General features: G+C 60.0%; 52 protein-coding genes and 2 pseudogenes (1 of these 54 running past the window's edge). 29 read left to right on the forward strand and 25 right to left on the reverse strand.

All coding sequences use genetic code 11. From position 1 onward, the window contains the following. Window positions 1–205: hypothetical protein (locus HJB83_RS30095; protein WP_221159714.1), on the reverse strand; the 205-nt coding region annotated here is incomplete at its 3' end. Between the two features lie 95 nt (window positions 206–300). Between HJB83_RS30095 and HJB83_RS30100 the strand changes: the two genes are divergently transcribed. Then, window positions 301–675, forward strand: a complete 375-nt coding sequence (locus HJB83_RS30100) for a DUF4440 domain-containing protein (protein ID WP_259671442.1) — start codon at window positions 301–303, stop codon at window positions 673–675. Between the two features lie 123 nt (window positions 676–798). Here HJB83_RS30100 and HJB83_RS30105 read toward each other — a convergent pair whose 3' ends face one another. Further along, complete coding sequence (locus HJB83_RS30105; protein ID WP_221117971.1) at window positions 799–1821, reverse strand: sensor histidine kinase; 1023 nt, start codon at window positions 1819–1821, stop codon at window positions 799–801. A gap of 220 nt (window positions 1822–2041) precedes the next feature. Here HJB83_RS30105 and HJB83_RS30110 point away from each other — a divergent pair, with 220 nt between their 5' ends. Next, a complete protein-coding gene (locus HJB83_RS30110) occupies window positions 2042–2329 on the forward strand; it encodes a DUF1236 domain-containing protein (RefSeq protein WP_221117970.1) in 288 nt (95 codons plus the stop codon). Between the two features lie 43 nt (window positions 2330–2372). On the opposite strand, the gene HJB83_RS30115 is transcribed toward HJB83_RS30110, so the two are convergent. Together HJB83_RS30115 and HJB83_RS30120 are read right to left on the reverse strand one after the other, a co-directional pair. Beyond that, the gene (locus tag HJB83_RS30115) at window positions 2373–2606 is read right to left on the reverse strand and encodes a hypothetical protein (RefSeq protein WP_221159718.1); all 234 of its coding nucleotides are present in this window, start codon (window positions 2604–2606) and stop codon (window positions 2373–2375) included. Between the two features lie 65 nt (window positions 2607–2671). Next, a complete protein-coding gene (locus tag HJB83_RS30120; RefSeq protein ID WP_311044499.1) occupies window positions 2672–3970 on the reverse strand; it encodes a divalent metal cation transporter in 1299 nt (432 codons plus the stop codon). A 169-nt stretch (window positions 3971–4139) separates the two neighbouring features. Between HJB83_RS30120 and HJB83_RS30125 the strand changes: the two genes are divergently transcribed. From HJB83_RS30125 to HJB83_RS30145, 5 genes are all read left to right on the forward strand, one after another. Beyond that, window positions 4140–4922, forward strand: coding sequence for a glucose 1-dehydrogenase (locus HJB83_RS30125; RefSeq protein WP_221132273.1), 783 nt, complete (start codon window positions 4140–4142; stop codon window positions 4920–4922). Window positions 4923–4929: 7 nt separating this feature from the next. Next, a complete protein-coding gene (locus HJB83_RS30130) occupies window positions 4930–6774 on the forward strand; it encodes a glycoside hydrolase family 15 protein (protein ID WP_221132272.1) in 1845 nt (614 codons plus the stop codon). Then, window positions 6764–7120 (forward strand): transposase, encoded by a 357-nt coding sequence (locus tag HJB83_RS34805; protein ID WP_405049173.1) that lies wholly within the window; start codon window positions 6764–6766, stop codon window positions 7118–7120. Before HJB83_RS30130 ends, HJB83_RS34805 begins: the two co-directional genes overlap by 11 nt. A gap of 36 nt (window positions 7121–7156) precedes the next feature. Then, the gene (locus HJB83_RS30140) at window positions 7157–7444 is read left to right on the forward strand and encodes a hypothetical protein (protein WP_221117964.1); all 288 of its coding nucleotides are present in this window, start codon (window positions 7157–7159) and stop codon (window positions 7442–7444) included. Window positions 7445–7558: 114 nt separating this feature from the next. Further along, a protein-coding gene (locus HJB83_RS30145) for an IS630 family transposase (protein ID WP_221159716.1) occupies window positions 7559–8502 on the forward strand; the annotation gives its coding sequence in 2 pieces (ribosomal slippage) (window positions 7559–7883 and window positions 7883–8502; 945 coding nt in all). Between the two features lie 887 nt (window positions 8503–9389). Here HJB83_RS30145 and HJB83_RS34390 read toward each other — a convergent pair. Together HJB83_RS34390 and HJB83_RS30150 are read right to left on the reverse strand one after the other, a co-directional pair. Further along, a pseudogene (locus HJB83_RS34390) lies at window positions 9390–9794 on the reverse strand (MOSC domain-containing protein); the annotation flags it as partial. Window positions 9795–9859: 65 nt separating this feature from the next. Next, window positions 9860–10405 carry a GXWXG domain-containing protein gene (locus HJB83_RS30150; RefSeq protein ID WP_221115881.1) on the reverse strand — a complete coding sequence of 182 codons (546 nt, stop codon included), beginning with the start codon at window positions 10403–10405 and terminating at the stop codon, window positions 9860–9862. A gap of 250 nt (window positions 10406–10655) precedes the next feature. On the opposite strand from HJB83_RS30150, the gene HJB83_RS30155 reads away from it, so the two are divergent. Together HJB83_RS30155 and HJB83_RS30160 are read left to right on the forward strand one after the other, a co-directional pair. Then, window positions 10656–10856 carry a hypothetical protein gene (locus tag HJB83_RS30155; protein WP_221115882.1) on the forward strand — a complete coding sequence of 67 codons (201 nt, stop codon included), beginning with the start codon at window positions 10656–10658 and terminating at the stop codon, window positions 10854–10856. Between the two features lies 1 nt (window position 10857). Beyond that, window positions 10858–11064 carry a hypothetical protein gene (locus HJB83_RS30160; RefSeq protein ID WP_221132271.1) on the forward strand — a complete coding sequence of 69 codons (207 nt, stop codon included), beginning with the start codon at window positions 10858–10860 and terminating at the stop codon, window positions 11062–11064. A gap of 54 nt (window positions 11065–11118) precedes the next feature. On the opposite strand, the gene HJB83_RS30165 is transcribed toward HJB83_RS30160, so the two are convergent. Next, window positions 11119–11808 (reverse strand): hypothetical protein, encoded by a 690-nt coding sequence (locus HJB83_RS30165; protein WP_221115884.1) that lies wholly within the window; start codon window positions 11806–11808, stop codon window positions 11119–11121. Between the two features lie 594 nt (window positions 11809–12402). Between HJB83_RS30165 and HJB83_RS30170 the strand changes: the two genes are divergently transcribed. Genes HJB83_RS30170 through HJB83_RS30180 form a run of 3 tightly spaced genes read left to right on the forward strand, consistent with a single transcriptional unit; the run spans window position 12403 to window position 17867 of the window. After that, complete coding sequence (locus HJB83_RS30170) at window positions 12403–13155, forward strand: ImuA family protein (protein ID WP_221115885.1); 753 nt, start codon at window positions 12403–12405, stop codon at window positions 13153–13155. Continuing rightward, on the forward strand, window positions 13076–14587 hold the full coding sequence (locus HJB83_RS30175; protein WP_221132270.1) for a DNA polymerase Y family protein: 1512 nt from the start codon (window positions 13076–13078) through the stop codon (window positions 14585–14587). Before HJB83_RS30170 ends, HJB83_RS30175 begins: the two co-directional genes overlap by 80 nt. 16 nt (window positions 14588–14603) lie before the next feature. Continuing rightward, window positions 14604–17867, forward strand: a complete 3264-nt coding sequence (locus HJB83_RS30180) for an error-prone DNA polymerase (protein ID WP_221115887.1) — start codon at window positions 14604–14606, stop codon at window positions 17865–17867. Between the two features lie 468 nt (window positions 17868–18335). Here HJB83_RS30180 and HJB83_RS30185 read toward each other — a convergent pair whose 3' ends face one another. Continuing rightward, window positions 18336–18908, reverse strand: coding sequence for a TetR/AcrR family transcriptional regulator (locus HJB83_RS30185; protein WP_221115888.1), 573 nt, complete (start codon window positions 18906–18908; stop codon window positions 18336–18338). A 134-nt stretch (window positions 18909–19042) separates the two neighbouring features. Between HJB83_RS30185 and HJB83_RS30190 the strand changes: the two genes are divergently transcribed. After that, window positions 19043–19393, forward strand: a complete 351-nt coding sequence (locus tag HJB83_RS30190) for a DoxX family protein (protein ID WP_221115889.1) — start codon at window positions 19043–19045, stop codon at window positions 19391–19393. A 100-nt stretch (window positions 19394–19493) separates the two neighbouring features. Next, window positions 19494–20078: a flavodoxin family protein gene (locus tag HJB83_RS30195; RefSeq protein WP_221115890.1), complete on the forward strand. Its 585-nt coding sequence runs from the start codon at window positions 19494–19496 to the stop codon at window positions 20076–20078. Window positions 20079–20280: 202 nt separating this feature from the next. On the opposite strand, the gene HJB83_RS30200 is transcribed toward HJB83_RS30195, so the two are convergent. The 6 genes from HJB83_RS30200 to HJB83_RS30225 all read right to left on the reverse strand — a co-directional run bounded on the left by HJB83_RS30200 (window position 20281) and on the right by HJB83_RS30225 (window position 29276). Continuing rightward, entirely contained in the window at window positions 20281–20676 is a 396-nt protein-coding gene (locus HJB83_RS30200) for a DUF1236 domain-containing protein (RefSeq protein ID WP_221132269.1), read from the reverse strand. 144 nt (window positions 20677–20820) lie between these two features. After that, complete coding sequence (locus HJB83_RS30205; protein ID WP_221115923.1) at window positions 20821–22119, reverse strand: epoxide hydrolase family protein; 1299 nt, start codon at window positions 22117–22119, stop codon at window positions 20821–20823. 179 nt (window positions 22120–22298) lie between these two features. Continuing rightward, window positions 22299–25301: a PAS domain-containing protein gene (locus tag HJB83_RS30210; protein WP_207584020.1), complete on the reverse strand. Its 3003-nt coding sequence runs from the start codon at window positions 25299–25301 to the stop codon at window positions 22299–22301. Between the two features lie 131 nt (window positions 25302–25432). Continuing rightward, entirely contained in the window at window positions 25433–25807 is a 375-nt protein-coding gene (locus tag HJB83_RS30215; protein ID WP_207584021.1) for a response regulator, read from the reverse strand. Beyond that, entirely contained in the window at window positions 25804–28464 is a 2661-nt protein-coding gene (locus HJB83_RS30220; protein ID WP_221115924.1) for a PAS domain-containing sensor histidine kinase, read from the reverse strand. Before HJB83_RS30220 ends, HJB83_RS30215 begins: the two co-directional genes overlap by 4 nt. A 140-nt stretch (window positions 28465–28604) precedes the next feature. After that, complete coding sequence (locus tag HJB83_RS30225) at window positions 28605–29276, reverse strand: response regulator transcription factor (protein WP_026157621.1); 672 nt, start codon at window positions 29274–29276, stop codon at window positions 28605–28607. 248 nt (window positions 29277–29524) lie between these two features. Between HJB83_RS30225 and HJB83_RS30230 the strand changes: the two genes are divergently transcribed. Beyond that, window positions 29525–30457, forward strand: a complete 933-nt coding sequence (locus HJB83_RS30230) for a LysR family transcriptional regulator (protein WP_207584023.1) — start codon at window positions 29525–29527, stop codon at window positions 30455–30457. 236 nt (window positions 30458–30693) lie between these two features. Here the strand turns inward: HJB83_RS30230 and HJB83_RS30235 are convergent, their stop codons facing one another. Continuing rightward, entirely contained in the window at window positions 30694–31362 is a 669-nt protein-coding gene (locus HJB83_RS30235; RefSeq protein WP_207584024.1) for a VOC family protein, read from the reverse strand. Window positions 31363–31575: 213 nt separating this feature from the next. On the opposite strand from HJB83_RS30235, the gene HJB83_RS30240 reads away from it, so the two are divergent. From HJB83_RS30240 to HJB83_RS30255, 4 genes are read left to right on the forward strand one after another with little or no spacing between them, the layout of a single operon-like run. Further along, the gene (locus HJB83_RS30240; protein ID WP_207584025.1) at window positions 31576–32862 is read left to right on the forward strand and encodes an epoxide hydrolase family protein; all 1287 of its coding nucleotides are present in this window, start codon (window positions 31576–31578) and stop codon (window positions 32860–32862) included. Between the two features lie 38 nt (window positions 32863–32900). Beyond that, window positions 32901–33710 carry an SDR family oxidoreductase gene (locus HJB83_RS30245; RefSeq protein WP_207584026.1) on the forward strand — a complete coding sequence of 270 codons (810 nt, stop codon included), beginning with the start codon at window positions 32901–32903 and terminating at the stop codon, window positions 33708–33710. 35 nt (window positions 33711–33745) lie between these two features. After that, window positions 33746–34774 (forward strand): D-cysteine desulfhydrase family protein, encoded by a 1029-nt coding sequence (locus tag HJB83_RS30250; RefSeq protein ID WP_207584027.1) that lies wholly within the window; start codon window positions 33746–33748, stop codon window positions 34772–34774. A 52-nt stretch (window positions 34775–34826) separates the two neighbouring features. Beyond that, window positions 34827–35420, forward strand: coding sequence for an NADPH-dependent FMN reductase (locus tag HJB83_RS30255; protein ID WP_077988599.1), 594 nt, complete (start codon window positions 34827–34829; stop codon window positions 35418–35420). Window positions 35421–35473: 53 nt separating this feature from the next. Here the strand turns inward: HJB83_RS30255 and HJB83_RS30260 are convergent, their stop codons facing one another. The 6 genes from HJB83_RS30260 to HJB83_RS30285 form a co-directional block, all read right to left on the reverse strand. Continuing rightward, window positions 35474–37021 (reverse strand): aldehyde dehydrogenase (NADP(+)), encoded by a 1548-nt coding sequence (locus HJB83_RS30260; protein ID WP_207584028.1) that lies wholly within the window; start codon window positions 37019–37021, stop codon window positions 35474–35476. A gap of 206 nt (window positions 37022–37227) precedes the next feature. Then, window positions 37228–37863 (reverse strand): isochorismatase family cysteine hydrolase, encoded by a 636-nt coding sequence (locus HJB83_RS30265; RefSeq protein ID WP_221132268.1) that lies wholly within the window; start codon window positions 37861–37863, stop codon window positions 37228–37230. Window positions 37864–37882: 19 nt separating this feature from the next. Then, on the reverse strand, window positions 37883–38431 hold the full coding sequence (locus tag HJB83_RS30270; protein ID WP_207584030.1) for a hypothetical protein: 549 nt from the start codon (window positions 38429–38431) through the stop codon (window positions 37883–37885). Window positions 38432–38518: 87 nt separating this feature from the next. Further along, window positions 38519–39508: an enoyl-CoA hydratase/isomerase family protein gene (locus HJB83_RS30275; RefSeq protein WP_221115926.1), complete on the reverse strand. Its 990-nt coding sequence runs from the start codon at window positions 39506–39508 to the stop codon at window positions 38519–38521. Further along, window positions 39505–40011, reverse strand: coding sequence for a RidA family protein (locus tag HJB83_RS30280; protein WP_207584032.1), 507 nt, complete (start codon window positions 40009–40011; stop codon window positions 39505–39507). Before HJB83_RS30280 ends, HJB83_RS30275 begins: the two co-directional genes overlap by 4 nt. Next, window positions 40005–40730, reverse strand: coding sequence for an SDR family NAD(P)-dependent oxidoreductase (locus tag HJB83_RS30285; protein WP_221115927.1), 726 nt, complete (start codon window positions 40728–40730; stop codon window positions 40005–40007). Before HJB83_RS30285 ends, HJB83_RS30280 begins: the two co-directional genes overlap by 7 nt. Window positions 40731–41018: 288 nt before the next feature. On the opposite strand from HJB83_RS30285, the gene HJB83_RS30290 reads away from it, so the two are divergent. The 3 genes from HJB83_RS30290 (at window position 41019) to HJB83_RS30300 (ending at window position 44137) form a co-directional block, all read left to right on the forward strand. Beyond that, window positions 41019–42104: a nitronate monooxygenase family protein gene (locus HJB83_RS30290; protein ID WP_207584034.1), complete on the forward strand. Its 1086-nt coding sequence runs from the start codon at window positions 41019–41021 to the stop codon at window positions 42102–42104. Between the two features lie 145 nt (window positions 42105–42249). Beyond that, window positions 42250–43476 (forward strand): YbfB/YjiJ family MFS transporter, encoded by a 1227-nt coding sequence (locus HJB83_RS30295; protein WP_221132267.1) that lies wholly within the window; start codon window positions 42250–42252, stop codon window positions 43474–43476. A gap of 202 nt (window positions 43477–43678) precedes the next feature. After that, complete coding sequence (locus tag HJB83_RS30300; RefSeq protein ID WP_207584036.1) at window positions 43679–44137, forward strand: nuclear transport factor 2 family protein; 459 nt, start codon at window positions 43679–43681, stop codon at window positions 44135–44137. A 48-nt stretch (window positions 44138–44185) separates the two neighbouring features. Here HJB83_RS30300 and HJB83_RS30305 read toward each other — a convergent pair whose 3' ends face one another. The 3 genes from HJB83_RS30305 to HJB83_RS30315 all read right to left on the reverse strand — a co-directional run bounded on the left by HJB83_RS30305 (window position 44186) and on the right by HJB83_RS30315 (window position 47243). Further along, window positions 44186–45223, reverse strand: coding sequence for an LLM class flavin-dependent oxidoreductase (locus HJB83_RS30305; RefSeq protein ID WP_207584037.1), 1038 nt, complete (start codon window positions 45221–45223; stop codon window positions 44186–44188). A gap of 165 nt (window positions 45224–45388) precedes the next feature. Next, the gene (locus HJB83_RS30310; RefSeq protein WP_207584038.1) at window positions 45389–46426 is read right to left on the reverse strand and encodes an alpha/beta fold hydrolase; all 1038 of its coding nucleotides are present in this window, start codon (window positions 46424–46426) and stop codon (window positions 45389–45391) included. A gap of 148 nt (window positions 46427–46574) precedes the next feature. Beyond that, on the reverse strand, window positions 46575–47243 hold the full coding sequence (locus HJB83_RS30315; protein ID WP_221115930.1) for a response regulator transcription factor: 669 nt from the start codon (window positions 47241–47243) through the stop codon (window positions 46575–46577). 250 nt (window positions 47244–47493) lie between these two features. Here HJB83_RS30315 and HJB83_RS30320 point away from each other — a divergent pair, with 250 nt between their 5' ends. Beyond that, window positions 47494–50334 carry a winged helix-turn-helix domain-containing protein gene (locus HJB83_RS30320; RefSeq protein WP_221132266.1) on the forward strand — a complete coding sequence of 947 codons (2841 nt, stop codon included), beginning with the start codon at window positions 47494–47496 and terminating at the stop codon, window positions 50332–50334. Window positions 50335–51044: 710 nt separating this feature from the next. Here HJB83_RS30320 and HJB83_RS30325 read toward each other — a convergent pair. Next, window positions 51045–53317: pseudogene (locus HJB83_RS30325) on the reverse strand (FdhF/YdeP family oxidoreductase). Window positions 53318–54082: 765 nt separating this feature from the next. On the opposite strand from HJB83_RS30325, the gene HJB83_RS30330 reads away from it, so the two are divergent. From HJB83_RS30330 to HJB83_RS30355, 6 genes are all read left to right on the forward strand, one after another. Continuing rightward, window positions 54083–54625, forward strand: coding sequence for a VOC family protein (locus HJB83_RS30330; RefSeq protein ID WP_221132265.1), 543 nt, complete (start codon window positions 54083–54085; stop codon window positions 54623–54625). A 176-nt stretch (window positions 54626–54801) separates the two neighbouring features. After that, entirely contained in the window at window positions 54802–55515 is a 714-nt protein-coding gene (locus tag HJB83_RS30335) for an SDR family NAD(P)-dependent oxidoreductase (RefSeq protein ID WP_221115931.1), read from the forward strand. 70 nt (window positions 55516–55585) lie between these two features. Next, window positions 55586–56218, forward strand: coding sequence for a DsbA family protein (locus tag HJB83_RS30340; RefSeq protein ID WP_221115932.1), 633 nt, complete (start codon window positions 55586–55588; stop codon window positions 56216–56218). A gap of 36 nt (window positions 56219–56254) precedes the next feature. Beyond that, entirely contained in the window at window positions 56255–56491 is a 237-nt protein-coding gene (locus tag HJB83_RS30345) for a 4-oxalocrotonate tautomerase family protein (RefSeq protein WP_012763342.1), read from the forward strand. A gap of 311 nt (window positions 56492–56802) precedes the next feature. Next, window positions 56803–57192 (forward strand): tautomerase family protein, encoded by a 390-nt coding sequence (locus tag HJB83_RS30350; protein WP_012763341.1) that lies wholly within the window; start codon window positions 56803–56805, stop codon window positions 57190–57192. A gap of 148 nt (window positions 57193–57340) precedes the next feature. Beyond that, window positions 57341–57671: the start of a type 1 glutamine amidotransferase domain-containing protein gene (locus HJB83_RS30355; protein ID WP_221132264.1), read on the forward strand. Its footprint extends 374 nt past the window's final position; the window shows 331 of its 705 coding nt (coding positions 1–331); its start codon is at window positions 57341–57343; its stop codon lies beyond the right edge, outside the window.

The raw sequence follows: 57671 nt of genomic DNA on the forward strand, positions 1-57671 counted from the left end.
ATCGATTGGCTTCCAGCCACGGGAATAAATGGCGCAGCACACTGCGCGTATTATCGGCCGAGATGCGAATCCCCGCGCCGCGATCCCAGGAAGCCTTAGAGATGCTCTCGGAGGCCGTACACGAACGTTCAGCTTTTACGACGTCGGGCCAGACTAGCAGGCCTCGCACAAACTGCCGGCCGCCGCACTCGAATTTTTCCCGCATTATGGAGCAAGCGCCACCGAAGAAACGCAGGTCCTATGGTTGCATGGAGCTGCACCGTTGGTAAATTCAGTTGGTATACCTATGAGGTGCCAGCATTGACCAGGGTTCCTAGCCTTGAGGAAATCCAGTCTCTTGAAGAGGCTCTTCACCGCCAAGAGATAAGGGGTTGCAGGGAGGCGGTCGAGATTTTGCTCGCGGAAGGTTTTGTGGAGTTTGGAGCTTCTGGCAGTGTATACGACCGAACAACTATCATCGATCTTCTTGTGCAAGAGGACGGTATCGATGAAGGCGATCTCCGATCAGCGAACTACGTCCTGAAGCCTATCTCGAATGACGCTGTGCTTCTGACCTACGAGACAGAGCGCTCTTATCCAAATGGTTCAAAGCGGCGTGTGCTGCGAAGCTCCGTCTGGAAACACGACGGGCTCAAGTGGCAAATGTTTTTCCATCAAGGCACGATCAGGCCGTAGCGACGTCTGTGTGGTGCATCAGCGAGCGATACCAGGCGCCATGACCGGCCCTCGGAGGCTTCGGTGGTCGGCGTCATCGTTCTCGCGTGCGCGGAGCAAATATTTGCAAGGTAGGCGCCGCACCTAAATTGGAGAGTCGGAGCAATTTTGATCTTGCAGGCTCTGGAGCGACGCGTCGAGGCTGAGGGTCAGGCCTGTCGGGGCATAATCAACAGAGACTTTTCCGAACGCAGACAGGCTGGAATTGATGAGCCGGGAGCCGAAGCCCCTCCTTTTCGGAGCTTCCACAGTCGGACCGCCGCGCTCTCGCCAACGGAGGTCGAGGTGGTCGGCGCCCGCTTCCTGACGCAGAGACCACTCGATTTCGATCACTCCGGTATCAACCGACAGGGCCCCGTATTTCGTCGCGTTCGTGACAAGCTCGTGCAGCACGAGAGAGAACGCTAACACCGCCTGGGGGGTCAGCGTGACTGTGGGACCACTTGCTTTGAGACGGTCCGGCCCAAGTCCGAGATTGACTGCGGTCGCCTCGACGATCGTGTCCATGGTCGCTGACAGCCAGTTCTTCTGCAGCAAAATGTCATGCGCGTGGGCATAGGCGTTGATGCGCGCCGATATCGACTGCTCCGCATCCTCCATGCCGACGGCGCTTCTGAACGACTGGCTGATAATGGCCTGGACGACGGCCAGCGTATTCTTGATGCGATGCGAGAGCTCGTGCATAAGGACGCGTTGTCGCTGCTCATTTTCTCGCTGCTCAGTTCGATCCCTGAGAATCTTCACGAAACCTTCGAGTTCGCCATCATCCGACCTCAGCGCCATGAGCTGGCCTGATGCCCAGAATAACGAGCCGTCCTTTCGGACGTGCCATCGTTCATCGTCTCCGTGGCCCGCGGTCAAAGCAGCGGTCATTTCCCGCTGGGGAACCCCAGCCTCGCGGTCTGCCTGCGTGAAAATTGCGCCGACGGGCTGGCCAATGATTTCAGTGTCGTCCCATCCGAGGATCCTGCGGGCTCCCTCATTCCATGTGGTCACCCTGTGATCGAGATCCACGGAGATGATCGCATATTCGATGGCACTCTGGAGGATGGCTTCGAGGAAGCGTTCCCTGGCGCGACTGGAATTGGAAAAGGGGGTCTTGACCATATTGCGCCGTATCCATCAAGCCACGAGCGGGTGACCTTAATACTATACCGGACACTGCCGCATTACCATCGAAGCCGTGATGTTCCCGTAAGAATGGTCTCCCCGGCAAACAGAGGCGGACGAGACTATTCGAACATGCCCGCAGTCATTCCGTGCAGCGGAGGAACTATATCTTATCGGTAGCGTTTTGCCGGGACACTCAAGATCCTGGGAGGATAACATGAAAATACTGGTCATCTCTGCCGCATCGCTGTTTCTGTCACTTGGGGGAGCGGCGGTCGCGCAGACGACGACGGTCGTCGTCCCTGGCGAGGTCAAAACCTATGTCATGAAACAGGAAACGCCATCCGCCACGTTTGAAGGTGACGTTGCAGTCGGTACGGCGCTTCCTGACACAGTCGAGATCCACACAATCCCTGATCAACCTGATTACGGTTATGTGGTCGTCAACAAGAAGCGTGTGCTCGTCAATCCGAAGACCCGCGCGGTAATCGAAGTCTACCAGTAACTTGAAAGAATCGCGGGCCTGCTTCAGGCTCGCGGTTCCCCAGTCATTCCACCTTCGTCTCAAACGCGATTCGCTCGGGGCTAAGAGTTGAACTCAGCGTCGCATCCACCGCAGTCAGTCGCATCAGGTGACGGCGTCGCCGCGGCGTCGCCTTTGGGCATTCGGATGCGAGGACGTCGGACATTCCCGAGTCAGCCTTCGTGGAGTTCTTCGCCACCGGGATGAGCAACAGGTCGCCGACAGCGATGAAGGGTTCGTCTGCAATCAAAGCATTCAAGAGGCCACCTTGGCGTCAGCCTTTTGTGCATGGTGCCCGTCACCCGTCGCCGCCTCGGGGTTGGCCTAAAGAAAGGCAGTCCCTGCCATGCCGACTACGGCGCCACACATCGCAAGGCAGGTCGCCCATCCGAGAATTTTCAAAATCTTGCCAATCACAAACTGTTTCATGATCGTTCGATCCGAGGCGATCAGCATCAGGACGACCATGACTGGAACGGCAACAACGCCGTTTATGACCGCGCTCCAAAACAGCGCCGTCATTGGTTGTGCCGGCGTAAAGTTAAGCACCATGCCGACAATCGTAGCCACCGCGACGGTGGTATAGAAGGCCTTTGCCTCGCGAGGTTCACGAGAAAGGCCAACCTTCCAATGCGCCACTTCGCTTACGGCGTACGCTGCCGACCCGGCAAGGACAGGCACGGCCAGTAGTCCGGTTCCAATGATGCCAGTCGCAAAGATGACTTCGGCGAACTTCCCCGCCAGTGGTTCGATGGCCTTCGCGGCGTCGACGGAGTTCTCGATGTTCGTCACGCCAGCCTTGTTCAGGGTCGCAGCGGTCGTTGTCATGATGGCGAGCGCGACGATATTCGATGCAGCCATGCCGATCAGCGTGTCCAGCGTAATGCGTTCATTGGCTGCCTTCGCTTCCCGCGGATGTTCGATCAATGGTTCTGCGTCAGGCTTTTCCTTCAAGTCTTCCGCCTCCTGAGAGGCCTGCCAAAAAAACAGATAGGGACTTATCGTCGTCCCAAAGATCGCGACGATCACCGACCAGTATTTTGGGCCGGACGTGAAACTTGGGATGAACAAACCTCGCGCAAAGCTTGCCCAATCGACATGGACGACGAAAAGCGTGGCGATGTAGGAAAGCAATGCCAGGCTCAGCCATTTGAGGAAGGCGACGTAACGTTCATATTTAACGAATACCTGGAGAAGGATGCATGTGGTGCCGAATGCGGCGACGTAGATGAGCGCATACCCTCCCAAAAGCAGATGCGCCGCATCTCCCATGGCGCCGAGGTCCGCACCGATGTTGATGATATTGGCAACTAATAGCGGCCCGGTAATCGCGATCCCCACCCATGGCGGGTAGCAGCGCACAATGCTTCCTGCCAATCCGCGTCCGGTGGTCCTTCCGATCCGCGCGCTGATCATCTGGACGGCGACCATTAACGGATACGTCAACAGCAAAGTCCAGTTCGTAACATAACCGAACTGTGCCCCTCCCTGGGAATATGTTGCTATTCCGCTTGGGTCGTCGTCCGATGCGCCTGTAATGAGGCCAGGTCCCAGGATTTCAAGCAGGCGTGATTTCGAAGGTTCAGGGGCGGCGCTTCTTTCGTCTATACGATGTTCGCTCACAGCGGCCTCATAACATCCCACGCCGTCTCAAGCGGTTCTGCCGCCGGCTCGGTGCAAATAAATCGCTGGCGGTCTCGTTTGTTCCACCGCTCGGCTGAGCCCGTCCGCTGCCCTGGAACAACGCACTTTCTTCCGACGTTACCGGGTCGTGGCATGTGGAGCGGCAATAATGGATCTCGGGCTGACCAATAGGCGTGTTCTCGTAACAGGAGGCAATTCCGGTCTGGGCGCCGCGATCGCGAAGGCATTCGCTGCCGAGGGGGCACGAGTTGCGATCAACTATCTCGTTAACCCGAAACAAGCCGATAAGGTCGTTGAAGAAATCTGCGCCACTGGTGGCGAGGCTCGTCAACTTAGGGCCGATATCAGCGACCCCAAAGCGGTTGAGGCGATGTTCGGTGCCATCGATGATGCCTGGGGCGGCATCGACATACTGGTAAACAACGCCGGTATCGACGGCGAGCGCGCGCTCGGCTGGGAAGCCGAAACCGGTGCCTGGAGCAAGGTCGTCGACGTCAACTTGAAGGGAACATATTTGTGCGCCCGCGAGGCCCTGAAACGCATGGTCGCTCAAAAGTCGGGCGTCGTACTCAACACCACAAGCGTTCATGAGGTGATCGCCTGGGCCGGCTATAGCGCCTATACGGCTAGCAAGGCGGGTGTCTCTATGATGTCCAAATCGCTAGCGCAGGAAGCGGCGCCGCATGGCGTTCGCGTTCTTTGTATCGCGCCGGGCGCAATCCGCACCCCAATCAATCAGGCAGTTTGGCGGGATGCCCAGGGTTATAGGGATTTGCTCACGAAGATCCCACTGCGCCGCATAGGCGAGCCCGAGGATGTCGCCAACATTGCCATCATGCTGGCGTCTGATGCCGCCAGCTACGTCACCGCGACGACGATCTTTGTGGATGGCGGCATGACCGACTACCCCTCCTTTGCGCATGGCGGGTGATAGGGACATGGCCGGGCGCATCGAAGACTACGGGCTAATTGGAAATATGCTGTCCGCCGCGCTTGTGAGTAAGGATGGATCGATCGACTGGTTATGCCTGCCGCGTTTCGATTCACCTGCTTGCTTCGCCGCACTTCTCGGCACCGCCGATAACGGCCGCTGGAAGATCGCGCCAGTGGGTAGAAGGAAAACAAGCCGGCGCTACGTTCCTGACACTGCAATTTTGGAAACCCGGTTCGAAACGGCGACCGGCGTCGTTACTCTCACCGATTTTATGCCGATCAATGAAGGCGACCGCCATGTGGATGTGGTCCGCATCGTGACCGGTGTTTCGGGCACTGTCGACATGGAGATGGAACTCGTGCTCCGGTTCGAAAACGGGCAGGCTGTCCCGTGGGTGCGGCGCAAGGACTACGGCCTGAGCGCGATCGCCGGGCCCAACGCAGTGGAACTTCATACTGATCTAAAGCTCAAAGGCCGCAACATGAAGACCTACGCCCGCTTCTCCGTTACGGCCGGCGACGCGGTGCCGTTGACGATGTCGTATCATCCTTCGAGCGAGAAGCCACACTTTATCCGCGATCGCCACGAGGAACTCGATCGAGCGACAACCTGGTGGCGGGAATGGGTGAAGCACGGCAGCTTTGAAGATATGCCGGAAGTCTGGCGCGCGCCGGTGGTCCGCTCGCTCATCACGCTCAAGATGCTGATTTATGCCCCGACGGGCGGGATTGTCGCTGCGCCGACCACCTCGCTTCCCGAGAAGATCGGAGGGACGCGAAATTGGGACTATCGTTACTGCTGGCTGCGCGATTCAGCACTGACGCTTTATGCGTTGCTAAATTCGGGATATCGCCAAGAGGCAGAGGATTGGCGGAAATGGCTGCTGCGCGCAGTTGCGGGTGCTCCGGAACAGCTTCAGATCATGTACGGGATCGCGGGGGAGCGTTGGCTCCCCGAGTTCGAAGTGTCGTGGCTCAAAGGATATGAGGGAAGCATTCCCGTCAGGATCGGCAACGCCGCTGCCAGTCAGGTCCAAATCGACGTCTATGGCGAACTCATCGATACCCTCAACGCAGCGCGCGATGCCGAGCTGCAGTCGCAAGAGGAGGCCTGGCGGCTGCAAAAGGTACTTCTTGCTCACTTGGTGACTGCTTGGCAGACGCCGGATCACGGAATTTGGGAAGTGCGTGGGCCAGCGCGCGCATTCACCCACTCGCGCATGATGGCCTGGGTGGCATTCGACCGTGCCGTCATCTGCACGGAGCGGTACGGGCTTGAAGGCCCGGTGGCGAAGTGGCGTGAGGTGCGCCAACAAATTCATGACGAAATTTGCGCCAGCGGCTTCGATGAGAAAAAGAACAGCTTTGTCCAATATTACGGCGGTGACACGCTAGATGCGAGCCTGCTGCTGATGCCCCAGGTGGGCTTTTTACCAGCCGACGACCCGCGCATCATTGGCACAATCGCTGCAGTTGAGCGGGAGCTCCTGCAGGGCGGCCTGGTCATGCGCTATTCCACGAACCGGACCGACGACGGTGTCGGTGGCAGGGAAGGAGCATTTCTGGCCTGCAGCTTCTGGCTGGTTGATGCTTATGTGCTCACTGGGCGGCGGCGGGATGCGCAGAACTTGTTCGACCACTTGCTCAGTCTTCGTAACGACCTAGGCTTACTCTCAGAAGAGTTCGACGTCGTCGGTCGGCGCCTTCTCGGCAATTTCCCTCAAGCCTTTTCGCACATCGGCCTGATTAACACCGCGCACAACCTGGTCAGCGCGGGAGGACCGGCGCGGCAGCGTGCTGAAAAGACCGCCCCGAGTAAGCCACGCAAGGTTTCCCCAGATGCGCTGTAAGGCGCTCTTTATCGGAACGCGGAGGGAGCACTGGTGCAGCCCCTCAGCGCCGAAACCGGCACTGGGGTCAATCTTGCGGCGGGCGTCTCGCGCCTTGAGCTTCGCCGTCGACGCGCCGCCCGCCCATGTGGTTTTGCCGTGGGTTCATCGGGTCTTTTCGAACTTCAAGCGATGGAGCTACGGAACATTTCACGGATTGAGGGACAAGCATATCGACATCTACGCCAACGAGTTCGTCTTCAGATGGAACCGAAGGCGGCACTTCCAGAGCAATATCGACACGATGTTGGGCCTCGGGCGGCGGATTGGATGCATCACTTGGCGCGACGTCGTCGGAGATACCTGAAAGTGGAAGCACGACCATCAAGCCCAGGTGCTGGCGATGGTCGATCCAGAGCGACTGAAGCGGGCCGAGCAGTATGCCTTCGATAACGGCATGGATATCTTCGACGCGCTGGACGATATTAGGCGCGAGGAAAAACGGCATAAGTATCATCGCCGTCAGCCAGAGCGTCCTGCGCTACCGCCAAGACGGCACGGCGAGCAAAGAAATACCCGGCGATACATCCATCCGCCAAGCTTGGCTCCAACGGAGACGGCCATCGGTTATCTGCGGCATATCCCCATCGGATCGAAGATTACCGGATCGGGCAAGAGATTGATGGCCTAGCGTAGCTCGCCGAGCACTAGAGCGCGTCCGTTGAACGCGGAATCAGGTTGAGGGTTTCCTTAAAGGCTAAACTCTGATTCCATCGCTCCGACTGGTGATTTGGTCGGAGGTAAAATGACCCGAGCTTTCAGTGATGATTTGCGTAGCCGCGTCCTGGCTGTCTCACGGGATGGCATGTCGGCGCGCTCGGCAGCAGCCCGATTTGGGATTGGCATTTCAACAGCCATCGCCTGGATTGCGAGTGCGCGGCAGGGTCGGCTGATGCCTGCGAAACAGGGGCGACGCGGTGGCTCGCGCCTCGATGCCCACGAGAAGTACATCGTCGGCATGATCGAAGAGGAAAAGGACATCACGCTCAACGAGATGGTTCTGCGATTGGCCGCAGAAAGAGCCGTATCCATTGGCCGCAGCACGCTTGACGTCTGGCTGCGAAAGCGCGGCTGGACTTTCAAAAAAAGACCGCACATGCATTGGAGCAAGAGCGTCCCGAACTTCTGAAGCGTCGCCGCGACTGGTTCGACGGCCAGCTCGATCTCGATCCGACGCGCCTCGTCTTCATTGATGAAACCGGCCTGAGCACGAAAATGTCACGGCTTCGCGGACGAGCCATGTGCGGAGAGCGATGCCGCTCCCCGATCCCACACGGCCATTGGAAGACAACAACATTCACCGGAGCGCTCAGGCTTTCCGGCATGACCGCTCCTTATGTCCTCGACGGCCCGATGAACGGGATCGCATTCCAGGCCTATGTCCAACAGGTTCTCATTCCAACCTTGGCACCGGGCGACATTATCGTCCTGGACAATCTGCCCGCACACAAGGCGGAAGGCGTGCGCCAGGCAATCGAAGGTGCTAGATGCCGATTGCTTTATCTTCCGCCCTACAGCCCCGACTTCAATCCCATCGAGAAGGCCTTCGCCAAGCTCAAGGCAATCTTGCGCGCCAAAGCCGAGCGAACGGTCGCGGTGCTTTGGGATGCAGTCGGGCAGGTCGTCACCATGTTCGAGCCGCAAGAATGCACCAATTACTTCAAATCCTGCGGATATGACCCCGAGTAAAGTGATCGTGCTCTAGGTACCAACATTTGGCCCTTAGATCGTGTCTGGGCAGCCACTTGAGTTTCCATCTTTCATGGTCACAACCGCATAGGGTTTAAACTCTGGTACAGACCATCTTTCATCGTGGTCCTGATAACCTGCCTTCGAAACGCACCAAGTCCATTGGTATTCCACCGTTCCGTGCATCATAAGCGGATATCTGGTATGCCACTCCTTCACCTCAGGAAATGAGGCCCTCCCATCGGTGTCCGTCAACACGACGGCTACCGCGCGCTTGGTACTGGGGATCGCGCGCATGTTGAGCCTCACCTGCGCCCCTTGGATCGGCGTACCCGTCTCCGATCTCACTGTTAGTGACGCCTCTGGTTGGACGGTCTCATGGAGTGGCAAGCCGCATCCCGCCAGCATCAAAACCGCTCCCGACGCGATGCCGCGCGCCATCGTATTGGCCAAAGTTACCGTCACGCCCAAACCGCCTGCTCTTGGATATACCGACGCATCTTACGGCGTCTCGGGGTGAGCGCCAGACGAATGCCGCTGATTGTAGCTTACCACCCGAATTTTCAATTATTTGCAGTTCTATGTCAAACTTACCTTCCTCAAAGAACGGTTCGACCATCAGTTTGCACCTCATGGCGGTGTGAGAAAGTCCCAAACATTCCCTGACCGAATGCGGTCGGTCAGAGCTAGAGTGTGCCGCCATGGTATCCGCACCCAGACTGATCGAATTTCACAGGCCTTCCGTGGAGGTGCAATGCACCTGTTGCAAGCGGCGCGGCAGGTATGGGACACCAGTCGGGCAGGTCGTAACTACATTCCAGCCGCAGGAGTGCGCCAACTACTTCAAATCCTGCGGATATGACCCCGAGTAAAGTGGACGCGCTCTAGGAGCAGGGATTGCGAAGTCCGGTGACTTGCAGTTCGACGTCGGCTCCCAACCTCAGGACGGTGCCACGAGGAAGCGCCAGAAGATCGACGCCGCGCGTCGTCACGTTCTCGCCGAGGTCGGCCGGGGCGACATCGAACCCTTGTCGGCAAGCTCGTCCAGCAGCTCCGGTTGGATCAGATGGACCTGTCTGAGATTTGGCTGGCTCGGGTCGGCTCGTACTCGAGAACGGTGCTTGACCGTCACGCCCAGATGCGCGTCGCCCTCGACGCCGACCCGTCAGGATTCGGATTTCCTTCACTGACCTCTTCGAGAACCGGTGCCGGTCGTCGGTTGCGACTGCGATAACTGTCCGCCTTCCGTAGGAGCCTCCGCGCGTATCATCGACGCGTCTCCATAGCGTCAAGCGCTCGCAAGGGGAACTGACAATGCCGCTTAGAAGGCCGCATCATGATGTCATCGACGCTTTCCCTACGCGTCCGCTATCAACGCCGCCTCCGAGCCGGGAAGGTCGACGCGCCGGAGCCGGAAGAAGTACCGCCGGTCGTCGCCTTCGACGACCATCATGCCTGCAAGTTCGTCGTCACCAATTCGTCGAAAGTAGTCGACGATGGGCTGCCGGTCGTAGACCATCGCGGCCGTCTCTTCGACGTCGACGGCCTGCAGCTTTACCGACGCTGTCGTTCCCCGTGCGCGGAAAGCTTTCTGAAGATATGAAAACCAGTTGCGGGCGACGAACGAGCGCCCAAACCTCGCCAGACGGAGCGATAGCCTGATCGGAAAGAATGACGGCTCTATCGGAACGAGACGGCCGGGCCGCCACTGGAAGAGAAGGGCGTCCGCCCTTAGGTCAGGGTGAAACCTTTTGCCGAACCACTGCAGGTTTTCGAGCACGCCGTCGAGCGGATGTCCGGACGGTATGCCTTCGCCGCGCCAGAGGCCGACCATTTCGGCTGGAAGCACGGGCGGCAGACCGTCGAACCAGGCGATCCTCGTCGATGGCTGATCGTCGGTCATCCTTACTCCAGATGAAAAAGGGGTTGAGGCGATACCGGACAGGTGGGGCGCTCGACTGCCGTTTCGTTGGCCGCAGGGAGAAACCGGAAAAATCGCTGCGTTCACCATCCCTGTCGCGTCCGGTTGACACGGCCCGCGCTCGGAAAAAGGAATGCCGATCAAACGAGATGGTTCCGATTGTCTCTTCCACTAACGAGGAACAAGCAGGGAGTTGCCGAGGTTACCTGTTATCCAACAGGGAGATTTAACGATGGGAATTGACAAACCACAGGACGGTGCTCCGGGCACCACCGACCAGTCGCCACGCTGGGAAGGTCCGCAGGAGAACACGCCGCGCGGCTACATGCCTGCAAAAGATGATCCCGACAGAACGAAGGACGCCAACGGCGAAACCAACGCCGACCCGCAGGTAAAGAAGATCTCAGACGGCCTGAAGCAGAAGGGCGAATGACATGTCAGACGTCGAAAAAGATGCCAAGGGCCAGTATGCCAGGTCGGTCGGGAACCGCAAATCAACGGGCGTCCATAGTGCGAAGCCGACCGTGATCACCGGCTCGGAGGACGCAACCGAACATAAGACGCCTCCGGGGAAGAGGCCCGTCAAGGACTGGGATATCAACTTCGATCCCACCGATGAGAACGAAGGCCGGATGCGGTAGTTGCGTCAGTGTCGAAGCCGCGTTCAGCGCGCGGCTTCGACAGTAGTTGTTCGCCTAGCGGTTGCCCGGCAACACCTGGCTCTGCCGTACGTCGTCGATCGACTGGCTCTGCGACAGCCGATCATCGGCAGTGCGATCGCCTTCTGACACGTCCCGCTGATGACCCGTCGGAATCACGTCGTCGACGACGTCGTTCGGCAGATCTTCGGCGAGATCATATCCCCGCACGCGCGGAGACGTCGCTTGCGTGCTTCTGGTGTAGCGACCGACGCCCGCGGCGCTGCCGGCAGCCGCATCCGCCTGGAAGACGTCTTCCTTCGACGCCGCGGACTGCTGCCCGCCGGCGGTCCAGCCTTCTTCCCGCCAAAGATCCGCCCGTTCGTCGAGGTCGATCGATCCTTCGTCGTCGAGGATGTCGTGGGCAGTGTCGTAGTTGCTCTCGTTAACGGAAACCGAGACCAGGAAGCCGCCGCGGCGAAGGCCCTCGGCATAGACGTCTCGATCCTCGTCAGGGAAGAACCAGTCTCCCAGTCGCGACCAGAATCCAGAGCCTTCTGCTGCGGCTGCGGAACCTTCGCCATCGGCTTCATAGCCGGGCATGAGGCGAACGTCGGCGACGCCTGCCGACTTCAGCTTGTCGATGGCCGTCTCGGCGTCGCTTCTGCTGTCGAAGAATGCGGTCAACGTGTTCTTGGCGGGTCCGCCCGCAAAGTTGGGTGCGCCGTCGTTGTATAGGTTTGTCATTGAGTGCTCCTCCATGGTTGGTGGGGAGCGAACGAGTGTAACAGTCGAATGTTCCGGCAACGCCCTACGGGTCGAGACACGGGGAGCGCGTCCCGTACAGGTCGCCATCCGGATGGCACATTCGTTCGCATCCCATCGCGAACCGACGCCGTAGCCTCGCGAAGCTCGCTCTTGCTCCGAACTGTTCGACGAGGGCCTTGCGCTCAAGGCTGTCCCGAGACGGCATTCGACTTCGATGATCGCCACCCGGACGTCTTTCAATTAAGGCCAGGAGGTTTTCCGGCGCTGTCGTCGTTTTTCCACTTCTTCTCCGATGCTCTTCATGCCCGTCGGCGGCTAGCTGTCCGAAGGGAATTCCACAGGCGAGGCGCCGACGATGACAAAAATATTTTTCAATGACGACGCCCACTTACAGGTCCGGCTACGGTTTTGATTCATCTCGCTAATCTTCTGACTCCCTAATTCTCAGGAATAGATTCCTACTTTTCGCGCGTCTTGACGCCGCGATGATTAAGGAACAGAAAGGGAACAATCAAGTTTCCACGGCATGATGTCGTACCTGTTCCACCGCGATTTAGGAAGGATTCGTGACCGATGTCGGCTGCACGCGAGCTAGCCATCGCCGAGCTGCGCGACCGCATCTCCGCTCTCGAGGGTGGCGTCGCGAAGAAGGCCGGCAGCCTGCCGTTCGGCGTGCCGGATATCGATATGCGTCTTCCGGGAGGCGGTCTGGCATATGGAGCGCTTCATGAATTCGCGGGTGGGGGAAACGGCACCGTCGACGGCGCGGCGGCCGCATTGATCGCCGCCGGGATAGCCGCTCGGACCAAGGGGAAGGTCGTCTGGTGTCTGACGCGGCCGGATCTCTTCATGCCGGCGCTGGCGCAGGCGGGCCTTCATCCGGACAGGGTGATCTTCGCGGAGGCCGACAAGGAGGAGGACGTGCTCGCGAGCATGGAGGAGGCACTCAGCTACGGCGGCCTCGGCGCCGTGGTCGGAGAACTCGTCCGTCTGCCAATGGTCTCCTCGCGACGGCTGCAGCTTGCCGCCGAGAAGACTGGAACGATGGGCATCGCCGTTCGGCGCTGGCGACGGCAGACGGAAGCGAATGACTTCGGTCAGCCGACGGCGTCGACGACGAGATGGAGAGTGAGCGTGATGCCGAGCGATCCCTTGCCGGTGCCCGGCGTGGGACGGGCGAGGTGGCTTTTGGAATTGATGAGATCGCGTGCGGGCGAGTGTGCTGAGTTTGAAGTTGGAGCCTGCGATGACAAGGGTCGTATCCATATATCTACCAGATTTGGCGACAGACAGGATACGTCGGGCCGATCCCGCCATTCCGCCTGAACAGGCGATCGCGGTCATCGCGAGGTCGGGCTCGAAGCGATGGGTCGCGGCCGCCGACGCCGCCGCCATGAAGGCCGGCCTCCGCGTTGGAATGCCCGCCGCCAAAGCCCAGGCGCTGTTCCGGGGACTGACGATGGTCGACGCCGACCCGGTTGCCGACGCCGCTGCCCTCGAGCGCATTGCTTTATGGGCACTCGGAATCTACTCGCCCATCGTGGCGGTCGACGGCACGGACGGCCTCGTCCTCGACACTGAAGGCGCTGACCATCTCCAAGGCGGCGAGGAACTGATGCTGACGGGCGTCGCCAATCGGTTCCGGTCGACCGGCCTGACGGCAAGGGTGGCGATCGCCGACACGTGGGGTGCGGCCCACGCGTGCGCTCGGGCTATCACAAGAGAAACTGTCATCGTTCCCCGCGGTGAGATCGTCCGCGCCGTCGAGAAGCTTCCGCTCGCTCTGCTGCGGCTTCCGCCGAAAGTCGTCGATGATCTCCGGGTGTTGGGCTTCCGGACGATCGGCGAATTGGCCAACACTGCGCGGGCACCGCTCGCCATGCGCTTCGGCCCCGAGCTCGGCAGGCGTATCGACCAGATGTTCGGCCGCACGTCGGAACCGATAGAGCCGGTCCGCAGCCCGGAATGGATCGAGGTGACCCGCCAGTTCGCCGAGCCGATCGGGGCTGCGGAAACCATCAACAGATACGTCGGCCGTCTCGTGATCGAACTGGTCGCCAAGCTACAACGCAAGGGCTTGGGCGTCCGTCGTACAGATCTCATCGTGGAAAAGGTCGACGGGACGCGTCAGGCCATCCGCGCCGGAACCGCCAAGCCGGCCCGCGACGTCGCCTGGCTCACCAAGCTCTTCAAGGACCGCACGGAGAAGATCGAGCCGGGCTTCGGCATCGAACGCCTGACGCTCGTCGCAGTCGTGTCGGAGGCGCTCGAGGAAGAGCAACGCTCGTCGTCCCTGGTCGAAGAGGAGGAGGACGACGTTACGCCGCTGATCGACATTCTGGGGAACCGAGGGAACAAGGTCTATCGCCTCGCGCCCGTCGCTTCCGACGTGCCTGAACGCAGCGTCCAGCGCATCGCCGCGGCCGCCGAGCCGACGAACGAGACATGGCTTCACGACTGGAAGCGGCCGGTGCGCCTGCTGCACAATCCTGACATCGTGGAGGTGATGGCATTGATGCCTGACCATCCGCCAGCCTGGTTCTCCTGGCGCGGCAAGCGCCGCCGCGTGAAATGTGCCGACGGTCCCGAACGCGTCTTCGGCGAATGGTGGGTCCGCACGTCCGAGGTCGAGGCCGTGCGCGACTACTTCGTCGTCGAGGACGATGCGGGAGAGCGCTTCTGGCTCTATCGCTCCGGAGACGGCGTCGACGGGGGTACGGGTTCGCACAAGTGGTTCATCCATGGAATTTTCGCTTGAAGGAGACGGACGTGCGATGAGATACGCCGAGCTTCAAGTCACCACGCACTTCTCGTTTCTTCGAGGAGCGTCGTCGGCCGACGAGCTGTTCGCCACCGCGAAGGAGCTCGGCATCGACGCCATCGGTGTGGTCGACCGAAATTCGCTAGCGGGAATCGTCCGAGCGCTGGAAGCCTCCCGCGCGACGGGCGTCCGCCTCGTTGTCGGATGCCGCCTCGATCTAACCGACGGGATGTCTCTTCTCGTCTACCCCACCGACCGCGCCGCTTACTCGCGGCTGACCCGTCTCCTGACGCTGGGGAAGTCGCGCGGCGGCAAGGGCAACTGCATACTATCGCTGGACGACGTCGCACTCTATGCCGAAGGACTTCTCGCGGTCCTCGTTCCCGACCTCCCGGACGAGGCATGCGCCGTCCAGCTCCGCAAGATTGCCGACCTGTTCGGCGACCGCGCCTACCTGACCCTTTCGCTGCGACGCCGCCCTAACGACCAAATGCGGCTGCACGAACTCTCCAAACTCGCTACCCGCTATCGCGTCCGCACCGTCGTCACCAACGACGTCCTCTTCCACGAGCCCGGTCGTCGCCAGCTTCAGGACGTCGTCACCTGCGTCCGCGAGCATACGACCATCGACGACGTCGGCTTTAAGCGTGAGCGCCACGCGGACAGATATCTCAAGCCGCCCGAGGAGATGGAACGCCTGTTTCCCCGCTATCGGGAAGCCCTGGGAAGGACGATGGAGATCGTCGACCGCTGTCGCTTCAGCCTCGAGGAACTGACCTACCAATACCCCGAAGAAGCCATTATCCCCGGCAAGACCGCGCAGGAATCCCTCGAGCACTATGTCTGGGAATGCATCCCGAACCGATATCCGGAAGGCCTCCCGCCCGACGTTTTGAAGACCGTTCGGCACGAACTTGATCTCATCAAGACGATGAAGTATGCGCCGTACTTTTTGACGGTGTTCTCGATCGTGCGCTTCGCGCGTTCGCAGGCAATCCTTTGTCAGGGCAGGGGATCGGCGGCCAATAGCGCGGTCTGCTACATCCTGGGCGTGACGTCCATCGACCCCAGCACGAACGACCTTCTGTTCGAGAGGTTCGTTTCGCAGGAACGCGACGAGCCGCCGGACATCGACGTCGATTTCGAGCACGAAAGGCGGGAAGAGGTCATCCAGTGGATCTACAAGACCTACACTCATCAGAAGGCGGCACTCTGCGCCACGGTCACGCGTTATCGGGCCAAGGGTGCGATCCGCGACGTCGGCAAGGCCCTCGGCCTGCCCGAGGACGTGATCAAAGCTCTTTCATCGGGCATGTGGTCTTGGTCGGAGGAGGTAAGCGATCGGAACGTCCGGGAGCTTAACCTCAACCCTGAGGACCGCCGTCTCGTCCTGACGCTTCGACTCGCCCAGCAGCTCATGGGCGCGCCCCGGCATCTAGGGCAACATCCTGGCGGATTTGTTTTAACGCACGACCGCCTCGACGACCTCGTGCCGATCGAGCCGGCGTCGATGAAGGATCGCCAGATCATCGAGTGGGACAAGGACGACGTCGAAGCTCTGAAGATGATGAAGGTCGATGTCCTCGCCCTCGGAATGTTGACCTGTATGGCCAAGGCCTTCGACTTAATCAGGGAGCACAAGGACGAGGATCTTGACCTGGCGAAGATCAAGCAGGAGGACAGCGCCACCTACGCGATGATCCGGCGCGCGGACACGCTCGGAACGTTTCAGATCGAATCCCGCGCTCAGATGGCCATGCTTCCACGCCTAAAGCCCAGGACGTTCTACGACCTCGTCGTGCAGGTGGCGATCGTCCGGCCTGGGCCTATCCAGGGCGACATGGTCCATCCCTATCTCCGCAGGCGCGAGGGCAAGGAGAAGGTCGAGTATCCGACGCCGGAACTTGAGGCGGTTCTCGGCAAGACGCTCGGCGTGCCGCTTTTTCAGGAGTCGGCCATGAGGGTCGCCATGGTCTGCGCCGGATTCACCGGCGGCGAGGCTGACCAGCTCCGCAAGTCGATGGCGACCTTCAAGTTCACCGGAGGCGTCTCCCGCTTCGAGGACAAACTCGTCGGCGGCATGGTGAAAAACGGCTACACCGCCGAATTCGCGGAGAAGACCTTCTCACAGCTCGAAGGGTTCGGCTCATACGGCTTCCCGGAATCGCACGCCGCAAGCTTCGCCTTGATCGCATACGCATCGAACTTCGTGAAGTGCCATCACCCGGATGTCTTCTGTGCCGCCTTGCTGAACAGCCAGCCGATGGGATTTTACGCGCCCGCGCAGATCGTCGGCGACGCCGCCAAGCACGGCGTCGAGATCCGCCCGGTCTGCATCAACCGGTCCCGCTGGGACTGCACGCTCGAGTGTATCGGGAACACGGAGCGCCACGCAGTGCGGCTCGGCATGAGGATGGTCAAAGGCTTGGCGGTCGCCGACGTCGCCCGGATCGTTGCCGCGCGCATGAACAAGGATTTCGAGAGCGTCGACGACGTTTGGCGACGGTCGAACGTGCCGACCGAAGCGCTCGTTCAGCTCGCCGAGGCCGACGCCTTCCTGGCCTCGCTGAAGCTGCAGCGCCGCGACGCGCTTTGGGCGATCAAGGCGTTGCGCGACGAGCCGCTTCCTCTCTTCGCAGCCGCCGTCGAGCGCGAAGCGGCAGTCATTCCTGAGCAGCAAGAGCCGGAAGTCGAGCTGCGGCAGATGACCGAGGGGCATAACGTCGTCGAGGACTACGGCCACGTCGGCCTCACCCTTCGCGAACATCCGATCGCGTTCCTTCGCCGCGATCTCGAAAAACAGAACATCGTCACCTGCGCGCATGCGATGAACGCCCGCGACCGCCGTTGGGTGTGCACCGCTGGATTGGTGCTCGTACGCCAGAAGCCGGGCAGCGCCAAGGGCGTCATGTTCCTGACGATCGAGGACGAGACCGGGCCGGCGAACGTCGTCGTCTGGTCGAGCCTGTTCGAGAAGCGGCGTCGCGTCGTCCTGGGCGCCAGCATGATGGCGATCCACGGCAAGATTCAGCGCGAGGGCGACGTAGTCCATCTCGTCGCCCAGCAGCTCTTCGATCTAAGCGGCGACTTGTCTGGCCTTGCCGACCGCGACATGGAGTTCAAGCTTCCGACGGGCAGGGGTGACGAGTTTGCGCACGGTTCGCCGGGAAGTCCGGATTCCCGAGACAGACCAAAGCCTGTTCCACAGCCACGGGACATCTTCGTCAGAGACCTTCACATCGACACGTTGAAGGTGAGGGCACGGAATTTCCACTGAGAGAGACCACCAGGAACTCGCCGGCATTCCCCACGTTGAGACTGCGAGGAGGAATACCAATGTCAGTTCCATTCGAGCCTATCGTGCCACCGAAGTTCGTGCCCCCGCTCGACAATCCGCCCGATCGAGGACGAACTTGGCCGCGAAGGATTCGAGAGCCCAAACAGGTTCCAGAAGTGGGTCGTAGTGGTGAGCGTTCAGCCTGCTTTGCGCGGGCGGGATCGATGCCCACCAATCATAAGTGAAACGGAGAGCCACTTGTCGCATCATCACTGGAAAGCCCAATGATGAGGTGATTTCCAATGCAGGCGTTTTATCAGGCCAATGTCCGCGTTGCGCCAATTGCGGTCATTGCTTCAATCAACAAGTTCCTTGTCGGAAATCACCAGGAGTATGTTCGACCGCGCCTAACCCGCCAACGACCTCAAGTCGGGATGCTTATGCTGAAAGGTCTCCCGTACTTGTAGGTCAGCTCCCACGCGAAAACATACCGACGATATGCTTCGCTCGCTCTTTGCGAAACGCCGCCCTGATCCGGCCGTGTCGCTCAAGTTCCGCGAGACCGTGAAGGGTAGCCCAGAAGGCCTCAGTCGCGACCTCAGCGTCAGCGCAAAATGGCTCAACGACTGCCATCATGGCACCGAACGTATCGCGCAAGACCTGAGGTGTATCGGACTTTGCAAACCGCAGACCGCTTGGAAGGATGAACATGGCTTCATACAAAGCCGGCCGTTCAAATGCGAATTCCAGGTAGGCGATCGCAACGTCTTCCATTGCTTCTGCCGGACTTGCGCCGCGGCGGACAGATGCCCGCAGCGCCGGCCCTAGCTCCCCAAACCCGTCCAGCGCGACTGCTCCGACAATTGCGTCGCGGCTTTCGAAATGGGCGTACAGGACAGGCTGGCTGTATTCGATCTCCTGAGCAAGTCGGCGGACGGTCACTGAGACCCAACCATCCTTTTCGGCAAGCATTCTTGCCGCGCCGATGATCCGCTGCTCCCGCGCCGCTTTCTCCCGCTCTTTACGTTCACTTATGCCCATACTTTCACCTTCAACCCGTCATCAAGGATTGTAGCGGCATAAATAATCCGACGCAATGGTTGACATTATAGCGTTGCTATATTTATTATCATCGATATTGTCACGCTGGTGATAAACACCGTTGGGGTTATTCAATGTCTCACTTCATCTCCTTCTCAGCAGGCAACGCTGCCACACTTGTGGCAGCCGCAGCATTTCTTCTCGGCGCGGTCATCAACGCGTTCGGCCGCAAGGGTGTCCAAGAAGAATTCGTTCGGTACGGATTTCCATCGTGGTGGCGCTGGGTCACCGCGATGCTTGAATTCGTAACCTCCGCTTTACTGGTCCTGCGCCCGACTTTCGCAATCGGCGCGGCACTCGGCGCCTGCATCATGGTCGCCGCAATCTTCGCTGTCGTTCGTGCCCGTGATTTCCGCCACATCCCCCCGCCAGCAGCGTTCCTGCTGCTTCTAATCATCGCAGCTTTCTTCCAGTTCTCATCGTAGCTGCGGCGGGAAACCGCCAGCTTCAATCATAGCAACCACCAAATCCAACCGCGCTGAATTCCATCGGCGAGGCGCATAACCACGGCATAAGGAGCCAGTCATGACCACATCGAATTCCGTCCCAGGCACCGTCATCGTCTACCATTCCGGCTACGGCCATACTCAACGCATGGCGGAGGCCGTCGCAGAAGGTGCTGGCGCAAAGCTCCTTGCGATTGACGCCGACGGCAACCTTTCCGACGACGGATGGACGGCTTTGGATGCCGCCGATGCCATCATCTTCGGCTCGCCGACTTACATGGGCGGACCAAGCTGGCAATTTAAGAAATTCGCAGATGCATCCTCAAAGCCGTGGTTTTCCGCGAAGTGGCAGGACAAGGTCTTCGGCGGCTTCACCAACAGCGCCAGCCTCAATGGGGACAAGCTGAATACGCTCCAATATTTTGTCCTTCTTTCGGGACAGCATGGTGGCCTATGGGTAAGCTTGGGTATCAAGCCATCGAACGTGAAGGCATCCGAGCGCGACGATGCGAACCGCATGGGATCATATGTCGGTCCGATGGCGCAATCGGACGCAGATGCGGCACCGGATGAAATGTCTGTGGGCGATCTCGAAACAGCGCGTCTCTACGGGGCGCGGGTTGCCGGTGTCGCTCGGCAGTACAAATCAGCTCATGGGGCATGACGTGGATTGCCTACCACCCTTAACATTGAGGTGAGGGGACCGGCCGGGCAATCACCTTCCGCGCAAGGAGCGCGGCAGGTTTAATCCCAGACCAGGTGTCCGCTTTGGGCCGATTGCGGCCATTGCGCTCGCGGTGTCTAGCGTTTACCTCAGCAGCCCGTCGCTTCCGAACTCCTCCCAAGGGCGGTTGTGGCCCCGCTGGTCATTGGATGACCTGGATGACCTTCCTGGAGGAAGGCTCGACGATGACACGCTGATCGTTGACAATCGCGTATGCATATGTTTGATCATCGGGAATCGACGTCACGACCACGGTCTCCGGCAGGGGCTGTCCGACGACGACCTTCTGCTTCACCACGACACGTTTGGTCGGGGCGGGAGCTTGCTGGACATAGGTCACCACCTTCTGCGGCGGCGGATCAATGACGCTACCCGCCACGCCACCGACGATACCACCGACGGCGGCACCGACCGGGCCGCCGACGACCGCGCCCGTTGCAGCACCACCTGCCGCGCCGGTTACCGTCGATGACTGCGCAAAGGCGGACGCCGATGCCAGCAAGATACTGGCGGCAATTCCTACTGCTTTGATATTCATCTGTTTTTCCTCCTTTTGGGCGGTTGACTCCGCTGGGGGGCCAAACCGGACCCGAGACAGATCGGCAGATGTGAGATTTCTATGCGGTGGACACGAAGTGTCCGCCGCATTAGTCAAGTCCGGCGACGGCGCCGCCGGACAACTTCAGATCTGATCCCGCAGAGACTTGAAAGAGTCCCTGAGTTCGGCTGTAAAAAGCTCCGGCTGCTCCCAGGCGGCGAAATGCCCGCCCTTCGCCGGGCGGCCGTAGTGGATGAGTTTCGGATAGGCCTTTTCGGCCCAGCTCTGCGGCGCCTGATAGATTTCATCCGGGAAGGCGCTGACGGCGACCGGGATTTTGATGCCGCGCGGATCGAAGAAGCCGCCGGCGGGGAAATGCGCGTTGTCCCAGTAGAGCCGAGCCGAGGAGATCGCCGTATTCGTCAACCAGTAGAGCGTGACGTTGTCGAGCACGTCGTCGGGCGTAAGGCCTTCCTTCTCGCCGCCGAAGGAACGAGCGATCATCCGGTAGCTGCGGATGTCGTGATCGAGCATCCAGGAGGCAAGTCCAATAGGCGAATCCACAATGCCGTAGAGCGTCTGCGGCCGATTGTTCATCTCGATCGCGTAGCCGAGCCCGTTCTTGTAGAAATCGTCGAGCTGCCCATAGGCCCGCTTCTCGTCGTCCGAGAGGCTCGCAGGCGCCGGCGCGCCCGATGACAGCAGCTTGGCGATATCGGCTGGCACGGTGGCCGCCATGTTGGTGTGGATGCCGATGAGGCCCGCTGGCTCCTGCACAGCCATCAGCTCGGTGACCGCATTGCCCCAGTCGCCGCCCTGCGCGACGTACTTCGTATAGCCGAGGCGCTGCATCAGCACGGCCCAGGCCTTGGCGATGCGCGGCGGATTCCAGCCCGTCTCCCTGGGCTTAGCCGAGAAGCCGTAGCCCGGAAGGGAAGGAATGACGACATGAAAAGCGTCGGCTTCGGTGCCATCGAAGGCGGTAGGATCGGTAAGGGGCTTTATGATCTTCATCTGTTCGATGACCGATCCAGGCCAGCCATGGGTGATGATTATTGGCAGCGCATTTTCGTGCTTCGACTTGACGTGAATGAAATGAATGTCGAGGCCGTCTATCTCCGTAAGGAACTGCGGAAGGGAATTAAGCCGAGCCTCGACCTTTCGCCAGTCGTGGGTCTTCCAATGGGCGGCGAGCTTCTTGATCGTGTCGAGCCTGACGCCCTGGCTGTCGTCTGTGACGTTTTCCTCGTCCGGCCAGCGGGTGGCGGCAACGCGTCGATGGAGATCGGCGAGTTGATCCTTGGACGCGGTAAACTTGAAGGGTCGGAGCTCGGATACCGTACCGGTCGCTGCGAACGCTTTGGGAAACACCCCGATTGCACTGGCGGACGCCGCGACTGCAAGCAGTGTTCGACGGGTGACTTTTTGCTCTACTCGGGACATGGCGTCCTCCTTGCTCGTGCGTTGTTTGACGAGGAGGAAATTCGCATCGAAGGAGTTCTGCAACAATTGCACCAAGGTATGGCCGACACCTTTGTATCGGGTGGTTCCCCCGCCTGCTCGACTGTCGTGCGGAGGTGGACCGGATCAGAGCTGCCGGAGCGGGGGGAGATTCCAGCTTTTCATTGCGAGGCTGCCGTGATGCTTGCCTCTTCGGCGGACGGTACGGAGAAGTGCATGGTAACGCCCGGCCCTTGGTTAGGCTCAGCCCAAAGGCGACCACCATGACTCTCGATGATGGAACGACAGACTGAAAGACCGATCCCCATCCCATTGTTCTTCGTCGTGTAGAACGCTTCGAAGATCCGCGTACCTCCGTCTGGGTCGAGACCAATTCCGTTGTCGCTGACCGCAACGCTTATCTGCCCATCACCGCCGAGCTCGGTTTGGATCTCGACCGATCTCAGCCGATCCTTCACGCCAGATACCGCGTCAATGGCGTTGCGAAGCAAGTTGTTGATCACTTGTTGAAGTTGGACTCGGTCGCCGTTGACGGGGGGAAGGGAGGTGGCGAAGTGCGTTCGAATAGCGACGCCGTTGCGTCGCTGATCACCTGCAGACAAGGCGACTACCTCACTCACCGCGTCGTTTATATCGACGTCTTCGAATTCGATGTTGCGCTTACTGAATAACGCCCGCAGTCTGGCGATTACCTCGGTGGCACGATTGCCGTCCCTGATCGTGCGCCGCGCCGTCTCAAGGGCCGTTTCTATGTCGGGCGGTGTGGCTGCAAGCATCCGCAGACAGGTGTTCGCGTTCGTGATGATGCCTGACAGTGGCTGGTTCACCTCGTGCGCGATCGCCGCCGACATCTGGCCGAGGCTGAGGATGCTGGTCACTCGCGCAAGCTCTGTGCGCAACTGATCGCGCGCTTCCTCCGTCAAGCGCCTTTGTGTCACGTCTTGGATCGCTCCAAGGCATTCCCGATTTCCATTCCGGTGAATTATAACCTCGCCGATGACGCGAACGTACTTTATGTCGCCGTTGCGGGCGAGAACGCGGACCTCGTATTCCGAGTCCTGGTCGCCTTCGCGTACGGCGCCGATCTTCCCGGCAAAGAGCGCAACGTCGTCCGGGTGTATCCGCTCCGTTATCCGGTCAAACGTCACGACTTCGTCTTTTTCGAATTCGAGGATTCGAAGCCATTCGTCGGACAAGATCAGCTCGTCGGTTTCGACATGCCAGGAGAACGTACCCGTCCTGATCAAGCGCTGGCCTGCAACGAGAAGGGCCTGACTTCTACGCAGTTCATCTTCGGCCTGCTTGCGATCGTCGATGTCAGTCAGTAGTCCATACCATCGGACGATCTTGCCCTCTGCGTCACGAAGTGGCTGTCCTCGCACCTGGAACCATCGGAACACGCCGTCGTGTCTTCGATAACGGCTTTGGTAGTCGTAAGGATTGCCGCTCTTGAGTGCGCCCAGGAAGGTATCGATATTGACTTGCACGTCATCGGGGTGAGTTATGCCGTTCGTTGACCAGTCTTGCACCTCGTCGAGAGAGATTCCGAAATAGTCCAGTAGCTGTTGGTTGCTCCCGTCGAGCGTTCCATCAGGCTGCGAAAGTATGATCATGCCCGGAACCATGTTGACGATATGGCGGAATTCCCTCTCGCTGTTAGCAAGCGCGACTTCGGCGTGCTTCCGGTCGTCGATATCATTCAGCAGGAAGTACCATCGTACAACGAGGCCCTCGTGGTCGCGCACGGGAGTTCCCCGCACCTGGAACCAACGATAGACGCCGTCGTGCCGACGGAGCCTTTCCACTACCTCGTACGATTGACCAGCGGCGACTGCCTCGGCGAATCTAGCCACGCCCCGGTCACGATCGTCAGGATGAATGATATCGTTGGTCTTCCACTTTTGATGCTCGTTGAAGTCATAGCCGAAATATCGCAAGGACTGATCGTTTACGCTCTCCACAGCCCCGTCGGGCCGGAGCACAATGATGAGGCCTGGGATCGAGTTTACGATCAACTGCAGCTCGATCTCGCGCTCGCGCAACGCCTCCGCCGCCCTGCGCCGATCATCGATATCAGTCAGCAGACCATACCAGCGGACGATCCCGCCATTATTGTCTTTGACCGGGTGGCCGCGGACCTGGAACCAGCGAAATTCGCCATCATGGCGACGGAAGCGCGTCTCGAAGTCATACGGCTCTCCCGTTTTGAGCGACGCCGTAAATGTCTCGACACAGTGCTGCAGGTCGTCGGGGTGCGTGATACCATTGGTCGCCCAGTTCACAACCTCCTCAAGGGGCAGTTGGAAGTAGTCGAGAAGCTGTTGATTTGCGCCGTTCAACTGACCTTCGGGCGTAAAGAGCGCGACCATTCCTGCGATAGTGCCGACAATCAAGCGAGACTCGCGTTCACTGTTTGCGAGAGCTACCTCGGCCCGTTTTCGGTCATCGATGTCGATCAGCAGATGCAGCCACCGCTGGATCGCACCAGACCTGTCCCGCAGCGGTAGACCCAGTACGTTATGCCACCGATAAATTCCGTCGGCGCGAAGATGGCGGCTCTCAACGTTGTAAGACGTGCCCGCCATGTGAGCGGCGATCTGGGCTTCGATGGTTTCCTTCAAGTCATCCGGGTGCACGACCTCCGAAGCCTTCCAGTCCTTTAGATCCGAGAGGCTTAGCCCAAAATAGGAGAGGGTCAGTTGGTTGAGGCCTTCGACTTCCCCAGTCGGTGTTGTCACGGCCACGGGTAACGGGATGCTATCGACGACGAGCTGGAAATCGAGTGCGGCCTGCGACCTTTCCCGTTTTTGAACGACGGGTTCAATATTGGTCGCGACCGCGCACCAATTCAATACGCCGTGGGGAGCGTCTTCCAAAGGGGCCCACTGGATGAGGAAATGGTGAAATTCGCCTGCGGCGTGCCGAAGCCGCGCTTCGATCGTTCCCTGTGTCTCTGCGTGTCTAACGCTCTGCAGATGGGCGGTGACCGCGCCAACGTCGGCCGGGTGCACAGCATCCTCCCAGCGCCAAGACTCTCCGGACGCCGGTCGCAGCCCCGTGAACTCTACCCAGCTTCGGTTGACGAAATCGACTTGGCCATCCTCCAGCATGGTCCATGCCATGCCCGGCAGCGCATCGAAGAATTGAAAGACGTTTATCCCCATCGCCCACTCAAAGCCCACTTTCCGGGCGAGAGCCTACAATATCGATCCGTTGACGGCTACTGCGCGGCAATAGACACTTTAGTACCTACGCCTATGTCGGATTGCAGGCATTCCAGGTCCGCCACCCTCGATCAGTCTAACAACGATGCGAGGCGCAATGCATCCTGAAGTTCGTCGGCACTGAAGGGCTTGAACAGACAGTCCGAGGCACCTTCGCGTATCAACCTCGCCCGCACGTCCTCATCCCTGATCGCCGTTATGAAAATGATAGAAATCCTTTGGCCTCTCCGACCGAGTTCCTGCTGAAGCTCCGGCCCGGTCATGCCAGGCATTGCCACGTCGAGGATCATGCCGTCGCTGGTTTGTGGCGACTTAGAATTCAAAAAAGCCTCAGCGGACGCAAAAGCTTCCACAGACAGACCGAACGAGCGGAGGAGATCCGGTAGGGCTTCGCGGACGGATTCGTCGTCGTCGACGACCGAGACATGTTTCTTGCTGGTAGTCATAAATTCCTCCGCATATCACTTGCCGTCGGTACCGCCGACCGACCGATACTTTCCCCGTCGCCGCTCGGAGATGTCGGGAGCGAAAATCCTACGGTAGCACCATGGTCAGCGTTTGGTGCAGCCCACAGCCGGCCTTGATGGTTCTCTATAATCGAACGACTGACAGAGAGGCCGATTCCCATGCCGTCTGGCTTCGTCGTGTAAAAAGCGTCGTAAATTCGGTCCACCCCCTGGGGGGCAAAGCCTACGCCGGTATCCTCGATGTAGAGCCGGATTTCTCGAAGGCCTCCCTCTGTCCTCAAACGAATTCGTCGCGGCCGATCTCCCGCGGCCGGCATCGCCTCGATCGAATTTCGAAGCAGGTTCATGATAACTTGCTGAAGCTGCACGCGAGCGCCGGTCACGCGCGGCAAATCGTTTGCGAAGTCGGCCGTCAATGACGTTTTCGCATGCTGCAGATCGCTCGATATCAGTGCGATGACTTCCTCGGCAATCTCATTGATGTCGACTGCCTCGAGGTGCGGCGGTTTGCGGCTAAACAATTCCCAAAGACGGGCGATCACGTCGGCAGCGCGGTTGGCGTCGCGGATCGTTCGCCGGGCCGTGTCCTTCGCGATATCGAGATTTGGAGGATTCGAAGCCAGAACTCGCAGACAAGTCTCCGCATTGGTCACCATGCCAGCTAGCGGTTGATTCACCTCGTGAGCAATTGACGCGGTCAACACGCCGAGGCTCGTAACGCGAGTTACGTAGGACAGTTCTGATCGCGCCCGATTGAGCGCATCTTCCGCCTTCCGGCTCTCGGTGACGTCCTGCACGGCGCCGATCAATTCCTGATCCCCATCCCTGTTCCGCTCACTATGCGCAAGCACCCGTACGTATTTTGGCGATTGGCTCGGCGTTATCAGGGTTATGTCGTAGTCGAAGTCGCCGGCCCCTCTGTTGGCTTGATCGATAACCTGCTCCACCGTAGCTAGACTATCGGGATCCAGACGGGACAGGACGATGTCGAGCGTCACCGGCGTCGTCGGATCGACTTCGAAGATACGATAGGTTTCCGCCGACCAGGTGACTTCGCTTGTGCCGAGATTGAGCAGGAAACTCCCCGTCTTGCTGAGGCGTTGAGCGTCCGCGAGGAAAGCCTCGCTTCTGCGAAGCTTCTCCTCGGCTCGCTTTCGGTCGTCGATATCCGTCAATAGTCCATACCAACGGATGATCTTGCCTTCGGCGTCGCGAAGGGGAAGCCCTCGAAGCTGGAACCATCTCCAGGTGCCGTCGTGCCGCAGAAAGCGGGTTTCGTAGTCGTATGGTTCTCCCGTGGCGATTGAACCCATGAAGCTATCGATGCAGGTCTGCAGATCGTCCGGGTGCGTGATGCCGTTGCTCGACCAGTCGTTCAACTCTGAGAGCGGACGCTCGAAATAGTCGAGGATCTGCTGATTGCCATCGATCAACTGGGCATCCGGCGAGAAGATCGCGATCATGCCCGCGATGCCGTCGACGATCAAACGGGACTCACGCTCCCGTTCGGCCAGTGCTCGTTCCGCGCGCTTCCGGTCTTCGATATCGATGTGGGTTCCATACCACTTTACGACCGTACCGTCGTCTCCGAGAAGCGGCGTTGCGCGAAAGAGAAACCACCGGTATGCGCCATCGCTTCCACGCATTCGCGCTTCGAAATCAGCAGGTCGGCCCGATATCAGTGACGCGTTCCAAAACTTTGCGAGATCGCTGGCGTCCTCCGGATGAATGACGGATTCCCAACCGGAGCCTTCGGCTTGTTCGGCATTCATTCCTGCATATTCAAGCCATCTATCGTTCACGAAGTCGCAGTAGCCATCGGGGCGGCACGTCCATACGGTGACTGGCATCGCGTTAACGATGTTGCGAAATGCCAGTTCGTTGAACCGCAGCGCTTCCTCGGCTTTCCGCCGATCATCGATATCGATATGAAGCGCGTACCAACGTGCGACGGCGCCGCTTTCATCCGCGAGGGGACAACCGACAATCCTGAACCATCGATATTCGCCGTCGGCGCGCCGGAGCCGTACCTCGGCCTCGTAGGCGGTGCCTTTATCGACCGCCCGTTGAATGGCTTTGGTTAACCCCTGCATGTCATCGGGATGGACGACATCACTTCGACCCCAGGAACGTAGTTCATCAAGCGACCGACCATAGTATTGCAGGAGGTGGCCGTTGATCGCCTCGACGTTTCCGTTCGAATCGAGAACTCCTATGCCGGCCGGAATACTTTCCAAGATAGTCTGATTTTCCGATGCCTTCGCGGCGGCGCCGTGTCGCATCTCTGGTCGCGATGCAATGTCCGCCCCCTCGGTCGCCAAGCCGTACCACCTCTCCACCCGGTCGTTGTCGATCAATGGCTTGCAGCGGACATGCAATTCCTGCAACGCGGCGGTGGGGTGACTTATTGGCAATGTGATTTCGAAAGGCTCGCGTCCGGACAGCAGCGCGTACCACTGCTGTCTCGTGTTCCGCAAGTCTGCGGGAGAGGCGGCTAGTGGCCAAACCGTCACCGCTTCGCCAAGCCCGAGGAAATCAACCAAATTGGCGTTCATGAAATCGATGCTGCCGTCCGGGAGGGCGGTAAAAGCCATTCCTGGCAACGCTTCCAGAACCCGAACGAGTTCCACGCTCATATCTATCCTTTTCGCGGGATTGCACCCTCAGGATACCGTGCGTTTTAATCAACCTGCCGTATATTATCCTATGGTATCGGTTGTGCCGTTATCGCCGGGTTCTACCAAGTTGTGCCGCGCGCCGATCGAGGCTTTACGCTTCAGTGAATTTCGGGTGGCTCCTCCAGCCGAAGGCGCGCGGCCATGTTCACGAGGTCGGGAAGAGTTCGGGCGCACATCTTCCGCATGACTTGGCCGCGATGCGCCTTGACGGTGATCTCGCTGATATCCAACTCGTATGCCACTTGCTTGTTGAGAAGCCCTTTGACCACGCGCACCATGACCTCTCGTTCGCGCTTGGTAAGCGCCTCGTAACACCCTTGCAGCGCAAGCAGGTTGCTATCGTCACGCAACATGGCCGCGCTCTGTTCCAACGCCGAGCTCACGGCCTCCAGGAACGCAACCGTCTCGATCGGTTTGGTAAGGAAATCCAACGCGCCTCCTTTGAGAGCTTTCACGGTCGTCGGGACGTCGCCGAAACCGGACACGAATATGATCGGCATCCTGCTCCGGCTTATCGTAATCATGCTCTGGAGATCGAGGCCGTTCAGTCCTGGCATATTCACGTCAAGAACCAGGCAGCAGGGAGAGGCCAGAACCGGTGCTTCGAGAAAACTATGCGCGGAGTCGAAAAGCAGGGGTCGCCACCCGGCGGAGCCAATCAGCAGCTCCAGCGATTCTCGCACTGAGATGTCGTCATCAACGACGAAGACTGTCGGTCGATCCTGATCGCCTAGGTTCGAAGTCGTCACCGTGGAGGTCATCCGGTACATGTGCTCTCCCAAAGAGCTGTCCAGGTCGTCGCCAACTTCCCGAAAAATGGTATCACAAAATGTGCGCTTGGCGACAAAATCATCAGTTCGCTTAGCAAGCCTGGACAGAATGATCGGTCCAGCGGGGAAGTCCATTGTACGATGGTATCGGGCCTTAAGGGTCGCGCGTCACCTGCTTGTTGGGTAGAAGGCCCGTGACCGGCAACTTCGCGCGGCTCGCCGGCGCCTAAAGCGGTCAGGAGCAGATAATGGATCGTATCGATGCAATGAAGGTCTTTGTCACTGCGGTTGAAGAAGGAAGCCTGGCGGGCGCCGCTCGTAGGCTGAAGCGGTCCCCGACTGCGATCAGTCGGGCATTGGGTCTGCTTGAGCAACATGTTGGCGTGGAGCTCCTTCACCGAACGACAAGGAGTCTAAAGCTCAGCGAAGCGGGCCAGAGATATGTCGAAGCATGCCGCAGGGTGCTTGTCGATCTCGAGGAGGCAGACATGATCGCCGGCTCAGAGCGATCCTCTCCGCGAGGAACGCTGACAATTTCGGCGCCGCCCATCCTGGGCGAAGAGGTGCTCCGGCCGATCCTCGACAGCTTCCTTCGTGAGAACGCCAACGTCTCCGTTCGGCTTTTGATGCTCGATCGCTTCGTGAACCTGGTCGACGAGGGAGTGGACTTCGCCCTGAGGATCGGAAATCTCGCCGACTCGACCCACATGTCCACGCGCATTGGCGGAGATGTTCGCCGCGTCGTGGTCGCCGCGCCGCAATATCTCGACAGTCGAGCCGCAATCACTGAGCCGTCGGATCTCTCCCGCCACGACTTGATCGCCTTCTCGAACTTCGGCCTCGAATCCTGGAGCTTCGCGCCGGCCAAAGGCACTTCCGTCCCAAGAACCGTTCACTTCACCCCACGCTATCTCGTCAACAGCGTCCGAGCGGCTGCGGCATCGGCCGCCGAAGGAATGGGCGTGACGCGGCTCTATTCGTATCACGTCGCAGAATATGTCCGCGACGGTCGCCTAAGAGTCGTTCTTCATCAGGCGGAGCCACCTGCGCTGCCAGTTCACATCCTGACCCCTCAAGGACGCGCAGCCGTTCCGAAAGTTCGAACCTTCATCGACTTTGCAGTTCCGCGTCTACGTTCGGAACTTGGACGCATCGCCGCGGAATCCGGAAGCCTCGAATAATTGTGCCGAAACGCGGTTGGCTGCCTGCAGGCAAGCGACGGTTCTCCGCGCCGTCCTTCCCAGCTAACCTCCTAGTCACGGTGATGAGCTCGGCACCGGCTCGGTGCTCGTCAACCGAGGCGGACGGACGAGTGTCGCTGGTAGCCAGCGGGAACGCCGGCCCGAGAGGACCGGCGTTCTTGCGAAATGCTCGGGGCGGAGATGGTTGCCTGGGGCGCAGGCTTTCGTTCAGGAGGTCACGTCGGCAGGGTTTGGCCAGACTGCTCTTTGACCAGATAGTCGGCGTACCATTCTGGCCACGCCTCGTCGTGCTTGCCGCCGTCGCGCTTCTCATGCTCGCCATGGGCGGCCGCGGCCCTGCGCAGCGCCTCTGCGAGGTCGCCGGCGGATGTGAACGCTGCACCTTTGGTGTCGATGCGACCAGGAAGTCTCGCCGTGACTTCCTGTAGGAGCCAGCCGTTTCCGTCCGGGTCGGAGAAGGAGGCGAAAGAACCGTAGCTCGACCGGGAGGGATGTGGTCCTGGCAGCCGCTGGTCGGCGCCCTTGTGATGGAAGACGCCGCCGGCGTCGTGAAAGACGCCGCTCATCTCGGCGCCGCGGGAGGCAAGAGCCGCGTGCGCCATCTCGATGTCGGTAACGACCAAGTGGAGGCCTTGAGCGGAACCGGGTGAGGCGGCCGTCACATTCGATCCGAAAATCGTGGAGCAAGGCGAGCCTGGAGGGGTCACCTGCACGACGCGAAAACCGTCCTTGCCAGAGACGTCGGCGTCGAGCCTCCAGCCAAGGCCGGTGTAGAAGGACTTGGCGCGATCGACGTCGGACACGGGAATGACGACGACTTCGAGCTTCATGTCGATGTGATCCGCGCGCGCGGATTTGGTTGGGGTGGGTTCTTGGATAGCCATCTCGATCTCCCTGTTAATCGCGGTCACTTTCACCGCGATCGGCACGATGCGCCGTCGCTGTCCCCGATGTCCATTGTCCCAAGGTGTCGATGCGTCGAGCACGTCGGTAACCGATCCATTGGTATCGCCAATACCTTCGAACAATATCCTCGGCAGCCCTGCCGGACGATCCCTTAGACGCATTCCAACCATTCAGTTTCAACGGAGGACGTCATGTCAGCAGGAGTAGAAGCGAGAACCGCACTATCGACGACGCGGCGCGAACTGCTTGCAGTCACAGCCGCGACCGCCGCACTCAGCATTCTCCCCAAGCCCGTCAGGGCGGCGACGGAGGGCGATGCTATCCGCCCCTTCAAGTGCGCAATCCCGCAGGAGGAGGTCGATGAGCTGCGCCGCCGTGTCTGTGCGACACGTTGGCCTGGCAAGGAGACGGTTTCCGACCGTTCGCAAGGCGCGCAGCTTCAAAAGCTAAAGCCGCTCGTGGAGTACTGGGGCAAGGAATACGACTGGCGGCGCGGCGAGAAGAAGCTAAACGCGCATACGCAGTTCATGACTAGGATCGATGGCCTCGACATTCACTTCATTCACGTCAAGTCCAAGCACGCGGACGCCCTGCCGCTGATCATGACGCACGGCTGGCCCGGATCGGTGCTCGAACTCGTCAAGACGATCGGGCCGCTCACCGATCCGGCCGCTCACGGCGGCGCCGCGGAGGACGCCTTCCACGTCGTCATACCGTCGATGCCCGGCTACGGCTTCTCGGAAGTCCCAAGCGAAACCGGATGGGGCCCGGACCGCATCGGGTGGGCGTGGCACGTGCTGATGAAGCGGCTCGGCTACGACCGTTATGTGTCGCAGGGCGGGGACTGGGGCGCTGTCGTATCCGACAAGATGGCGGCGCAGGCACCGGACGGACTGCTCGGCATTCACACGAACATGCCGGCGACCGTTCCGCCCGACATTGCGAAGGCGCTCGCCGATGGCGAACCCGCGCCGGCCGGGCTTTCCGAAGACGAGAAGGCCGCCTACGAGCAGATGAACGCGCTGTACACGAAGGGCGCGGCCTACGCTTTGATGATGGTCACGCGGCCGCAGACGCTGGGCTATGCGTTGACCGATTCACCGGTCGGTCTCGCCGCCTGGTACTACGACAAGTTCGCCGACTGGACCTACAGCGGCGGCGACCCGGAGCAGTCGCTGACTAAGGACGAGATGCTCGACGACATCTCCCTCTACTGGTTCACAGGGACCGCGACGTCAGGTGCGCGGCTCTACTGGGAGAACAACGCCAACAACTTCAACGCCGTCGACATCAAGATTCCGGCTGCGATCACGGTGTTCCCCGGCGAGATCTACCAGGCTCCGAGGAGCTGGGCCGAGAAGGCGTACCACAACCTCATCTACTACAACAAAGTCGACAAGGGCGGCCACTTCGCCGCCTGGGAGCAGCCAGACCTTTTCGCATCGGAGCTTCGGGCGGCGTTCAGAACGCTGCGCTGACGCTTTATCCAAAGCACCGCAATAAAGGAGAAATGACAATGACAAACTTTCCAAGAGGCACTGCACTGATCACCGGTGGATCGTCGGGTATCGGCGCGCTCTACGCCGACAGGCTCGCCCGCCGCGGCTACGACCTGATACTGGTGGCGCGCAGCCAGGATGCGCTCGCCAGGATCAGCAAGGACATCGCAAGTTCGACCGGTCGGAAGATAAAGACCGTCCGGGCGGATCTCGGCCAGCGCGACGACCTCTCGAAGGTCGAAGGAATCCTTCGGAGCGACCCGTCGATCACCATGCTCGTCAACAACGCCGGGGTGGGCGCAGTCGAACCGTTGCTCATGTCCGACGTCGAGGCGATGGAAAAAATGATTGCGATCAACGTGACGGCTCTTACTCGTCTCGTCTATGCCGTCGCGCCGTCCTTCGTCGCACGCGAGCACGGCACGATCGTCAACATGGCTTCCGCATTAGGCATCGCTCCCGAGATCCTCAACGGGGTCTACGGCGCAACGAAGGCGTTCGTCATCGCTCTGACGTTCTCTCTGCAGAAGGAACTCGCAGAAAAAAACATCCGAATCCAGGCCGTACTTCCCGGCGCAGTGGAGACGCCGTTCTGGGAAGCGTCAGGCGGCTCGCTTGACCGTCTTCCGGACCAGATCGTCATGAAGGCGGAAGACGCCGTCGATGCGGCGCTCGCCGGTCTCGACATGGGCGAGCTGATCACCCTTCCGTCGGTTCCCGACATCGCCGACTGGAACGCATATGAGGCGGCTCGCCAGAAGCTGATGCCGAACCTTTCTCGCAACGTTCCCGCCCCGCGCTACCGGACGCCGGCACTGGCGTCTTGAAACCGGTGGGACAACACATAAGAAGAGAAGCAGAGATGTCCGACTGGAATCTTTTGAACGGTTTTCCGCGCGTGCGCCTGGTGAACGGACCGACGCCGATCCAGCGGCTGGATCGTCTGGAGCAAGTCCTCGGCGAGCGTCGACGAGGCGTCTCGATCTGGGCGAAGCGAGACGATCTGATGGAACTGGGGGGCGGGGGCAACAAGCTACGCAAGCTCGAATTCCTGATCGGCCAGGCCCTGTCGGAAGGCTGCGACACTCTCGTCGTAACTGGCGGCGTGCAGTCGAACTTCGCTCGTCTGGCCGCGGCCGCCTGCGCCAGAACCGGAATGGCATGCGAGGTCGTTCTGGCTCAAATGGTGCCCCGCGGGACCGAGATCTACCAGACGAACGGCAACGTCTTGTTGGATCGGCTCTTTGGCGCCCGTGTCCACCTCCTCGGCACGGGCGATGATGCGGGCGCATTCGCCAGGAGCCGCGCGTCGGAAATCGCCGCGGCTGGAAGCAAGGCTTTCGTGGGCACGCTTGGTGGTTCAACGCCGGTCGGAGCTTTAGGCTACATTGACTGCGCACTCGAAGTCGAAGTGCAATCGACCGAAATCGGCGTCGCGTTCGACCAGATGATTGTCCCGAATGGCAGCGGCGGCATGCACGCCGGTCTCGCCGCAGGAGCTGTTTTAGCCGGAAAAGATCCGTCGAGGATCAGAGCGTATACCGTTCTCTCGCCAGCGGAGGCGTGCGTCGCCGCGACGGTGGAAAAAGTCAACGCTGTCTTCGACCTTCTCGGGGAGCAATACCGAATTCGAGGGGAGGAGCTGGCGATAGACGGCGCTCAGCTCGGTAGCGGCTACGGCATGCCGACGTCCGAGATGGTCAAAGCAGTCAATCTCGTCGGCCGCACTGAAGGCCTGCTTCTGGATCCCGTCTACGGAGGGAAGGCCTTTGCCGGCCTGCTGTCCGATATCGAAAACGAAGTCATCGCGCCAGGATCGAACGTCCTGTTCGTCATGACGGGAGGTTCTCCTGGGCTCTATGCCTATGCAGACGCCCTGAGCAGCGACTGATCCTCTCCCCGGAGGGTCATTATCATCAACCCGACATAAAACGAGGAATGCCATGCCCACGAAACCTAAGATCGCCATCATCATCGGCTCCACCCGGCCGACCCGTTTCGCCGACAAGCCCGCACAGTGGATACTGAAGCAGGCTCAGGCTCGCGACGACATCGACGTCGAAATCGTCGATCTGCGCGACCATCCGCTGCCGTTCTTCGACGAGGTCGCGTCGAACGCCTACGCACCAAGCCAGAGTGCGGAAGCCGTTCGTTGGCAGCAGACCGTGGCCCGCTACGACGGGTACATCTTCGTCGTCGCGGAATACAATCGCTCGATCACCGGCGTGCTGAAGAACGCCCTCGACCAGTCATACGTGGAATGGGCACGCAAGCCGTTCACCGCGATCGCCTATGGCACGGCGGGCGGGTCGCGCGCACTCGAGCATCTGCGCGGAATCGGCGTCGAGCTGCAGATGGTTTCCACGCATGCGGCCGTTCATATCGGCGGCAGCGACTTCTTCACCGTCTTCTCGATGGGCGGCAACAAGCCGATCGAAGAGATCGAAGCCAACCTGCTGCCGTCGGCGAAGACTGCGCTGGACGAGCTGGTCTGGTGGGCGAAGGCCACGATGGCTGCGAAGGCTTCAGAGGTGTAACCTCTGCGAGACAAGGAGCGGGGGCGTCAGCGCCCCCCGCTCCAGTTTATCGTCTACACGCGAGCGGCGGAATTGCTATTCTTGAGTGGAGCTGGAAGCAGGTCTGCCGGGAAGTCCTGGTAGGACACCGGGCGCAGGAAACGGTAGATCGCCAATGTGCCTACCGACGTCGATCTTCCGTCCGACGTCGCCGGATAAGGTCCGCCATGGACCATCGCCGGGGAGACCTCGACGCCCGTCCCGAAGCCGTTGACGAGGAGCCGTCCGGCGAGAAGTTCCAACTGCGGGATCATCTTGGAGGCGGCGACGACGTCTTCGGCATCCACGTGTAGCGCGATGGTCAACTGACCTTCCAAGGATTCGACGACCCTGCGCAGATCGTCGTGGTCACTGCAGCGAACGATCAGTCCCGCCGCGCCGAAAACTTCTTCCTGAAGCTCCGGATTGGCGAGAAAGGAAGCCGCCGTCGTCTGGAAAAGCGCGGCCGAGGCCTGATGAGCCGTTCCGTCCTTCCCGACAGAGACCTGCGATACGGATGGTGACGACGCAAGCCTTGCAACGCCCTTTCGATACGCCTCGCAGATGCCGCCTGTCAGCATGGTCTGAGCCGGCGCTTCCGCCAAGGCCGCCGCCGCGCTATCGACGAAGGCGTCGAGGCCCGCACCCTCGATGGCGATGATCAGCCCAGGATTCGTGCAGAATTGACCGGCGCCGAGGATGAGCGAAGCCGCGAACGATCTTCCGATTTCCGCGCCCCGGCTGAATAGTGCGTTCGGATAGAGGATGACGGGGTTGATGCTGCTCATTTCGGCGTAGACGGGTATGGGCTGCTTCCGCTCCGATGCGATCTTCATCAGCGCTGTCCCGCCACGGCGCGAGCCGGTGAAGCCGACGGCGCGAATACGATGGTCGGCGACAAGGGTCTGGCCGACCTCGAATCCTGCGTCGAACAAAAGCGCGAAAGTCCCCGACGGAAGCCCACATGCCGCGACGGCGTCAACGACGGCCTTGCCAACGAGTGCGGAGGTTCCGGGATGGGCGGAATGCGCCTTGACGATCACCGGACATCCTGCTGCGAGGGCAGAGGCGGTGTCGCCGCCAGCGACAGAAAAGGCTAGGGGGAAGTTCGACGCCCCGAACACTGCGACCGGTCCGAGAGCGATGTTGCGGAGCCGAAGGTCGGGCTTCGCCACCGGCTTGCGGTCGGCGTCGGCGGGATCGAAACGCAAGTCCTGGAAAGCACCGTCTCGGACCTCCTTCGCGAAAAGCCTAAGCTGTCCGACCGTCCGGGCACGCTCTCCTTCGATGCGGCCACGCGGCAGTCCCGTCTCGTCGATCGCTCGCAGGACGAGTTCGTCGCCAAGGGCCAGAATTCCTTCCGCTATCGCTTCCAGGAAGCGGGCCCGATCTTCGAGCGACGTCTCCTTGTAGGCCGGGAAGGCGTCCCAGGCCAACGCTGCGGCCTGCTCGACCTGCTCCTTCGTCGCGCCTGCGAAGTTCGGCTCCATGGTGTTGCCGTTCGCAGGATTGGTCGCGAAGAACGCTGAGGCGGCACCGCGCACGTTTGCGCCGCCGATAAGAAGGTCGCCTGAGAGTGTCATCGTGGATCCTTTCGAAATGATGAGCGGGCCGCCTTCCAACAAAATGGGGGAGTGATGCGAGGCGTCCGCGGCTGGCTGTCGAATTCAAATAAGGTTCGGCGAAGCACGTGCCAACCCCCGAAGCGCAAATAGTATTACTTTTCGATGTCAGAAATCCGGCGTGTGGTAGGACGCGCGCCGGATGGCTGTTGGCAACGGCGTCGACCTTACGCCGTCTGGGTGAGAGCGATCGCCGCCACGGTTTCCTTTGTGTCGACGATGGCACTGGCGTAGCTCGGAAGATTGACCGCCAGGGCTGCGTGCATCATTTCCGGCGAGTAGTCGGCGACCGCGTCCTTGACGACCGTGACGTCGTAGCCGAGCTCGACCGCATAGCGGACGGTCGCCTCGATGCAGGTGTGGGCCACCAACCCGATCACGATAACACGCTGTATGCCGTGCCGTTTCAGCTCGAGATCGAGATCGGTGTTGGCGAAGCCGCTTGAGCACCAGTGTTCCGATGCGACGACCTCGCCGGCCACGGGCACGAATTCGGCACGGAACTCACCGCCCCACGTGCCGAACTCGAAGCTCTTGCGGTGCCAGGCCGCACGCTGGATCGGCGCCACGTACTTCCAGTTCTCGTAGTCTCCGGCCCGGTAGCGATGATGCATCGCGAAGAACACCCGGAGCTTAGCTTCGCGGGCGGCGGTCAGCACTTCAAGCATGTGTGGAACGCAGTTGTTCGCCTCCGCGACCTCCTTGATCCGCGGCCAGATCTTGCCACCCTCAGAAATGAAGTCGTTGTAGGGATCGACCACCAGCAGTCCGGTGTTGCTTCGATCGAAGGATAGGTCAGTCATGATGTTCTCCTTCGCCGGATCAGGCCGCCTTCGTCGCGGAGTTCTTCAGGGCTGCGCGTTCAATGCTCGCAGCGAACAGCGGCGTCTCGCCTTTGTTGTGGGCGATGGACATCGGCTGTCGCTGCGTTCGGAAGAGTTCGAACGGGATGCCCTGGCGATCGAGGAAGGCGATCATCTCGTCCGTTGCAAAGGATTGGACGCGGTTGGTGAATTCGCAGCGGTTCGCATCGAGCTTCTTCACACTCAGTTCCCAGGTGACGTGGATGGTGACCCGGCCGTTGGGCGTAAAGACGTCGGAATCGGAGTCGAGGATGAGATGATCCTTTTCGCCGAGTGTCTCATGGTAATGCTGGACCATCAGGCTGCCGCCGATCGTCTCGACGTTGATCGACATCCGCGTGCCGTCGGCCGCGGTGGTGAAGCCTGCCGCGATGTGGGCCGGCGAGCAGCCTTGATATTCTTTTTCAGGAAGATTGAAGCACCACGTCGGGATGTCGATCTTCTCGATCGGCGCATTGATGATGGCCGAAAAGCTTGAATCGACGATCTGGTGTTCGAGACTGTGCATGGGATATCTCCATTGTCGTTGAGTGCGTTGAAGGATGTCCGATGCCCGCGCGCGACCTGCCGCTCGCCACGCGGGCACCGTCTCGGCCTACTGGTCGGCCAGAGTTTGCGTGTAGTGTCCGAGCTTGGCCTCGATGTCCGGATCCTTCTGCAGGCCCATTTCCATCAGCCGTCCGATGTTCTTCTGCGCCGCCGGACGCTGGACCGACGTGATGAAGGCGTCCCAGCCGGCGGCGATCTCGGGATCGCTCGGAAGGCTCGCGAAATCGACCAGCCGCTTGGTGTCCGCAATGGCCTGTCGGTCGAAGCCGGAGATTCGCGTCGCGAGGGCGTCTACGAACGGATCGAGTTTGTCGTCGTCGAAGGAGCGGTTGACGTAGCCGTACTCCTCAGCGAGATCGCCGTTGATGTCGTCGGATCCGAGAAGAACTTCGAGCGCTCGACCGCGCCCCATCAGTCGCGGTAGTCTTGCCATGGGGCCGCCGCCGGGGACGAGGGCAGCGCCAACCTCCCACTGTGAGAGAATTGCCTTCTGACGGCTGGCGAAGCGCATGTCGCTGGCGAGAGCAAGCTCGCTTCCGACGCCGGTCGCGCGGCCGCGGATCAGCGCGATTGAAACGACCGGCGATTTGCTGATGCGAACCAGCATGTCGGGCAGGGGGTGCAAGCCCGTAGGCCCAGAGGGAAGGCTGGTGGATTCGGCGAGGGGCGGCGTAAAGTTGTAGTGGGTGAGGAAGAACCCCGGTACGTCGCTGTCGAAAACGACGACTCTAAGATTGGGATCGCTCTCGATTGCGGCCACCACTTTCTCCAACTGAGGGATCGTCTCCGGTCCGAAGATGTTGAAGGGCGGATTGTCGAAGGTGACACGCCAGTAGGCGGGCGTCCGCTTGTCCACCTTGATCTGCGCATGTTCCTGACCTGCGTGGGCCTTGACGACCGCACCGCGGTCCACCTGTTCGGCGACCTTCGTCTGACCGGATAGGGCGAGCGCCGGAAGCAGCAGTAGCGCCGCGGCGGTAAGGGCTTTCGACGACATCGCGATTGCGCTTGTCCTGGTAGGTTGTCTGACCTTCATGGCTGGCTCCGTTCTTGGGTTTGGGATGCAAACGCTGGCCCGATCTCGAAGACCAGTTCGATCTCGACCGGCATTCCAAGCGGTATGCTGGAAACACCGAGGACGATGCGGGGAGGGAGCCGGGCGGGACCGAACACGTCGAGCAATAGCTCCGACGCTCCATCGGCGACTTTGGGGTGTTCATGGAAATCGGCAGGGCAGGCGATATAGACGCCCAGCTTGGCGACCGATCGAATTCTGTCCAGCGTTCCTAGCTGCGACTGCGCGGCGGCTAGACCACTAAGGCAGGCCGCCCGCGCCGCGTCGTAGCCTTCGGCGACGGACAGCTCGCGGCCGACGAGGCCCGTATAGAGTGGCAAATGTCCGGCGACCGGTAGCATGCCGCTTAGGAAAAGCAGCGAGCCGCTTTGGAACGCTTCGACATACGCGCCGAATGGCGTGGGCGCCTTCGGGAGGCATATCGCCAGTTCCTTGATGCGCGCCTCAGCGCTCGCGACTACCATTTGCCCAGATGTGCGCCGTTGTCGACGTGCAGCACCTCCCCGGTGATGTTTGAGGATTCCGTCAGATAGACGACGCCGTCGACGATCTCCTGAACCGCCGTGATAGTCCCCATCGGCGACAAGGATTCGAGGAAGGACCGCGGGTTTTTCGCATGGAGAGGAGTGTCGACCACCCCCGGAGACAAGGCGTTGACGCGGATGTTGTCCTTGGCGAACTCCAGCGCCAGGCTCTTGGTGACGGCGTTGAGGCCGCCCTTGGTAACCATTGGAAGCGACGCGGTCACGCCGGCAATCGGATGGTCCGTCAGCGACGACGTGATCGTCACGACGCTCCCGCCGGACTTCTGGCGCAGCATTTGTCCGATCGCGCGCTGCGTGAAATGGAGGAATCCCTCGACGTTCGTCGCGCACAGCCGCCGGAAATCGTCGATGGTGTATTCGAGGAACGGTTTGGTGAAGAACACTCCGGCATTGTTCACGAGTGCGTCGATCGAGCCGAACTGCTCAATCGCCGCCGCCGCCGCCCGCTCGGCGGTTTTCGGATCCGCGACGTCGCCGCTGATCAGTTCCAATCGCCCCGCACGGTCGAAAAGCGTGCTCTCGCTGATGTTCCGAGAGGTTCCGACGACGTTCCAGCCCTTGTCCAGGAACGTCTTGACGAGTCCGGCTCCGATCCCTTGCGACGCGCCTGTGATGATAACAGTCTTATGCACCTTCATGCCTGCCTCCGTTGTGGCGACGCGGGTACCCTTCGTCCGCCAGGTGGCGGTCGGTCGCTTTGTTCCTCGTGTGATGCGTTGATCCAGCCATCGGCCGGGAGCTTCCCGGCGGTCGCGCCGTCGTCCGCTCTGCCACGACAATCGCGCCGAAAATCGGGACCCGATATTGTACCAAGGTGTTCCCAATACCTTCGGATTGGGTCGCTCTTCAGGACACCAAGGTCCAATAGACGCGGGTCGTGGCCGGAGGTATCAGCGTTGCAACGTCACGCATGACAAGGAGTCCACATGACCCGCTGGCCGGATCGCCGAATTCTCGACCTGTTTGGAATCGAGCTTCCCATCATCCAGGCGCCGATGGCCGGAGCCACGACGGTCGAAATGGTCGTCGCCGCGGCCAAGGCCGGCGGTCTGGGGTCTCTCCCAAGCGCTCAGTTAAACGTCGAGGGGCTGCGTCAGGCCCTCCATGAGATCCGCGGCGCTACCCACGCGCCTGTGAACGTGAACTTCTTCTCACATGTTTCCCCCGCCGAAGATCTGGCAGCGCAGATGCGATGGAGAGCCCTGCTGGCGCCCTACTTCGTAGACGCAGGACTTGACCCCGCCGCGCCGATCGCCACGGCGGGCCGTGCACCATTCGACTCTTCGTTTTGCGAGGTGGTCGAGGAGTTGAAACCGGAGGTCGTGAGCTTTCATTTCGGGCTGCCCGAAAAATCACTGGTGCAGCGTGTGAAGGCGACAGGCGCGAAGATCATATCGTCCGCCACGACCGTGGCTGAGGCCGTCTGGCTCGAAAAAAACGGCGTCGACGCAGTCATCGCCATGGGTTTCGAGGCCGGCGGACATCGCGGGAATTTTTTGAGCCAGGACATGACGACACAGGTTGGAATCATGGCGCTCCTGCCCCAGGTGGTCGACGCGGTGCGGGTGCCGGTCATCGCCGCCGGCGGGATCGCCGACGGGAGAGGTGTCGCCGCCGCCCTGATGCTCGGAGCTTCCGCCGTCCAGGTCGGGACAGCCTACCTGTTCTGCCCTGAGGCGAGGATTCCCGCAGTTCAGGCAGAGGCGCTGGCTTCGGCCCGAGACGACAGCACCGCGATAACGAACGTTTTTACCGGCCGTCCAGCGAGAGGCATCGTAAACCGTCTGATGCGCGATCTAGGTCCAATCTCAGATGCCGTGCCTGCATTTCCAACTGCCGGAGGAGCTCTCGTTCCCATCAGAGCAAAAGCCGAGGCGGAGTCGAGGAATGATTTTACGAACCTCTGGTCGGGGCAGGCCTCCCGTCTTGCTTTGAAAGTTGGTGCCGAGGAATTGACGCGAGAGCTCTACCAATCCGCGTTGGACGTTATCGCACGCCGCAGTCCTACCTGACGGCATCCCGCAGATCCTTGCGGATCCCGGCAGACAGCCTGCCGCAGACTGACGGTTCACGCAGACCTCGACCAATCTACCTGAAGGGGAGCAGCCGTCGCGCGAATTCGTGGCGACATACTCCAGTCGAACAAAGGACAGCGTCATGTCTAAACACAGCCCCAGCCCATATGGGGTCGTGCTCGCTGGATCGGCGTCCCTCGCCATCGCCATGGGCGTCGGGCGGTTCGCATTCACTCCAATTCTGCCGATGATGCTACACGACGGCGTCCTTGATCTTTCGCGAGCCGGAGGACTCGCGACTGCCAACTACGTCGGCTACCTGGTCGGTGCATTGGCGGCGATGGCAGTACCCAAGAGGTGGGACCATACCTTCGTCATACGCCTGACACTAGTGGCCACGGTTCTGCTTACGGCTCTGATGTCTGCGCCCTACGCCGAGGCCTGGGTCGCTCTTCGGTTCTTGGCGGGCGTCGCTTCGGCGATCGGATTCGTCTTCACCTCCGGTTGGTGTCTCGCCCAGCTTTCGGGAACCGGCAGCTCGATCGGAAGCGCCATATTCACGGGACCCGGCGCAGGCATCGCCGTGTCCGGGCTGGCCGCCAGCGGGATGACCATTCTCGGGCTGTCCGGCCACACCGCCTGGCTGATATTCGCCGCGATCTCCGTCACGATCAGCGGGATCATCTGGAAGACCTTCGGCGAGAGCGCGAAGCCATCCGACGCCTATTCGGTGGGGGCGCCGACGCGCGCCTCCGGCAAGGTGCCGAAATCGGAAATGCCTCTATTTGCGATCGCATACGGGCTGGCCGGCTTCGGCTACATCGTCACGGCGACCTATCTTCCGGTGATCGCGAAGAACAGCATTCCTGGTTCACCCTTGCTCACCGTCTTCTGGCCGTTTTTCGGGGTCGCGGCAGTCGTCGGATCGCTGCTGGCGGCGCGCGTGGAGCATAGCGCCGACGTGCGGCTCCATCTGATTGCCGCATACCTCGTGCAGGCGGTCGGGGTGGGGCTGTCGGTTATCTGGCAGGACGCTTTCGGTCTTGCACTCAGCAGCGTTCTCGTAGGCCTGCCGTTCACTGCGATCAGCTTCTTCGCCATGAACGAAGTTAGGCGGATCAGATCGAGCCACCACGCGCGTTACATGGGACTACTGACGGCGGTGTTCGCGATCGGACAGATCATGGGGCCGCCTGCCGTAGGAGTGATCATGAGGCATGTGGTGAACGTAGACGCCGGGTTCGATCTCGCGCTTGCCGTCGCCAGCATTGCGCTCGTAGTCGGCGCCGCGATCTATGTTGCGATGATCCTGCTGTTTCCAAGCGAGCGGAATGCGAGGACCGTAGGGCGCTCGGTCCGTCCCACTTGAAAATCACGCGCTTCTATCTTCTCCGATGCGATCGTCGCGTATCTCCAAATTTATGCTCGACACCATCGTACAATAGAAGGGTTGGTATCGATTGCGCATGCTGCCCTGACGTAGAGACGGGTAAACCAAGTTGGCCAGTACGAGGAGAGTTACATGCTTTCCAAGTGCGTCAGCCACCTTTGAGGAAGTACGGAGAAAATCAATGGACCGGCATCTCACAGTTAACGGCGGCGAGACGGCGCAGGACGATGGAAGCGCCTTGGATGCTTTGATACGATTCTATCGAGCCTTCAACGCTGGCGATCTCAAAGGGCTGGAACAGGTCTGGCTCGGCGGCTCGGATCCCAGCATGGACAATCCGATCGGCGGCATCCGCCGCGGTTGGGACCAGATCGCCGACGGGTATTCAAAGCTCTTCAAGGGAAAAACGAAGGTCCAGGTGACCTTCCACGACTTCACGAGTCAGGGCGGCGACGAGTGGCATCTGTTCGTCGGCCGCGAACGCGGAGTATGTCAGACGGCGACAGAGACGCTTGATGTCGCCTTCCGGACGACCCGGTGGTTTGTACGCAAGGACGGCGGTTGGCGACAGCTTCACCATCATGGGTCCGTCGAGGATCCGCAGATGCTGGCTGCCTATCAGAAACTGATCTTCGGCTGAAGAGATGGGGCGCCGGCAAACGTCGGCGCTCCGCGCGACGCGCACCCGCTAGTCGCGAAGCTGTTCCCGCACCAAAGGCGCGACGTCGGTTCCCAGCAGCTCGATCGAACGACGCATCGCTTCCGCGTCGAGCGCGGCGGTGCTCATCTGAAAAGTGATTCGAGCAATTCCTCCCAACGTTCTGTTAACATGGGATATCTTGGCAGCCACCGTCTGCGGGCTGCCGACGAGGAATGCGCCAACCGGCCCGCACATATGCTCGAACTGAGCCTGCGTCGGCGGCGGCCAGCCGCGCTCTCTTCCGGCGTCCGTGAACATTTGGAACCAGCCGGGGAAAAACGCTTTCTTTGCGGCCTCGTCGGTCTCTCCGACAAAGCCAAGAGCGTGGACGCCTATCCGCTGGTTTTCAGCGGGATGCCCGGCGACGAGCCATGCTCGACGATAGAGCTCGACAAGGGGCAGAAAGCGCTCGAAGCTCCCTCCGATGATGGCCACCATCAGCGGGAGGCCGAGAGAGCCTGCGCGGACGAAGGATTCGGGCGTGCCGCCAACGCCAAGCCAGATTGGCAATTTGGGCTGATGCGGACGAGGGAAGACACCCTCGCCATTCATCGCAGGACGAAACCGGCCCTGCCACTTAATGTTGGGCTGCTCCCTGATCTTGAGCAGTAGGTCCAGCTTTTCCGCAAACAGCGCATCGTAGTCCCTCAGGTCGAAGCCGAACAGGGGATATGCCTCCACGGAAGAGCCACGACCGACCACGATCTCCGCTCGTCCGCGGGATATCAGGTCCAGCGTTGCGAACTCCTGGAAAAGCCGGACGGGATCGGAGGCGCTAAGGACGGCGACGGCGCTCGTCAGCCTTATCGACTTGGTGCGCGCCGCCGCTGCGGCAAGTATCACGGCGGGCGCGGAATCAAGCGCGTTTTCCCTGTGGTGTTCGCCCATTCCGAAGACGTCCAGACCGACCTGGTCCGCCAGCTCCACCTCGCAAAGTACGCTCTCCATGCGATCGACGGCCGACTGCAGGCGACCCGTGTCAGGGTCGGGCAGGAGCATCGCAAAACTATCGATACCGATTTCCAAAGTTGAATCCTTTCAAGGAGCTCGCACCCGGAGCCACGGCGTTCCGACGCCTGCCCGGCGGAAGCGCTTCCCATCTCAACGACTAGGCGATGCCTCGCCAGTGTGATTTTTCGGATGGAGATTATCGATTTTTTCGATAATTGAGCGCGTCGGGACCCCGGTTGCTCACGCCCAGGAATCGACATCTCTTACCGCCTTGGCGAACGCCTCGGGCGCCTCCTGCGGCAAATTGTGGCCGATCCCGCCCGCGGCGAGACGGTGTTCGTATTTCGCCTTGAACTTTGTGGCGTAGGCGTTGGGATCCGGATGAGGCGCTCCGTTGGCGTCGCCCTCCATCGTGATCGTCGGCACATGGATCTCGGGACCGGCCGCAAGCCTGGTCTCGAATTCGTCGAACCGTTTTTCACCTTCCGTCAGGCCCAGCCGCCAGCGGTAGTTATGAACGACGATCGAGACGTGATCGGGATTGGTAAATGCTTCTGCACTCCGATCGAAGGTCGTGTCGTCGAACTTCCACTGCGGCGAGGCGAGACGCCAGATCAGCTTGGCGAAGTCGTTCGTATATTTTTCATAGCCGTCGCGACCGCGGTCCGTGGCGAAGTAGAACTGATACCACCACTGAACCTCCGCGGCTGGGGGCAGAGGCGCCTTTCCAGCAGCTTGGTTCCCTATGAGATAGCCGCTGACGGATACTAGACCCCTGCATCGTTCTGGCCAGAGCGCTGCGACGATGTCGGCGGTCCGCGCACCCCAGTCGAACCCGGCGACCGTCGCCTTTTCAATCTTCAAGGCGTCCATCAGCTTGATGGCGTCGACAGCAAGCGCCGACTGTTGGCCGTTCCGCATAGTGTCATCGGACAGGAACCTGGTGCTGCCGTATCCGCGCAGATGCGGCACGATCACACGATGACCACGCTCCGCGAGCAAAGGCGCCACCTCGGCGAAGGCGTTGATGTCGTAGGGCCAGCCGTGGAACAGCATAACGGGCGAGCCGTCTTCAGGACCGAGCTCGGCGTATCCGACATTCAGGTCTCCGGCGTCGATACGCTTGTCGGCAACCAGGCCCATACCCTTGTGCCGTACCGGCCTTTTGCTTTGCTCGGCACCTTCGACGCGCCCTGCGAGGATTCCTGCGGCCGTCAGCCCGAGTGCCACTCCGCCAAAGGAGCGGCGTGTCCAGGTCGCGTTGTTTGAGTTGCTCATGGCTGTGTCTCCAAAGATCGCTTGTAGAATGCCTGCCGCACGACAGGCCCTTGCGAGTCCATTTCAGACAGATGGCAGAAATGCGCTACTGTCCAATGGTGTCGGGTCAGCTACGGCTCGTGCTTAAACATGGAGGCGCTGCGGCGCCTCAGAACGCCGAAAGTTCGTTCGCGACGGAGCCTGACGCAGGGCCGAGCCTTGCGGCCATATACAAAAGGTCAGGAAGTGTTCTGGCGTTCATCTTTCTCATGAGCCGGCCACGATGAGCTTTGACGGTGATCTCGCTAATGTTCAACTTGAAGGCCACCTGCTTGTTCAGCAAGCCTTCCACCACGAACTTCATGACTTGCCGTTCTCGCGGTGTCAGCGTGAGAAAATAGGCTTCCAAACGGTTCGCCTCGTTGAACGCACGAATAGATGCGTTTACCTCCTCCGCAATTACGGCGGGATCATCCTGCTTGGGGAGGAAGGTCACCCGGAATCTGGTTGTGGCAACAGACGTGGCCGGACTGCCGCTAGGGGTGACGACGATGATTGGGCAGTGGACGGCGTAAGAACAAATCAATCGCGCTAGATCTGAAACCGGCAGATCGGCCATGCTTGCGTCAACAAGGATGCAGTTGAAGCATCCAGATTGGGCACCGCTGAGCAAGTCGTGCGCTGAGGTGAACCGTTGTAGTTGCCGGCCCATGCCCGAAATATGTAGATGCAAATTGGGATCGAGTTCGGTGCCGTTATCCAATACGGCGACCAAAGCATCGCTGCAGAGTGTTGTCGCCATTGTCGAGAGATCAGTCGGTTTTTTTGTGGGGAACATGCCATTCGTCCTCATCGATCGTGCACGCGACGTGCTGCGGCTGGGAGATTGTTATGAATGCTTCACGCTGCCTCGTAATGAAGGTGCTCCGCGATTTTTAAACCAGCACGCATGCGTTCGCGACTTAAGTGGTGTGAGAGATCCTGAAAAAAGCTGAAGTATTCCCTTACCAGTTGTTGAAGTGCCCTTGGCGCAATCTGCCCCTCTGTGATTTTATCGATGCGGTTGAACCAGATAGATTCGGGTCGCTTTGGGACAGATTGAGATAGGCCTCTTCGAGCACTCCGGATGGGAGCTTGATCTCGAAAAGCGAGAGCTGCGTGCGATGGGCGCTCCGGTACCGCTCGGCAGTCGCGCGTTCGAAATCCTCGAAACACTTGCAGTTTCTTCGGGTAGGATCGTCACGAAAGACGAGCTGATGAAGCGCGTCTGGCCTGGAATGGTCGTCGAGGACAACACCCTCCAGGTTCATATCTCTGCAATAAGGCGTGCGCTTGGAAAGGACCGAGACTTGCTGCGTACCGTGTCCGGTCGCGGATATCGACTACTCGGCGAGTGGACGGAACCCGAAAAGCGGTTTGCCGATCCGACGCTCGCCACGCTCGTGCGGTCGAGCGAACGAGAGGATTTTGTTACTAACATCCCCTCGGCGGCGTCCGAGCTCATCGGCCGTCAGGCTGCAATTTCTCATATCGTGACGCTCATGTCGGCCTATCGAATTGTAACCCTGACGGGACCCGGTGGGATCGGGAAAACCGTACTCGCGTCCGAAGTCGCCCGCCGCCTGCAGCCGACGATCGATGGGGATGCATTCTTTGTGGAGCTGGTTTCCCTCTCGGATCCAAATCTTGTTCCCACTACACTTGCACAGGCTCTCGATCTGCGCCTTCAAGGCGACGACGTCTCTGCCGAGCTCGTTGCGCGGGCAATTGGTAACCGGAAAATGTTGCTTCTAATCGACAACTGCGAACATGTTGTCGATGCCGCTGCCGAGATGGTCGAGGCGATGCTGCGCGCCTGCCCGAACGTTTCGGTTCTCGCAACGAGTCGGGAACTTCTCAGGATCGAGGGGGAGTTTACATATCGTGTTCCCCCGCTTGATGTGCCCGCGAACGAAAAGGTTGGTGATGCGTTAACGCACAGTGCGGTTCAGTTGTTTGTCGCCCGAACGAGGGCGTTGCAGTCCGACTTTACGACGAGCGGGGACAGGGTCTCGATTATCGCGGGTATTTGCCGGCATCTGGATGGAATTCCCCTGGCCATAGAGTTCGCCGCCGCCCGTGCTGCCACGTTGGGGCTTCAACAGATCGCCGGCCGATTGGATGACCGTTTCGTTCTTCTGACCGGCGGACGCCGTACTGCCTTGCCTCGACACCGCACGCTTCGGGCCGCGCTCGATTGGAGCTATGAACTATTGCCCGAAGGAGAGCGTCGCCTTCTGCATAGTCTCTCCGTATATCCCGGAGGGTTTACCTTGGAGGCAGCGATGGCCGCCAGCGGGGAGGACGAGGAAGAGACCGCACTAGGGCTCTCGAACCTCGTCACGAAATCGTTGGTGACCTTCGACGGAACGGAGGCAGCCCCGCGGTGGCGTCTTCTGGAGACGGTGAGGGTCTATTCGCGGGAAAAGCTTGGAGGGGGCACCGACTATCGAATGACGATGAGGCGGACCACGGCCTTCTTCCGTTCGTTATTTCAGCCATTTTCGAGTGAAGACTCGCTGCAGTTGGCAATCGATGGTCTGGGGCCGTATCGCCGAGAGATCGATAATCTCCGAGCCACTTTGACTTGGGCGCTTTCTCCAGAGGGCGATGGAAAGCTCGGAGCAGGCCTCGCCGCAATTGCCTCCGATTTCTGGACCGCGACCTCGCTCGTGTCCGAGTCAGGCGAATGGGCTAAAAAGGCGCTCTCCTGCCTCGAAGGAGAGGAGGGGGGACGTACGGAACTGGTCCTACAGTGCGCCCTGGGCTTCGCGATGATTTATACGCAGGGTATGAGCGAGCAAGGTAGAGCGGTGCTCGCACGCGCCCTAACACTCGCTGAAACGTTGGATGACCAGGACTACCGGCAACGCGTTACTTGCGCCCTCTGGCTTTTTAGCGCTCGATCGGTGGAGTTGGATGATGCGCTTGTTTACGCGCAGGAATACGGGAGAGGCGCTGGCGGAGGCGATGCAAGGTCACGCGCCACGGCAGCTTGGCTGTCGGGCATCCCGCAGACCTATCAGGCTCACCACGTGGAAGCTCATGACCGACTTGATTGGGCGGCGAGGAATTCGCCGCCCAACAATCGTCGTACGGATATGCTCAGGCTCGGGGCGGACATTCGGACGTCCTCAATGGCTCATGACACCGTCAACTTGATCTCGTTGGGTCGATTGGAGGTGGCTTCTCAAGCAGCCGAAGACTCAGTCGATGAAGCCCGTGCAACCAAGCAACCATTCGTATTTTGCGTCGCGTTGGCCTGGGCGTCCGCCTTCGTGTCACTCAGTCTGGACAACGAAGCGCGAGCACGACACTGGGGCGAAGAACTCACTGCACATGCACTGCAGCATGGTCTGAAACCGTTCTACGCAGTTGGCATATGCGTCCGAGGCAGCCTGGCGTCGCGTTCAGGCTCGCCCGCGGAGGGGATCGACGCTCTTCAAGCCGGCATTCGAGACATGCAAGAATCCTCGTATCTACTGTTCTATCCGTTTTTCATGTGTGAACTCGCAGCCGCGTTGCAGGCGGCCGGACGTCTGGACGAGGCGCTCTTGGAGATCGACAGAGCACAGAAATTTTCAGTGGAAAAAAGCTACCGCTGGATAATGCCCGAACTTCTACGAAAGAAAGGCGAGATCATCGCAGCACAAGGTGCGAATGAGAGCTTAGCCGTAGACCTCTTTCGGGAGGCTGGCCTAAGAGCATCCGCTCAAGGCGGTTTGTATTGGGAACTTACAGCGGGCATGAGCTACGCGGAATATCTGGCCAGCCGCGGTGATCTTCGAGCGGCACAAGAAATCCTTCGTCCCGTCTACGAGCGGTTCCGCGAAGGACTGTCTACCCCTCGACTTTTGCAGGCGAAGAGGTTGCTCGGCGCGAAGCAATGAGCTTCGTAGATCTTTGACTGATGCTTCGACGCGGCTTCGAAACTGCACGGCCACGTTGTTGCCCGCTCGTTGACGAAGCCTGGGAATACGAAAGTATTGGCAATACCTATGTGCAACAGCTTCCCTCTCTGCTGGTTGCCATACTGGGCTCCTAGCCAGGCCGTTTGTCGGCGGGTGTCAGGAGAACACTATGTCTCACAGGAACCGCAAGCCGTCGGGCAGTATCTTCCCAGGCGTCGCAATATTATTTGCAATGGCAGCTCTGGTTGGCGCCCTGGTGTCGATACAGCGGCCAGCGGCTCCGATCCGCGTCTGGGTACCTGCCCAGTCCGGTGAATCCCGTTTAGGCGGGGAAAAATCGCTCTCTACGTGCTCACCTGTGTGGGCCGGCTGCAATCCGTCGAATCCTGTATAACCTACAGCATCAAGGGCGCCGATATGATGAAGCTGCATTACAGCATGTGCGGGGCAGTGCTAAGCTCGGAGCACGTGTCCATGATGCGTGGTCTGCTCAAGGAGCATTGCGAGAACCGACAGTACGATAGACAAAGCGCCGAAGCCGAGGATGCGGCGAGGGGCCTTCTTTGGTGGTACCAGAACGGAGTGACCGAGCAAGAGAGGCTCAGGCACCTACTCGCGATCAGCGTGGTTCGCGGGTCTTGAGGCAGACCTGCATGACAAACTTACGCCTCTAGCCGTCTCGGTGTTTGTCAATCTGCGAGTTTCACCCTGACTGGCACTCCCTTGTAGGACGGCGTACCGGACTGGCGATCGAAGTGTCGGAGCGAGATGACGACGTTCATCTCTGGATAGTAGCCCGCGATGGAACCCTTCGGAATGTCGTAGGCTACCGCCGTGAAACCGCTAACGAGATGCTTGTCATCGACCTCGCCAATGAGCCCTCGTACCTCCATGCGATCGCCGTCCTTAAGGCCTCGACCCGCGAGATCTTCCGCATTCATAAAAACCACGTCGCGCCGACCGAATACGCCGCGATAACGATCGTCCAATCCGTAGATAGTGGTGTTATATTGATCGTGACTTCGAATAGTCGTCAGCATCAAGGCGCCTTCGCTCTCGGCGGGCGTATCCTCGGAGAGACCGGGAGACGGGAGGAACTTCGCCTTTCGCTCAGGCGTGTTCCACCGGCGAAATGAAGCAGCGACGTCAAGTCTAAAGCCGCCCGGTTTGCGCACACGAGTATTGAATTCGTGGAAGTCGGGAAACACCTCCTCGATCTTGTCGCGGATGCGGTCGTAGTCCGCTACCATACCCTCCCAGCGGTCACCAAGCGTAGCTCTTGCGATCCCTCCGATGATCGCCGGCTCGGATCGGACAAGTTCGCCAGGTGGGTGAAGAAACCCTCGCGAAGCGTGAACCATGGACATCGAATCCTCGACAGTGACCGCTTGGCGGCCGGATGCCTGGATATCGCGGTCCGTCCGTCCGAGACATGGCAGAACGAGAGTGGTTTTCGCCGTCAGCAGATGGGATCGGTTGAGCTTCGTTGCGATATGGACGGCCAGATCAAGGCTCCGCATGCCCGAAAATGTGGCCCCGGAATCGGACATCGCGACCGCGAGGTTCCCGCCAAGACAGATCAGCGCCTTCGCTCGGCCATCGATGGCGGCCTCCACGGCCTCGATGGCGTTGTGACCTTTGTCGCTCGGCGGGCGAAAACCAAAGGCGCGTTCCATGCCATCGAGAAGCGCTTTGTCGGGGATTTCGGTTATTCCTACCGTCCGATCTCCTTGCACATTGGAGTGGCCTCGGATGGGCGCGATTCCCGCACCCTCTCGACCGATGTTTCCTCGCAGCATCAGGAGGTTCGCGATTTGCTGGACGTTGTACGTGCCCTTGGCGTGCTGTGTGATGCCCATGCCATAACAGACAATTACGTTCCTCGCATTCGCGTAGACGTTGGCCGCGCTCTCGATGGCCTGCCGGGTTAGGCCACTGACAGCGACTATCTCTTGCCAAGTGGTAGCATCGATATCCGCACGTAGGATGTCGAATCCTGAGGTGTGTTGATCGATGAACGGCCAATCAAGTATGCCGGCGCCGCCCGCGGCGAGACTTGCTACGTCTCGTTCGAGCACCGCCTTCATTATACCTTTCAAAACGGCCAGATCCCCGCCGACACGGACTTGATGGTAGGCCGAAGCGATCGGCGTTGAGGACATGGTGACCATCTCGACCGGATCTTGAGGTGCGGCGAACCGCTCAAGCGCGCGCTCCTTCAGGGGGTTGAAGACGATGATTGGAACGCCTCGGCGCGCCGCCTCATGCAATGTCGACATCATGCGCGGATGGTTCGTGCCTGGATTGTGCCCAAAGCTGAAGATCGCGTCCGCATGATCGAAGTCTTCGAGCGTGACGGTTCCCTTGCCAACGCCGATGGATTTCGGAAGCCCCACGCTGGTAGCCTCGTGACACATGTTTGAACAATCGGGAAAATTGTTGGTGCCATAGGCGCGAACAAATAGCTGATAGAGGAACGCTGCTTCGTTCGAGGCACGACCGGAGGTGTAGAACTCGGCCTGGTCCGGATCGTCGAGCTTGTTCAACTCGACTGCGATCAGCGCGAATGCGGCGTCCCACGCGATCTGTTCGAAGTGTTCGGTGCCTGGGTCGTACAGCAACGGCAGAGTCAGGCGGCCGGCGTCTTCGAGCTCATGATCCGCCCACGTCCAGAGCTCGGGCACGCTATGCTGCTTGAAGAACTCCGCGTCGGTCCGCTGGATTCCCACGTAATCGCCTTGGCGCCATTCTCGCAGAATTCGAACGACGACGTGTGCTTGGGGTCGGGCCATGCACAGCCTGGGCAGTCGAATCCCTCCGGCTGGTTGGCCTTTAGTAGAGTTTTGCTGCCTTGCGCGACAATCTGTTGGTGAGCAAGCGTCTTCGCGACGGCCTTAAGCGCGTCCCAGCCGCCGGCCGGGTGGTCGTAACGTTTGATTCCGTCCGGACGTTTGCTCTTCATGATAGTTCCTTCATCGCTGGTGGCATGGTCGGATAGATATTGATCGCCAGATCCCCGCGAACGTGCGCGACGCCTGCCAAGGAAGTGTGACTTCAAAAAAAGGCCGTCTCCGGGCGGGTGGAGACGGCCTTGGCGGACCTTGGCGGATCCGCGCGCTCCGGCAGAGGGGAGGAGTGCTGGAGCGCAGTGCTCTTGAGAGCTTATCGCCCAGGAGGGGTGGGCGATGAGTAAAGCTAACCGGTCCGCGCAGTCCCCATAAGTGCACTTTGGTATTGGGCGTTCGCTGGCCACGGCCACGGTCGTGTATGCTCGAACAGCCTTAGGAAGCGGGCCGCTCTGGCCCGCGTGCTTTTTCGTGCTTGTAAGCAAACCAGCCCGTGGCTTCTCTGTTTCTGACCTTGGTACGAAGGGCCTCTATCGCAAGGTCGAGGTGCCTGCCTCGTTCGTGCAGTTCTCCTGCGGTGCTGAGCGGGGGCTCGGAAGGTTCGGCTACTGTTGTCGTATTTGCCATTTGACTCGCCTGTTCTGGAATGACCGATGGGTTTCGCCGCAGCCTTGGGCGCCTAACGCGACGGATGCTTATGATGATTTCGTCCGCTCGACGGTGCTACGGTACGATGGTGTCGTACATCCCACCCACGGCGTCCTGCTCGCGCCCAGGCCGGCGATACCTAAGTGCAATGGCGGGCGTGGTGCGAGTTTATAAGCTTGGGCCACGTCGCCACCTTAAGGATCCGTCGGCGATCATTTCAAAGGAGCACTGATATGGATAGCGAACTGAGACCATCCAGCAAGGAAGCCCCGCAGACCATCTCGGGTGTTGCGATGACGCTCGAGCTTGCGGTGATCGCCGTCTCCGACGTCGAGCGAAGCAAACGTTTTTACGCAGCACTCGGATGGCGTTTCGATATTGATTTTCAAGGCGACGACTACCGTATCGTGCAGTGCACTCCGCCTGGATCTGGATGCTCCGTGATGTTCGGGCAGAACATAACCACGGCCCCGGCTGGTTCATCGCGGGGATTGCACCTGGTTGTTTCGGATCTACCGGTAGCACGTGCCGATCTCGCATCCCGAGGCGTCGAAACGAGCGAACCATTCCATGACGTTGGCGGGATTTTTCATCATTCCAACGGCGTGGGCATCACGGCTGGACTGAATCCGGAGCGGAAAAGCTACGCATCGTATTTCATTTTTCATGACCCGGATGGAAACGAGTGGACTGTTCAGGAGATCACGACCCGCCTGCCGGGGCGCAAGGGAGATACCGCATTTACTAAGGAGCTAACTAAGGCGGTGTGGGGATAGCGAACTGGTCCACGACCGCCGACGAGCGCGCTAACGATTATGCCGAAAAACGGTTCAGTGACTGCCGCTGCCTAGCAATTCTCCCGATGAGCGAGAGCATCTAAATCAGTAGCACCGACGCCGAGGGCGTAGGGCGGCCCACACAAGGACCGCTGCAATTGAAAGGATGTAATATCATGAGCAATCAGCAGAAGGTCGCCATCATCACCGGTGCATCGCAGGGCATCGGCGAAGGTCTGGTCCGCGCCTATCGCGAGCGGAACTATCGCGTGGTCGCCACATCGCGTTCGATCAAACAGGGTTCTGATGACGGCGTACATGCCGTGGCGGGCGACATCTCCAATTCCGAGACCGCAGAGCGCGTCGTCCGCGAGGCGATTCAACGCTTCGGCCGGATTGACACGTTGGTCAACAACGCGGGCGTGTTCACTGCAAAGCCTTTCGTCGACTTCACTCAGGAAGACTACGACTTGAACTTCGGCGTGAACGTTTCGGGCTTCTTCCACATCACGCAGCGGGCGGCGAGGGAGATGCTCAAGCAGGGCTCCGGCCACATCGTCAGCATCACCACGAGCCTCGTAAACCAGCCGGTGTCGAGCGTCCCCACGGCTCTCGCTTCGCTCACCAAGGGCGGTCTGAACGCCGTCACGAAGGAACTGGCCATCGAGTTCGCCAAGACGGGCGTCCGGGTGAACGCCGTGTCTCCTGGCATCATCAAGACCCCGATGCACGCTCCCGAGACTCACGAGTTCCTCTCCGCTCTCCATCCGGTCGGCCACATGGGCGAGATAGAAGACATCGTCGAGGCCGTGATCTACCTCGAGAGCGCAAGCTTCGTCACTGGAGAGATCCTACACGTCGACGGTGGCCAGAACGCCGGCCGCTGGTAGGCCTCGACCAGGAAGCGGGCACGTGGCGTGGATATGCCGCGCGCCCGACAAGCGAGTGAAAGGAAAGACAATGGAACTTGTACTAGCCGCCGATCCGATGTGCTCTTGGTGCTATGGATTCGGCAAGCAAATGGGACTGCTGCTTGAGCGACGTCCGGACCTATCCTTGAAGATCATTCTCGGTGGACTGCGCGCGGGCGCGACCGACGTTCTCGACGACGCGGGCAAGCAGTTCAGACTGCACCACTGGGGCATGGTCGAGGAAGCCAGCGGCGTGCCGTTCAACCGGGAAGGCCTTCTCGCCAGAAAAGGCTTTGTCTATGACACGGAACCCGTGTGCCGCGCAGTGGTGACCGCCCGCATCCTCAGGCCGGAAGCCGATCTTCTGAGCGTCTTCCGGGCATTCCAGCATGCCTTCTACGTCGACGCGCTCGACACCACGGACGGCGCCGTACTGGCTGAGACCGGATCTCGCGCACTCGCCGAACTCGGTCATCCCGTCAGCTCGGAGGAATTCCTGGCAGAATGGAATAAGCGTAGCACGATCGAAGAAGCCGCAACGGACTTCGCGACGGTGCGAGCAATGGGTGTTTCAAGCTTCCCGACCTTGTTCTTGAACAAGGCTGGAACTCTCGGCAAGGTCGGCGCTGGGTATGCGGATGTCGACGAACTTGAGAAGCACCTCGCTGCAATGGCCGCCTAGCAGATCGACGAAGTCATCGAACAAGGAGAATAGCAAATGCCCATAGTCACCGTGCAAGTAACCCGTGAAGGCACGACCCCAGACCGCGCGTCGGTAACTCCCGAGGAGAAAGCCGCAATCATCGCGGGCGTCAGCCAGGTCATGCTCGACGTCCTCAACAAGCCGCTGGAGTCGACTTACGTGGTGATCGAGGAAGTCGACTTGGACAACTGGGGCTGGGGCGGCCTTCCAACCGTCCAATACCGGAAGAAGAAGGCTGAAGGCAAAGCCTGACCTCACGGTATTCCAGAGGAAGAATATGCACGCCGCCGGTGATCACCGGCGGCGTGTGCGTTTTTCGCCGCCGGCCGGATCCAACTGAACGCAAGGAGCCGAAGCTCTCAGCTCGGCAAACAGGATGCGGAGCATGCTGTGAGCGAAGTGGGTTCATCCCAGCCAGTCGGCGTGCCTGGTGCTGCGGCAAGGAACCGCTATCGCTTCTCCGTGCCGTCGAGGCGTCGGAAATGCCATCGTGCAATAGCCTTGGCCACCTAGCAGGAGGACAGTTCTCAGCGACACTGTTTTCGGCAATTTTGGAGACACCAATGCCCCTCGTCAAAATCCATATCCTGAAAGGTCGTTCGCCACAGGAGGTCGACGTGCTGCTTGATACCATTCACGACGTCGTCGTGGAGACTTTCGGCGTTCCGCGGAGAGACAGATACCAGATCCTTCAAGAGCACGAGGCGTCGAATATTCGCGCGCTTGACACTGGGCTCGACATCACCCGGACCGAGAAGTTCCTACTGCTCGAAATAACCAGCCGCCCGAGGTCTCGAGATGCCAAGGTGGCCTTCTATTCAAGCCTCACGCGTGCGCTCCAGGCTCGCTGCGACGTGGCGCCATCTGACGTGATGGTCTCTCTGCATATCAACTCGGACGAGGACTGGTCGTTCGGCATGGGCAGCGCGCAGTTCCTGACGGGCGAGCTCTGATAGGCACACACCTCTCGGTCTGGTAGGTCCACCAATACCAAGGTATCGGCGATACTAACGTGCACATGCAAATCCGGCTGATCCAAGACATGCTCCCAGTCGTGCAGCCGATCGGCTGCAAATTCAGAAAAGTGGAAGGAGCTTAGGCATGAAGATCCTTATGGTATTCACCTCGCACGACACCCTCGGAAGCACAGGGCGCAAGACTGGTTTTTGGCTGGAGGAGGGCGCCGCACCGTATTACGTCTTCCGCGATGCAGGCGTCGACTTGACACTCGTGTCCCCCAAAGGCGGTCAACCTCCGATCGACCCGAAGAGCGATCTGCCGGAAAATCAGACGCCCGCCATGACGCGGTTCAAGGCCGACGAGGCCGCGCAGAAGGTTTTTGCGAGCACCAAGAAACTAAGCGAAGCCCGTTCCGAAGATTTCGACGCCGTCTTTTATCCCGGTGGCCATGGTCCCATGTGGGATCTCGTGG

Source organism: Rhizobium sp. NZLR11 (genome assembly GCF_019685115.1).
In the GTDB taxonomy this organism is placed as follows: Bacteria; Pseudomonadota; Alphaproteobacteria; order Rhizobiales; family Rhizobiaceae; genus Rhizobium.

Bases quoted from the DNA above. Each gene is read 5' to 3' on its own strand.
- HJB83_RS30105 (WP_221117971.1), bottom strand. From the start codon at position 1,821: ATGGTCAAGACCCCCTTTTCCAATTCCAGTCGCGCCAGGGAACGCTTC.
- HJB83_RS30175 (WP_221132270.1), top strand. From the start codon at position 13,076: ATGACAAGGGTCGTATCCATATATCTACCAGATTTGGCGACAGACAGG.
- HJB83_RS30260 (WP_207584028.1), bottom strand. From the start codon at position 37,021: ATGACACTCTCAGGCGACCTTCTTATCGGCGGCGCAAACGTGCGCGGT.
- HJB83_RS30130 (WP_221132272.1), top strand. From the start codon at position 4,930: ATGGCCGGGCGCATCGAAGACTACGGGCTAATTGGAAATATGCTGTCC.
- HJB83_RS30240 (WP_207584025.1), top strand. From the start codon at position 31,576: ATGTCAGCAGGAGTAGAAGCGAGAACCGCACTATCGACGACGCGGCGC.
- HJB83_RS30285 (WP_221115927.1), bottom strand. From the start codon at position 40,730: ATGAAGGTGCATAAGACTGTTATCATCACAGGCGCGTCGCAAGGGATC.
- HJB83_RS30310 (WP_207584038.1), bottom strand. From the start codon at position 46,426: ATGAGCAACTCAAACAACGCGACCTGGACACGCCGCTCCTTTGGCGGA.
- HJB83_RS34805 (WP_405049173.1), top strand. From the start codon at position 6,764: ATGCGCTGTAAGGCGCTCTTTATCGGAACGCGGAGGGAGCACTGGTGC.
- HJB83_RS30300 (WP_207584036.1), top strand. From the start codon at position 43,679: ATGGACCGGCATCTCACAGTTAACGGCGGCGAGACGGCGCAGGACGAT.
- HJB83_RS30160 (WP_221132271.1), top strand. From the start codon at position 10,858: ATGTCAGACGTCGAAAAAGATGCCAAGGGCCAGTATGCCAGGTCGGTC.
- HJB83_RS30335 (WP_221115931.1), top strand. From the start codon at position 54,802: ATGAGCAATCAGCAGAAGGTCGCCATCATCACCGGTGCATCGCAGGGC.
- HJB83_RS30345 (WP_012763342.1), top strand. From the start codon at position 56,255: ATGCCCATAGTCACCGTGCAAGTAACCCGTGAAGGCACGACCCCAGAC.
- HJB83_RS30205 (WP_221115923.1), bottom strand. From the start codon at position 22,119: ATGTCCCGAGTAGAGCAAAAAGTCACCCGTCGAACACTGCTTGCAGTC.
- HJB83_RS30250 (WP_207584027.1), top strand. From the start codon at position 33,746: ATGTCCGACTGGAATCTTTTGAACGGTTTTCCGCGCGTGCGCCTGGTG.
- HJB83_RS30170 (WP_221115885.1), top strand. From the start codon at position 12,403: ATGTCGGCTGCACGCGAGCTAGCCATCGCCGAGCTGCGCGACCGCATC.
- HJB83_RS30185 (WP_221115888.1), bottom strand. From the start codon at position 18,908: ATGGGCATAAGTGAACGTAAAGAGCGGGAGAAAGCGGCGCGGGAGCAG.
- HJB83_RS30180 (WP_221115887.1), top strand. From the start codon at position 14,604: ATGAGATACGCCGAGCTTCAAGTCACCACGCACTTCTCGTTTCTTCGA.
- HJB83_RS30340 (WP_221115932.1), top strand. From the start codon at position 55,586: ATGGAACTTGTACTAGCCGCCGATCCGATGTGCTCTTGGTGCTATGGA.
- HJB83_RS30220 (WP_221115924.1), bottom strand. From the start codon at position 28,464: ATGAGCGTGGAACTCGTTCGGGTTCTGGAAGCGTTGCCAGGAATGGCT.
- HJB83_RS30125 (WP_221132273.1), top strand. From the start codon at position 4,140: ATGGATCTCGGGCTGACCAATAGGCGTGTTCTCGTAACAGGAGGCAAT.
- HJB83_RS30275 (WP_221115926.1), bottom strand. From the start codon at position 39,508: ATGAAGGTCAGACAACCTACCAGGACAAGCGCAATCGCGATGTCGTCG.
- HJB83_RS30235 (WP_207584024.1), bottom strand. From the start codon at position 31,362: ATGGCTATCCAAGAACCCACCCCAACCAAATCCGCGCGCGCGGATCAC.
- HJB83_RS30295 (WP_221132267.1), top strand. From the start codon at position 42,250: ATGTCTAAACACAGCCCCAGCCCATATGGGGTCGTGCTCGCTGGATCG.
- HJB83_RS30155 (WP_221115882.1), top strand. From the start codon at position 10,656: ATGGGAATTGACAAACCACAGGACGGTGCTCCGGGCACCACCGACCAG.
- HJB83_RS30165 (WP_221115884.1), bottom strand. From the start codon at position 11,808: ATGACAAACCTATACAACGACGGCGCACCCAACTTTGCGGGCGGACCC.
- HJB83_RS30350 (WP_012763341.1), top strand. From the start codon at position 56,803: ATGCCCCTCGTCAAAATCCATATCCTGAAAGGTCGTTCGCCACAGGAG.
- HJB83_RS30140 (WP_221117964.1), top strand. From the start codon at position 7,157: ATGGTCGATCCAGAGCGACTGAAGCGGGCCGAGCAGTATGCCTTCGAT.
- HJB83_RS30110 (WP_221117970.1), top strand. From the start codon at position 2,042: ATGAAAATACTGGTCATCTCTGCCGCATCGCTGTTTCTGTCACTTGGG.
- HJB83_RS30200 (WP_221132269.1), bottom strand. From the start codon at position 20,676: ATGAATATCAAAGCAGTAGGAATTGCCGCCAGTATCTTGCTGGCATCG.
- HJB83_RS30265 (WP_221132268.1), bottom strand. From the start codon at position 37,863: ATGACTGACCTATCCTTCGATCGAAGCAACACCGGACTGCTGGTGGTC.
- HJB83_RS30315 (WP_221115930.1), bottom strand. From the start codon at position 47,243: ATGTTCCCCACAAAAAAACCGACTGATCTCTCGACAATGGCGACAACA.
- HJB83_RS30190 (WP_221115889.1), top strand. From the start codon at position 19,043: ATGTCTCACTTCATCTCCTTCTCAGCAGGCAACGCTGCCACACTTGTG.
- HJB83_RS30245 (WP_207584026.1), top strand. From the start codon at position 32,901: ATGACAAACTTTCCAAGAGGCACTGCACTGATCACCGGTGGATCGTCG.
- HJB83_RS30150 (WP_221115881.1), bottom strand. From the start codon at position 10,405: ATGACCGACGATCAGCCATCGACGAGGATCGCCTGGTTCGACGGTCTG.
- HJB83_RS30195 (WP_221115890.1), top strand. From the start codon at position 19,494: ATGACCACATCGAATTCCGTCCCAGGCACCGTCATCGTCTACCATTCC.
- HJB83_RS30290 (WP_207584034.1), top strand. From the start codon at position 41,019: ATGACCCGCTGGCCGGATCGCCGAATTCTCGACCTGTTTGGAATCGAG.
- HJB83_RS30270 (WP_207584030.1), bottom strand. From the start codon at position 38,431: ATGCACAGTCTCGAACACCAGATCGTCGATTCAAGCTTTTCGGCCATC.
- HJB83_RS30230 (WP_207584023.1), top strand. From the start codon at position 29,525: ATGGATCGTATCGATGCAATGAAGGTCTTTGTCACTGCGGTTGAAGAA.
- HJB83_RS30280 (WP_207584032.1), bottom strand. From the start codon at position 40,011: ATGGTAGTCGCGAGCGCTGAGGCGCGCATCAAGGAACTGGCGATATGC.
- HJB83_RS30330 (WP_221132265.1), top strand. From the start codon at position 54,083: ATGGATAGCGAACTGAGACCATCCAGCAAGGAAGCCCCGCAGACCATC.
- HJB83_RS30255 (WP_077988599.1), top strand. From the start codon at position 34,827: ATGCCCACGAAACCTAAGATCGCCATCATCATCGGCTCCACCCGGCCG.
- HJB83_RS30225 (WP_026157621.1), bottom strand. From the start codon at position 29,276: ATGTACCGGATGACCTCCACGGTGACGACTTCGAACCTAGGCGATCAG.
- HJB83_RS30210 (WP_207584020.1), bottom strand. From the start codon at position 25,301: ATGGGGATAAACGTCTTTCAATTCTTCGATGCGCTGCCGGGCATGGCA.
- HJB83_RS30215 (WP_207584021.1), bottom strand. From the start codon at position 25,807: ATGACTACCAGCAAGAAACATGTCTCGGTCGTCGACGACGACGAATCC.